This window comes from Enterobacter sp. C4G1 (genome assembly GCF_052886895.1).
Genome location: NZ_JBQVVV010000002.1, coordinates 735,796 through 792,962, shown reverse-complemented (window position 1 = coordinate 792,962; position 57,167 = coordinate 735,796). Strand labels below are relative to the sequence as shown.

Annotated in this window: 51 protein-coding genes and 2 pseudogenes (1 of these 53 running past the window's edge); 30 read left to right on the top strand and 23 right to left on the bottom strand. The window is 54.3% G+C overall.

Annotation, left to right across the window (positions count from 1 at the left end):
* Positions 1 to 11: 11 nt before the first annotated feature.
* Genes ACT9TW_RS17680 through ACT9TW_RS17670 form a run of 3 tightly spaced genes read right to left on the bottom strand, consistent with a single transcriptional unit; the run spans position 12 to position 6,515 of the window.
* Positions 12 to 2,186, bottom strand: a complete 2,175-nt coding sequence (locus ACT9TW_RS17680; protein ID WP_446493231.1) for a virulence factor SrfC family protein — start codon at positions 2,184 to 2,186, stop codon at positions 12 to 14.
* Entirely contained in the window at positions 2,183 to 5,164 is a 2,982-nt protein-coding gene (locus ACT9TW_RS17675) for a virulence factor SrfB (protein ID WP_446493230.1), read from the bottom strand. Before ACT9TW_RS17675 ends, ACT9TW_RS17680 begins: the two co-directional genes overlap by 4 nt.
* A 4-nt stretch (positions 5,165 to 5,168) precedes the next feature.
* Positions 5,169 to 6,515: an SrfA family protein gene (locus tag ACT9TW_RS17670; protein WP_446493229.1), complete on the bottom strand. Its 1,347-nt coding sequence runs from the start codon at positions 6,513 to 6,515 to the stop codon at positions 5,169 to 5,171.
* A gap of 283 nt (positions 6,516 to 6,798) precedes the next feature.
* On the opposite strand from ACT9TW_RS17670, the gene ACT9TW_RS17665 reads away from it, so the two are divergent.
* On the top strand, positions 6,799 to 8,397 hold the full coding sequence (locus ACT9TW_RS17665) for an ABC transporter substrate-binding protein (protein WP_446493228.1): 1,599 nt from the start codon (positions 6,799 to 6,801) through the stop codon (positions 8,395 to 8,397).
* A 96-nt stretch (positions 8,398 to 8,493) separates the two neighbouring features.
* A complete protein-coding gene (locus ACT9TW_RS17660; RefSeq protein ID WP_446493227.1) occupies positions 8,494 to 8,727 on the top strand; it encodes a YdcY family protein in 234 nt (77 codons plus the stop codon).
* Here the strand turns inward: ACT9TW_RS17660 and ACT9TW_RS17655 are convergent.
* Positions 8,724 to 9,173, bottom strand: coding sequence for a DMT family transporter (locus ACT9TW_RS17655; RefSeq protein ID WP_182061249.1), 450 nt, complete (start codon positions 9,171 to 9,173; stop codon positions 8,724 to 8,726). The genes ACT9TW_RS17660 and ACT9TW_RS17655 overlap by 4 nt on opposite strands.
* The gene (locus ACT9TW_RS17650; RefSeq protein ID WP_446493226.1) at positions 9,170 to 9,688 is read right to left on the bottom strand and encodes an N-acetyltransferase family protein; all 519 of its coding nucleotides are present in this window, start codon (positions 9,686 to 9,688) and stop codon (positions 9,170 to 9,172) included. Before ACT9TW_RS17650 ends, ACT9TW_RS17655 begins: the two co-directional genes overlap by 4 nt.
* Before the next feature lie 150 nt (positions 9,689 to 9,838).
* Here ACT9TW_RS17650 and ACT9TW_RS17645 point away from each other — a divergent pair, with 150 nt between their 5' ends.
* From ACT9TW_RS17645 to ACT9TW_RS17630, 4 genes are all read left to right on the top strand, one after another.
* The gene (locus tag ACT9TW_RS17645) at positions 9,839 to 10,414 is read left to right on the top strand and encodes a helix-turn-helix domain-containing protein (protein WP_446493225.1); all 576 of its coding nucleotides are present in this window, start codon (positions 9,839 to 9,841) and stop codon (positions 10,412 to 10,414) included.
* Positions 10,415 to 10,479: 65 nt separating this feature from the next.
* Complete coding sequence (locus tag ACT9TW_RS17640) at positions 10,480 to 11,520, top strand: NADP-dependent oxidoreductase (RefSeq protein ID WP_446493224.1); 1,041 nt, start codon at positions 10,480 to 10,482, stop codon at positions 11,518 to 11,520.
* A 248-nt stretch (positions 11,521 to 11,768) separates the two neighbouring features.
* Positions 11,769 to 12,437: a GntR family transcriptional regulator gene (locus ACT9TW_RS17635; RefSeq protein WP_446493223.1), complete on the top strand. Its 669-nt coding sequence runs from the start codon at positions 11,769 to 11,771 to the stop codon at positions 12,435 to 12,437.
* Positions 12,438 to 12,623: 186 nt separating this feature from the next.
* Entirely contained in the window at positions 12,624 to 14,165 is a 1,542-nt protein-coding gene (locus ACT9TW_RS17630; protein WP_446493222.1) for a methyl-accepting chemotaxis protein, read from the top strand.
* A 37-nt stretch (positions 14,166 to 14,202) separates the two neighbouring features.
* Here ACT9TW_RS17630 and pqqU read toward each other — a convergent pair whose 3' ends face one another.
* The gene (gene pqqU, locus ACT9TW_RS17625) at positions 14,203 to 16,317 is read right to left on the bottom strand and encodes a TonB-dependent receptor PqqU (RefSeq protein ID WP_446493221.1); all 2,115 of its coding nucleotides are present in this window, start codon (positions 16,315 to 16,317) and stop codon (positions 14,203 to 14,205) included.
* Between the two features lie 241 nt (positions 16,318 to 16,558).
* Here pqqU and yncE point away from each other — a divergent pair, with 241 nt between their 5' ends.
* The 4 genes from yncE (at position 16,559) to arsC (ending at position 19,843) form a co-directional block, all read left to right on the top strand.
* Entirely contained in the window at positions 16,559 to 17,620 is a 1,062-nt protein-coding gene (gene yncE / locus ACT9TW_RS17620) for a 7-bladed beta-propeller protein YncE (RefSeq protein ID WP_446493220.1), read from the top strand.
* 126 nt (positions 17,621 to 17,746) lie between these two features.
* Complete coding sequence (locus ACT9TW_RS17615) at positions 17,747 to 18,067, top strand: metalloregulator ArsR/SmtB family transcription factor (RefSeq protein ID WP_182061243.1); 321 nt, start codon at positions 17,747 to 17,749, stop codon at positions 18,065 to 18,067.
* 45 nt (positions 18,068 to 18,112) lie between these two features.
* The gene (locus ACT9TW_RS17610) at positions 18,113 to 19,405 is read left to right on the top strand and encodes an arsenic transporter (RefSeq protein ID WP_315685885.1); all 1,293 of its coding nucleotides are present in this window, start codon (positions 18,113 to 18,115) and stop codon (positions 19,403 to 19,405) included.
* A gap of 9 nt (positions 19,406 to 19,414) precedes the next feature.
* Positions 19,415 to 19,843 carry a glutaredoxin-dependent arsenate reductase gene (arsC, locus tag ACT9TW_RS17605; protein ID WP_446493219.1) on the top strand — a complete coding sequence of 143 codons (429 nt, stop codon included), beginning with the start codon at positions 19,415 to 19,417 and terminating at the stop codon, positions 19,841 to 19,843.
* 68 nt (positions 19,844 to 19,911) lie between these two features.
* On the opposite strand, the gene ansP is transcribed toward arsC, so the two are convergent.
* Together ansP and ACT9TW_RS17595 are read right to left on the bottom strand one after the other, a co-directional pair.
* Positions 19,912 to 21,408: an L-asparagine permease gene (ansP, locus tag ACT9TW_RS17600; RefSeq protein WP_182061240.1), complete on the bottom strand. Its 1,497-nt coding sequence runs from the start codon at positions 21,406 to 21,408 to the stop codon at positions 19,912 to 19,914.
* 375 nt (positions 21,409 to 21,783) lie between these two features.
* Positions 21,784 to 22,674, bottom strand: coding sequence for a LysR family transcriptional regulator (locus ACT9TW_RS17595; protein ID WP_446493218.1), 891 nt, complete (start codon positions 22,672 to 22,674; stop codon positions 21,784 to 21,786).
* 112 nt (positions 22,675 to 22,786) lie between these two features.
* Here ACT9TW_RS17595 and ACT9TW_RS17590 point away from each other — a divergent pair, with 112 nt between their 5' ends.
* Complete coding sequence (locus ACT9TW_RS17590; protein WP_259829466.1) at positions 22,787 to 23,185, top strand: (R)-mandelonitrile lyase; 399 nt, start codon at positions 22,787 to 22,789, stop codon at positions 23,183 to 23,185.
* Here the strand turns inward: ACT9TW_RS17590 and ACT9TW_RS17585 are convergent.
* Entirely contained in the window at positions 23,182 to 24,717 is a 1,536-nt protein-coding gene (locus tag ACT9TW_RS17585) for a methyl-accepting chemotaxis protein (RefSeq protein ID WP_446493217.1), read from the bottom strand. The genes ACT9TW_RS17590 and ACT9TW_RS17585 overlap by 4 nt on opposite strands.
* A gap of 350 nt (positions 24,718 to 25,067) precedes the next feature.
* On the opposite strand from ACT9TW_RS17585, the gene ACT9TW_RS17580 reads away from it, so the two are divergent.
* From ACT9TW_RS17580 to pptA, 10 genes and pseudogenes are all read left to right on the top strand, one after another.
* The gene (locus tag ACT9TW_RS17580; protein ID WP_446493216.1) at positions 25,068 to 25,652 is read left to right on the top strand and encodes an AAA family ATPase; all 585 of its coding nucleotides are present in this window, start codon (positions 25,068 to 25,070) and stop codon (positions 25,650 to 25,652) included.
* A gap of 65 nt (positions 25,653 to 25,717) precedes the next feature.
* Positions 25,718 to 26,719, top strand: a complete 1,002-nt coding sequence (locus ACT9TW_RS17575; RefSeq protein WP_446493215.1) for an MsnO8 family LLM class oxidoreductase — start codon at positions 25,718 to 25,720, stop codon at positions 26,717 to 26,719.
* Positions 26,716 to 27,837: an amidohydrolase gene (locus ACT9TW_RS17570; protein ID WP_446493214.1), complete on the top strand. Its 1,122-nt coding sequence runs from the start codon at positions 26,716 to 26,718 to the stop codon at positions 27,835 to 27,837. The genes ACT9TW_RS17575 and ACT9TW_RS17570 overlap by 4 nt, the downstream gene beginning before the upstream one ends.
* 15 nt (positions 27,838 to 27,852) lie before the next feature.
* Positions 27,853 to 30,116 (top strand): annotated as a pseudogene (locus ACT9TW_RS17565) (NtaA/DmoA family FMN-dependent monooxygenase).
* A gap of 9 nt (positions 30,117 to 30,125) precedes the next feature.
* The gene (locus tag ACT9TW_RS17560) at positions 30,126 to 30,635 is read left to right on the top strand and encodes a GNAT family N-acetyltransferase (RefSeq protein WP_446493213.1); all 510 of its coding nucleotides are present in this window, start codon (positions 30,126 to 30,128) and stop codon (positions 30,633 to 30,635) included.
* A gap of 9 nt (positions 30,636 to 30,644) precedes the next feature.
* The gene (locus ACT9TW_RS17555; RefSeq protein ID WP_166715394.1) at positions 30,645 to 31,571 is read left to right on the top strand and encodes an amino acid ABC transporter permease; all 927 of its coding nucleotides are present in this window, start codon (positions 30,645 to 30,647) and stop codon (positions 31,569 to 31,571) included.
* Positions 31,555 to 32,328, top strand: coding sequence for an amino acid ABC transporter ATP-binding protein (locus ACT9TW_RS17550; protein ID WP_182061230.1), 774 nt, complete (start codon positions 31,555 to 31,557; stop codon positions 32,326 to 32,328). Before ACT9TW_RS17555 ends, ACT9TW_RS17550 begins: the two co-directional genes overlap by 17 nt.
* A 9-nt stretch (positions 32,329 to 32,337) precedes the next feature.
* Positions 32,338 to 33,225 carry a transporter substrate-binding domain-containing protein gene (locus ACT9TW_RS17545; RefSeq protein WP_446493212.1) on the top strand — a complete coding sequence of 296 codons (888 nt, stop codon included), beginning with the start codon at positions 32,338 to 32,340 and terminating at the stop codon, positions 33,223 to 33,225.
* Positions 33,226 to 33,264: 39 nt separating this feature from the next.
* A complete protein-coding gene (locus ACT9TW_RS17540) occupies positions 33,265 to 33,882 on the top strand; it encodes a glutathione S-transferase family protein (RefSeq protein ID WP_446493211.1) in 618 nt (205 codons plus the stop codon).
* A 37-nt stretch (positions 33,883 to 33,919) separates the two neighbouring features.
* Positions 33,920 to 34,150 carry a tautomerase PptA gene (pptA, locus tag ACT9TW_RS17535; RefSeq protein ID WP_014070406.1) on the top strand — a complete coding sequence of 77 codons (231 nt, stop codon included), beginning with the start codon at positions 33,920 to 33,922 and terminating at the stop codon, positions 34,148 to 34,150.
* 43 nt (positions 34,151 to 34,193) lie between these two features.
* On the opposite strand, the gene ACT9TW_RS17530 is transcribed toward pptA, so the two are convergent.
* A complete protein-coding gene (locus ACT9TW_RS17530; protein ID WP_446493210.1) occupies positions 34,194 to 35,879 on the bottom strand; it encodes an NAD-dependent malic enzyme in 1,686 nt (561 codons plus the stop codon).
* A gap of 34 nt (positions 35,880 to 35,913) precedes the next feature.
* Positions 35,914 to 36,861 (bottom strand): AEC family transporter, encoded by a 948-nt coding sequence (locus ACT9TW_RS17525; protein ID WP_014070404.1) that lies wholly within the window; start codon positions 36,859 to 36,861, stop codon positions 35,914 to 35,916.
* A gap of 451 nt (positions 36,862 to 37,312) precedes the next feature.
* Here ACT9TW_RS17525 and ACT9TW_RS17520 point away from each other — a divergent pair, with 451 nt between their 5' ends.
* Positions 37,313 to 38,638 (top strand): 2-hydroxycarboxylate transporter family protein, encoded by a 1,326-nt coding sequence (locus ACT9TW_RS17520; RefSeq protein WP_446493209.1) that lies wholly within the window; start codon positions 37,313 to 37,315, stop codon positions 38,636 to 38,638.
* A gap of 47 nt (positions 38,639 to 38,685) precedes the next feature.
* On the opposite strand, the gene ACT9TW_RS17515 is transcribed toward ACT9TW_RS17520, so the two are convergent.
* The 5 genes from ACT9TW_RS17515 to ACT9TW_RS17495 form a co-directional block, all read right to left on the bottom strand.
* Positions 38,686 to 39,690 (bottom strand): LacI family DNA-binding transcriptional regulator, encoded by a 1,005-nt coding sequence (locus ACT9TW_RS17515; protein ID WP_182061223.1) that lies wholly within the window; start codon positions 39,688 to 39,690, stop codon positions 38,686 to 38,688.
* A gap of 30 nt (positions 39,691 to 39,720) precedes the next feature.
* A complete protein-coding gene (locus tag ACT9TW_RS17510; protein ID WP_446493208.1) occupies positions 39,721 to 41,121 on the bottom strand; it encodes a sucrose-6-phosphate hydrolase in 1,401 nt (466 codons plus the stop codon).
* Complete coding sequence (locus ACT9TW_RS17505) at positions 41,121 to 42,491, bottom strand: sucrose-specific PTS transporter subunit IIBC (protein WP_315685872.1); 1,371 nt, start codon at positions 42,489 to 42,491, stop codon at positions 41,121 to 41,123. The genes ACT9TW_RS17510 and ACT9TW_RS17505 overlap by 1 nt, the downstream gene beginning before the upstream one ends.
* 137 nt (positions 42,492 to 42,628) lie before the next feature.
* The gene (locus tag ACT9TW_RS17500) at positions 42,629 to 44,146 is read right to left on the bottom strand and encodes a carbohydrate porin (RefSeq protein ID WP_446493207.1); all 1,518 of its coding nucleotides are present in this window, start codon (positions 44,144 to 44,146) and stop codon (positions 42,629 to 42,631) included.
* Positions 44,147 to 44,318: 172 nt separating this feature from the next.
* Positions 44,319 to 45,236, bottom strand: a complete 918-nt coding sequence (locus tag ACT9TW_RS17495; RefSeq protein ID WP_446493206.1) for an aminoimidazole riboside kinase — start codon at positions 45,234 to 45,236, stop codon at positions 44,319 to 44,321.
* Positions 45,237 to 45,486: 250 nt separating this feature from the next.
* Here ACT9TW_RS17495 and ACT9TW_RS17490 point away from each other — a divergent pair, with 250 nt between their 5' ends.
* Positions 45,487 to 46,068 (top strand): cytochrome b/b6 domain-containing protein, encoded by a 582-nt coding sequence (locus ACT9TW_RS17490; RefSeq protein WP_446493855.1) that lies wholly within the window; start codon positions 45,487 to 45,489, stop codon positions 46,066 to 46,068.
* Between the two features lie 148 nt (positions 46,069 to 46,216).
* Here ACT9TW_RS17490 and ACT9TW_RS17485 read toward each other — a convergent pair whose 3' ends face one another.
* Positions 46,217 to 47,125 carry a cation diffusion facilitator family transporter gene (locus tag ACT9TW_RS17485; RefSeq protein WP_446493205.1) on the bottom strand — a complete coding sequence of 303 codons (909 nt, stop codon included), beginning with the start codon at positions 47,123 to 47,125 and terminating at the stop codon, positions 46,217 to 46,219.
* Positions 47,126 to 47,282: 157 nt separating this feature from the next.
* Between ACT9TW_RS17485 and ACT9TW_RS17480 the strand changes: the two genes are divergently transcribed.
* Positions 47,283 to 47,972 (top strand): VIT1/CCC1 transporter family protein, encoded by a 690-nt coding sequence (locus ACT9TW_RS17480; protein WP_182061217.1) that lies wholly within the window; start codon positions 47,283 to 47,285, stop codon positions 47,970 to 47,972.
* Positions 47,973 to 48,091: 119 nt separating this feature from the next.
* Here ACT9TW_RS17480 and ACT9TW_RS17475 read toward each other — a convergent pair whose 3' ends face one another.
* Positions 48,092 to 48,301, bottom strand: coding sequence for a YdgH/BhsA/McbA-like domain containing protein (locus tag ACT9TW_RS17475; protein ID WP_182061216.1), 210 nt, complete (start codon positions 48,299 to 48,301; stop codon positions 48,092 to 48,094).
* A 254-nt stretch (positions 48,302 to 48,555) separates the two neighbouring features.
* On the opposite strand from ACT9TW_RS17475, the gene ACT9TW_RS17470 reads away from it, so the two are divergent.
* The gene (locus ACT9TW_RS17470; protein WP_446493204.1) at positions 48,556 to 49,449 is read left to right on the top strand and encodes a PhzF family phenazine biosynthesis protein; all 894 of its coding nucleotides are present in this window, start codon (positions 48,556 to 48,558) and stop codon (positions 49,447 to 49,449) included.
* Positions 49,450 to 49,459: 10 nt separating this feature from the next.
* Here ACT9TW_RS17470 and ACT9TW_RS17465 read toward each other — a convergent pair whose 3' ends face one another.
* Positions 49,460 to 50,353 carry a dihydrodipicolinate synthase family protein gene (locus ACT9TW_RS17465; RefSeq protein ID WP_446493203.1) on the bottom strand — a complete coding sequence of 298 codons (894 nt, stop codon included), beginning with the start codon at positions 50,351 to 50,353 and terminating at the stop codon, positions 49,460 to 49,462.
* 27 nt (positions 50,354 to 50,380) lie between these two features.
* The gene (locus ACT9TW_RS17460; RefSeq protein WP_182061213.1) at positions 50,381 to 51,067 is read right to left on the bottom strand and encodes a B3/B4 domain-containing protein; all 687 of its coding nucleotides are present in this window, start codon (positions 51,065 to 51,067) and stop codon (positions 50,381 to 50,383) included.
* Positions 51,068 to 51,110: 43 nt separating this feature from the next.
* On the opposite strand from ACT9TW_RS17460, the gene ACT9TW_RS17455 reads away from it, so the two are divergent.
* A complete protein-coding gene (locus tag ACT9TW_RS17455; RefSeq protein WP_446493202.1) occupies positions 51,111 to 51,713 on the top strand; it encodes a helix-turn-helix domain-containing protein in 603 nt (200 codons plus the stop codon).
* A 13-nt stretch (positions 51,714 to 51,726) separates the two neighbouring features.
* On the opposite strand, the pseudogene ACT9TW_RS17450 reads toward ACT9TW_RS17455, so the two are convergent.
* A pseudogene (locus ACT9TW_RS17450) lies at positions 51,727 to 52,095 on the bottom strand (GNAT family N-acetyltransferase); the annotation flags it as partial.
* A gap of 35 nt (positions 52,096 to 52,130) precedes the next feature.
* A complete protein-coding gene (locus ACT9TW_RS17445; RefSeq protein WP_014070388.1) occupies positions 52,131 to 52,430 on the bottom strand; it encodes an ArsR/SmtB family transcription factor in 300 nt (99 codons plus the stop codon).
* 161 nt (positions 52,431 to 52,591) lie between these two features.
* Between ACT9TW_RS17445 and fusA the strand changes: the two genes are divergently transcribed.
* Complete coding sequence (gene fusA, locus ACT9TW_RS17440) at positions 52,592 to 54,691, top strand: elongation factor G (RefSeq protein WP_446493201.1); 2,100 nt, start codon at positions 52,592 to 52,594, stop codon at positions 54,689 to 54,691.
* A gap of 45 nt (positions 54,692 to 54,736) precedes the next feature.
* On the opposite strand, the gene ACT9TW_RS17435 is transcribed toward fusA, so the two are convergent.
* A complete protein-coding gene (locus ACT9TW_RS17435; RefSeq protein ID WP_446493200.1) occupies positions 54,737 to 55,309 on the bottom strand; it encodes a flavin reductase family protein in 573 nt (190 codons plus the stop codon).
* A 136-nt stretch (positions 55,310 to 55,445) separates the two neighbouring features.
* Between ACT9TW_RS17435 and ACT9TW_RS17430 the strand changes: the two genes are divergently transcribed.
* The 3 genes in view from ACT9TW_RS17430 to ACT9TW_RS17420 are tightly spaced (at most 39 nt apart) and all read left to right on the top strand, a layout consistent with a single transcriptional unit that may run on beyond the window.
* Complete coding sequence (locus tag ACT9TW_RS17430) at positions 55,446 to 56,138, top strand: ABC transporter ATP-binding protein (protein WP_446493199.1); 693 nt, start codon at positions 55,446 to 55,448, stop codon at positions 56,136 to 56,138.
* Positions 56,135 to 57,103 carry an ABC transporter substrate-binding protein gene (locus ACT9TW_RS17425; protein ID WP_446493198.1) on the top strand — a complete coding sequence of 323 codons (969 nt, stop codon included), beginning with the start codon at positions 56,135 to 56,137 and terminating at the stop codon, positions 57,101 to 57,103. The genes ACT9TW_RS17430 and ACT9TW_RS17425 overlap by 4 nt, the downstream gene beginning before the upstream one ends.
* A gap of 39 nt (positions 57,104 to 57,142) precedes the next feature.
* Positions 57,143 to 57,167, top strand: partial view of an ABC transporter permease gene (locus ACT9TW_RS17420; protein WP_446493197.1) — the start only. Its footprint extends 1,631 nt past the window's final position; the window shows 25 of its 1,656 coding nt (coding positions 1-25); its start codon is at positions 57,143 to 57,145; the stop codon falls past the right edge of the window.

The following is a 57,167-nucleotide window of genomic DNA, read 5'->3' as shown; positions in this document are numbered from 1 at the left end:
GCTGACGAGGGCTAGCGAAATATGGCCTGTAAGGCCCGGCGGGCGCTGGCCTGAACATCGTGCGGGCTCTGGTAATCGATGTTCTCGGTGGCCCGGCTGTACAGAGCAACCAGCCAGTCGTAAACGTAGACGGTTGCAGCGTGAACGGGTTGTTCACCCAGATGTGTCAGGCGCGGTGTCGCGCTGTTAACCACTGGCGTGACAAAGATGGGCTGGCCTTTGCGCACGCGGCTGGCTGGGCGGTCTGTAACAGGTGTCTGCTCGTAACCAAGCCAGCCGATGAAGTTCCCCATCACGGCATGTAACTGCGCCGCACTGCTTTTATCTGCTTCGACAATACGCTGAAGTTGTTGCGCCAGATCCAGACGGTAGCTGCTGGTGACCAGAACATCCGCAATTTGCTGCAACACCGCAGGCTCCAGGCCTAAGCGGGCGGCAGCGGCTTCATTCCTGCTCCACTGGCGCAGATGATTGATCCACACCTTGTGTGCCAGCCTTGCTTTGTCTTTTGTCTGGTACGGGCTGCTATTCTCCTGGGCATTTTCTGCGAACAGGTCAATCACATCGGTAAACAACCCGTTGACTTGCTCCTCACGAGGTTGCTGAACGGCTAACAGCGTTTCGAAGGCTTTTAGCGGTGGCAGAAGGCCTTCCAGCAACTCGCCGTGGCGGGCAGCGCTGGCCTGTAGCATTCGTACCATGTTTTCCGCCTGAGCGCGTCTTGCTCCTGGCTCCAGCGTCACAGGCGCCAGATAGCTTTGCATCAAGGCGGATAACTCCTGCTGCAACAGCGTTTTCAGGGTGCTAAGACGGGTCTGACGCTGTGCTGACAGCGTTGCCTGAGACAACCACTCAACTACGCGCTGTAGACTGTGGCTGTCCAGCGCCTGTAATGTGCCCCAACGCTGACCTGGTTTGCCAAGCAATTGCTGGACCGCTTCGTCGAGGTTTTGTTTGGTGGTAAAGCGGGCATCATGCGGGGTAATCGCCCAGACCAGCCCCGGCAGGGCGGATTCAACGGACGGCTGCGTCTCCTTAACCCAGTTAAGAAGCAATTTTGCGGTTTTTGCCGTCTGCTCATGTTGCGCTGTGGCGTTACAGATAACCAGCACGTCCGGCTGAAGCTGCTGACGATAATGCTCCAACAGCCACAGACATTTTGCCTGAGTCAACAGTGGGCTACTGCTGTCTGAGAACGCCGGGATATCAATGATATCCACGTTATCCAGAACCGCGTTTTCGACCGGGAGCACCAGTTCGCGGGTCAGGAAGGCGAGCACATCCACGGGAATACTAATAGCGTTGAGTATCTCACCGTTGTTGAGCGGGTGAAGCAGCGTTTCCTGCGACTCAGGTGACGTTAACGCGCCGTGAGTCAGAAAACCCTCGCTCGGCAGACCGAAATTATCCACCAGCAGGCTGAGCGGCGCGGCAAGCTCGCTGGCATGGCTGGTTTGATGCAGTACATGAGCCAGTTTCAGCCACTGCTGAGTCAGCTCTTGTTGCTCGCCCCACAGCAATGACCAGACACTTGCGCGGGTGCTTAAATCAAGAGACGGCACCAGAAGGGCAAACTGATGCCACAGCGCATCATCCATTTGTTGTTTAGCGCCTGGCACTGTACTTTGCCAGAAGCGTGCAATGGCACCCACTTCCTGAGCGGTAATGCCTGGCACGCCCTGAGGCTGGCGAAGTGCGCGCCATTTTTCCAGGCGTGTCTCAATAACGGATTTATCAACAGGGCGGATCTGCGGATGCAGCGTGGTGCGGGCAATAAACAGTTGCACCAGCTCTGCCTCTGTTACCAGACTCAGACGCAGCGGAAACGCCTCATCGGCGATGTCGCGGCTCTCTCTGGTGAAGCGCACGGCCATATTGGTCAGCGCATGACCAGGGTTGATATGGGAAAAATAATCGAAGGTACGTTGTCCCGGAACGACATTCAGACGGGCGTTACCGCTACCACACAGGGAGGCCAGCAGATGCGCTTTTGCCGCCTGGGAATGGCCATAAAGCCCGATACTGCTGCGGCTTGCCAGCGCACGGTCGATAGCCTGCTCGCGTGCCTGGGCGGCGTTTACCCTAGCCAGCAGTGCGTCAGCATCGTTATCCAGAACAGGAGCGTGCTGGCGCGTGTCGTTAATCCACTCGATTATGGCCTGAGTGGTGGCAGTCATCGCAGTCATTTCAGGTATACGCTCCCGCTGTCGATCCAGTAGTGGCTTCCGCTATGACGGCGATCGGCCAGGGTATTCAGTTTAAACGTTAAGGCATCAGCCGGAACCGGGGTGCCATCCTGGAGCCACGCGTCGCTCAACTCAAAGGATTCTGGCCCTTCGTGCTTACTCCCTCCACGAAGTTTCAGGCGTACATTCAGCACACCATCTCCGGCAATGGCTTTTGCCAACTCGGCAGAGTTGATGCTCAGGGTATACAGCGGTGTCGCTGGCCAGCGCGCGTTCGCCAGTTGACGGAAGCCCAGTGTCACGTTCCCGCGCAGCGGGAAGTGCAGGCGAGCGTCCAGTTTCGCCCCCGCTTTGTCGAGGTCGATATCCTGATACCAGACGTTTTCCTCGCGCAGCGTATTCACCGTGTTATCCAGCACACCCAGATACCGCACGGTGGAGTAAGCACCAATGTCGGCCGCTTTGAAATTAAAGCGTGGCAAGCGCAGGTCAAGCGCCAGACTGCACAGCATCGCGCCCACTGCGGCGGTGGATTTCGGGTTGCCAATACGACCCTGCTGGCTGAACGGATACCATTCATGTACCTGATACTTATCCAGCCAGACAATGCGGTTAACCGGCACAGGTTGCAGGTGGCGAATCAACGCCTGAACACCCGGCAGGCAGCCCGGGCGGCCCGTGATCAGCAAAATATCGCAGCTGTAATGCGAAATAGCTTCGCAAACGGCATGGAGCGGGGCCGCCAGCGTAAACTGGCCTGCCAGCATCGCATCCTGCATTTCGCGGAAATTAACGTGCAGCGGCACAGCGAACAGATCAAATTCCGCCGAGCCCGCAGGCAGGGCGTGGTCAATGGCCTGTTGCAGATAACCCATCACGTTCCGGGTAGGTTTCTGGTTCAGCAAATCGCCAAATGTTGCGTGCAGCCCGGCAAGCGGATCGTCGATATCGCTGCTTTCCCAGGCGGCAAGAATGGCGTGGCCGATCGGCATAAACAGCTGGAGCGCGGTTTGCTGGCGTAACACCGCCTGCGTGTCGATACGCCCGGAGTCACCAAACAGCGACGCCATCAGCATAGAGGCATCAGCGATGCCGGATTTCTGAAGCTGAGTTTGCAGGGCAGGTAAGACATAGCGCTGGATAACATCCAACAGGGTGTCATCACCCGCCACTTTAAAGCCTTCACGGAACAGTAGTTGTGGCGTGATTTTGACGTTGTTACCCGAGCCATCGTCCAGCGCATAATGCGTGATCGCCATATCCGTGGTGCCGCCGCCAATATCAATGGACGCAACGCGTAAGGAGCGGCCGGGATCCACTCCGGGTTCTGGCGCTCTGTCCGGGCGAGCAAGAGAGGCGAAGAACGCTTCAGTTTGCCCGCCGAAATGGGAGATAGCTTCGTTGTAGAGCCACACCAGCTGGCCGCAGCTGGCTTCGTCCCACTCCATCTGGATCTCAGGGACCGGAACAACGCTCTTTTCTTGCTGCTTACGGCTGGCAAAATCTTCGTCCTGCGGGTGCCAGCCCATTGCCTTCCACACAATCGCGATGGCTTCAAACATGCGGCGGCGGAAAATCTCGCGCTCCTGTTTTGGCATGGCGGAAGGCAGTGTCAGGATCAGGGTGCGAAGCTGGCGAGGAGATGCCGGGAATCCCAGACGCAGACGCGTTGCCACGCTGTTGATCTGCCCCAGGGCCTGGGCCAGCAGTTCGCACAGCATGTGCGTCATCAGGGTGCTGCGGCTGTACTGCGGCGAAAACACCGGCAGACGCTCATCCTGTGGCAGGGTAAAGAGCGGCTCGCCGTCGTCGTTCATCAGATTCATCAGCGGGAAAGCGGTGGCTAACGGTTCACGCTGGGTTTTGCTGTTCATCTGGCTAAAGCGCCAGTCCTGTACCACCGGGGTTTCATCCCACAGGTAGCGACGCGGGCTGGAGATCCCGCTGTTGCCCTCGGTTCCCAGGCGCTGCATCGCCAGTTTGCGGGCTTCATCACCCACGCGCACGATAGAGGGCCAGACAAAAGCATCTTCACGGCCGCTTTCAACCGAGAAATGCTGCTTGCCGAAACGCGCTTCAGAAAACTCAAGGCGGCTGGTGAAAAGCGGTTCATTGAGGAACTGCGGTTCGCTCAGGGAACGCACCTGGAGCTCTGCGGTCTGGCGCAGTCCGTCGTTGGCATCGCCGTGATCTTCAATGATAACGCCGCAGGTATGGGTGTTACCGACGTCCAGGATCAGGTCGACCGGAATGGCTGGCGTGCTGAGAGTGTGGGTAACAAACTTCACTTCTGGCACGGTGATCTGCTCACCGAGCATGGTCAGCAGGTTCAGCCAGTGGGCCTGGTATTCAAAGCCGCGCATCGCCTGTTGCAGGTCGCGTTCAGAACGGTTTTCCACGCCGGTCGCGAACTGGCTAAACGCTTCACGCAGCCAGCCGTCAATCCAGGTTTGGTCGAGGAAACTGTCTACTTCGCCATCGCGCCAGGCCAGCGCAAAGCGTGTGCCGTTCAGGATATCGTTCCCGACGGGTGAAAGGGCGGATGTTGCATGTTCCGCAATCTGACTGTCGAGCGCGAAAGTCACCCGGTGGGTATTACCGGCGCTGTCTGGCTCATCAAGCTTACGTACCTGTACGCGCGCCCAGTTATCCGGGCCATCGACAAAGGTGCGCGGCGGATTAAAGCGCAGGAAAGGCACCGGAAGCCACACGCCATCCAGAACCGTCAGGGACTGATGCAGTGGGATAGTACTTTCCGGCTTAACCACTTCGGGCTGAGTGCCCCCGGTGCCTGGCAGCGTGTAGCGGCCATTAACCAAATCGAAATCCAGACGCAGCAGGGGACCATTGGCCGTCTTGCGGACAAACCGACCATTGCTGGCGGTGTCCTGCGGGGTCAAACCGAAATCAAGGAACTGCACGCCGCTATTGGCAATAAGCGTAACGCTTTGTTTATAGTCGCAAAGATTTACCAGCATAGGGTCATGCACCTGCTTTCTTGAACGTCAATGGAACGACGGTTTTGGCATCGTAACGTGCACTGCATTCCGCCACATCGCTGGTCCCGGCTTTACAGGCGATCTCAGGCATCGGATAGCGCGAGCCATCGGTGCAGCGCGCGTTGCCCCGGCTTTTGATCATCAGCTCGCCATTACTGTGTAACCCGGAAAATACGTCAGTCCGACACACAATATTGTCGCCGTGTACCACGCGGGCAAAGCCTTTGTTGTTCTGGATCTGGAAGCGCAATGACGGCGGTTTACCCGTGACCGGATCTTTCACATCCAGAATGGCGCGCCAGCTCCCGTTGAGGAAACGGGTTGAACCGGCTTTCACCTGGTTTGCGTCCATCACCATGGCATCTTTCGGGATAGCGGCAATCACCACCGTGGCTTGTACCGGAGCAGGCTCTGGCTCTTTGACCTTTGCCACCAGCACTTCAGCCTGATGCAGAGGCAGATTTAATGGCAGCGGTTCAACAGCTTTCACTGGCTGCGGGGCAATAGCCACAGGCGTCGGCGCAGGCGTGGGTTCAGCTGGTGCAGAAGGTGGCTGTTTTGGCCACAGCAGTGGAGCGGCAACCGCGGCAACCAGCACCGCCGCAACAGGGAGCGACCACAGCGGGACACGGCGCTTTTTACGTACCATTTCCGGGGCAGGCTGAGCTTCCTCGACGTCAGGAATAACCACTCGTGCTGGCTCCGGCTCATACAGATCTTCTGGCGTAATACGCACCACCGTCGCCGGTGTCATCAGCGGCTCATCGGCTTGTTCAAATGTGATCAGCGGCGCGGGTTCAGGCTCGGGTTCTGGATCCTCAATCACCACGGGTGCAGGCTCCGGGATAAGAGACTCGCGCAGGCATTCAAGAACGTCATCGCGGGCGTTCTCGTTAAGATTCACAAAGCCCCAGAACGTGATAACCGGCTTGCCATCAATCAAAAACAGGAAGTTTTCACCAGGAAACTGAAAGGCTTTAGAAAGCAGGGAGCCAAAAAGCTGTTGCGCAGTTTTAGGTGACTGGAGGCACTTTTTACTCAGCGATTCAACGCTCGCGAGGGTGTTTTCCAGGTAGCGCAAGGCGCGGAAGCGGGTATCTTCGTCGGCAGCTTTCCAGCTGGTGACCATCCCGTCAACCGGTGAATACCAGTCGACGCGGTCGCCGCCATCATTAACCTGAGGGATAGCCAGACAATCGACAATGGCCTGCTGTTTGCGCAGGCGAAGTGCTTCACGGATTTGCAACGCTGATTCAAAAACGGCCTGTCCGCCGCCGCCAACGGCCTGAAAGTCATCCAGATTACCGCTGCGTAAAAGAGTTTTTGCCACGATTTGGTCCCATATACTTCTTCACACCGTTACTTTAACGAAACTGCTCATCAAGCAAACGGGGGAAGAGAGGCTAAAAGGGGGGATTTCTTGCGGCATTGATCGTGACGGTTGTGCTTGACGAATAATGGCACTTAAGGCAAATCAATTTCAGAGTCACTGGCTGCAAAACCAGCGAAAAGCACTGCTTTAGAATAACCTGATAGTGTTTCGTTATTTGCCAGGCCATCCGGGCTGTGCTGTTATTACTGTCCTATATAATAAAACCGAAAGGGTTATAACCATGTCTACAGGGAAAACGCTGCTCGCGCTTGCGCTGAGCACTCTTTTACCGGCAAGTGCCGCATGGGCGGCGAACAACGACACCATTATTTACTGTTCTGAAGCCTCACCTGAGTCATTCAACCCACAGATTGCCAGCTCCGGCCCCTCTTTTGTCGCCAGCTCTCAGGTGCTGTATAACCGCCTGATCAATTTTGACCCGGTAAAAAACACCCCGGTTCCGTCGCTGGCGGAGTCATGGACCATTTCCCCGGACGGCAAGACCTATACCTTTACGCTGCGTAAAGGGGTCAAGTTCAACAGCAATAAATACTTCAAACCGACCCGTGATTTTAATGCCGATGACGTTATTTTCTCCGTTATGCGTCAGAAAGACCCTAAACACCCGTATCACGATGTATCGAAGGGCAATTACGAATACTTTAATGACGTAGGCCTGGATAAGCTGATTCAGGACGTTAAAAAGATTGATGATTACCACGTTCAGTTCACCCTGAGCGAGCCGAATGCGGCATTCCTGGCCGACTGGGGGATGGATTTCGCCTCTATTCTGTCTGCGGAATATGCGGATGTGATGCTGAAAAAGGGAACGCCAGAGAACGTGGATACCTGGCCGATTGGTACCGGGCCATACGTGCTCCAGCAGTACAAAGTGGACTCGCTGATCCGCTACATTGCTAACCCGAACTACTGGGATGGCGCAGTTCCGACAAAACACCTGATTTTCTCCATCACGCCGAATGTGGAAACGCGACTGGCGAAGCTGCAAACCAACGAGTGCCAGATTATCCCTGCGCCATCGCCGGTGCAGTTTGATGTTATCAAAAACAATAAAGATCTGACCCTGCATTCCGTCGATGCGCTGAACGTGGGTTATCTGGCGTTTAACACCGAGAAAAAGCCGTTTGATAACGTGCTTGTGCGTCAGGCACTTAACTATGCGACCGACAAAAAAGCGATCGTCAATGCCGTCTTTATGGGTTCCGGTACGGTGGCAAAATCACCTATTCCGCCGAATATGATGGGCTATAACAAGGATCTGAAAGATTACAGCTACGACCCTGAGAAAGCGAAAGCGTTGCTGAAACAGGCCGGGCTGGAGAAGGGCGCCGAGGTGACGCTGTGGTCAATGCCGGTACAGCGTCCGTATAACCCGAACTCTCGCCGTATTGCGGAGATGATCCAGGCCGACTGGGCGAAAGTGGGCGTGACGGCGAAAATCGTCTCTTACGAGTGGGGCGAGTACCTCTCCGGAATGCGTAAAGGCGAACACGATTCTGCGCTGTTTGGCTGGATGTCTGATAACGGTGACCCGGATAACTTTGCCGACGTGCTGCTGGGTTGTAACAGCATCAAGACCGGCTCAAATGCCGCGCGCTGGTGCGACAAGGGTTATGATGACCTGGTACAGAAAGCCAAGCTTGCCAGCAACCCGGGCGAACGTGCGAAGCTCTACAGCCAGGCGCAGGAGATCTTCTACCAGCAGGCGCCGTGGATTGCGCTGGCAAACGGGAAGACGTTCTATGCTACCCGTAGTAATATTACGGGATACAGCGTGAGCCTGATGGGAAGCGATTTCTCGAAAGCGAAGCTGAACTGATCTTATGCCCGGTGGCGCTGCGCTTACCGGGCCTACGGTTCCCCCTGTAGGCCGGGTAAGGCGTAGCCGTCACCCGGCAATTCTCAAGGAGTGACAATGTCACATTTAAACGAAGTGACTGCCCGTGTGGACGCCGCGCTTGAAGAGAGCGTAATCACTCACATGAATGAACTGCTTATCGAACTGAGCGATGATGCTGAGCTGAGCCGCGAAGAGCGCTTTACCCAGCAGCAGCGTCTGCGTACCGCGATTGCGCATCACGGTAAGCAGCACAAAGAAGAGATGGAAGTGCGTCACGAGCACCTGACGAAGGGCGGCACTATCCTTTAAAACTGGCGTCTGGCCACCAGCCAGGCCCCCACGACAAGCATCACTGCGCCACATCCCGGGCCAATCAGTGCGCGCAGTGGGATGCCGTTACTTCTCAGCACATCCATCACCAGCCCACCAATAAGCTGGCTGGCTACCAGCACCGCAATGGTGGTGGCCGCGCCTACGTTCTGATACCCACTGATACTGGCAAACACAAAAAACGAGCCCAGCAAACCGGGGATCAGCGTCCACCAGCGTACGGTTGATGCCAGCTCGCTAAACCCGGCGGTACCTTGCTTAATCAGTAAGATGCTAACGAACAGGACAATTCCCACCAGTGAGTTTAGTAACATCGCGATAAGTATCGTGGAGGAGGACTGGGTGATGCGCACCATTAAGGTGTTCTGCACCACCAGACCAATGCCTGCCGCCACCAGAAATGCCAGCGTCAGTGATTGATTCATGAAATGGCGTCCGGGTCGCTGCGCTCATCCAGTTGCAACTGCATAAAGGTTAAATCCAGCCAGCGGCCAAACTTGGTACCAACCTGCGGCATTTGCCCGGTGGTGATGAAGCCGAGCGTCTCATGCAGATGAATAGACGCGTGGTTTTGTGCTTCAATCCCGGCCACCATCACATGCTTGCCAATATTACGCGCCTCGATGATCAGGGCTTTCATCAGCTGGCGACCAATACCTTTACCCTGGTGTTCCGGGTGAACGTAAACCGAGTGTTCAACCGTATGGCGGAAACCATCGAAGGCGCGCCAGTCGCCGAATGAGGCATACCCCGTTACCACACCGTTTTCTTCACTGACCAGCACCGGGTAGCCCACCAGAATGCGCGCTTCAAACCAGGCGATACGGTTATCGGTATCTACGGTCTTATCGTTCCAGATTGCTGCGGTATGCACTACCGCGTGGTTGTAGATCTCACCGATGGCGGCGCAGTCTTCTTTGCTGGCGTGGCGGATTATCATGATTGAACCTCTGAATGTGTTGTTCACTATAGTAGTACGTTATTGACACGATATTACACAATAGTCTCACCAAATCGCTACGGCATAAGCCATATTTTTTTGTTATGAAAACGGCATTGAATTGCCGTTCATACACTATAGTATGACGTCATGAACACTATTACAGACAATATGAATCAACGGATTAGCGCCCGAATTCGCATAGAACGCGAGTCGCGCGGTTGGTCACTGAGCGAGCTTGCCGACCGGGCAGGCGTCTCACGCGCCATGATCCATAAGATTGAACGTGGGGACAGCAGCCCAACGGCGACCTTGCTTGCCCGTTTATCCGGCGCGTTTGGAATCAGCATGTCCACGCTGATTGCCAGAGCCGAAATGCAGGAAGGAAAACTGCTGCGCCTGGCGAATCAGCCGGTCTGGCGCGATCCGCAAACGCACTATCTTCGCCGCCACGTTTCACCGCGAACCGATCTTCCCATCGACCTGGTACAGGTGGAATTGCCTGCGGGCAGTGATGTGCCCATGCCTGCTTCGTCCTATGCGCTGGCACGTCAGCTTATCTGGTTACAGGAAGGCGAACTGGTATTTCAGGAGGGCGATACCCGCCACGAAATGAAAGCCGGAGACTGCCTGGAACTGGGGCCACCCAACGACTGCCGGTTTATCAATGAAACCGAGAGTTCCTGTATTTATCTGGTCGTTCGGCTTAATCAGTCCGGCTCGTAATGCTAAAGCGGCCCGCAACATAAGGGGCTAGTCTCTAATGACATTTGCACAATAAGGAACACGATATGAGTCAATCTCCACTGCAAAATCGTCGCTGGGTTCTGGCCTCTCGTCCACATGGCGCGCCGGTCGCTGAGAATTTCCGTTCAGAAACGCAGCCAGTTCCGACACCTGCCGCGGGGCAGATAGTGCTGCGCACAGAGTGGCTGTCTCTTGATCCCTATATGCGTGGCCGCATGAGCGATGCCCCGTCTTATTCGCCGCCGGTAGAGATTGGCGCGGTAATGGTAGGCGGCACCGTCAGCCGCGTTGAGCAGTCAAATAACCCGGCCTTCAAACCAGGTGAGTGGGTGCTGGGCTACAGCGGCTGGCAGGAGTATGAGCTGTCTGACGGCAGCGGGCTGGTGAAACTGGGTGAAAATCCGGCGCACCCGTCATGGGCGCTTGGCGTGCTGGGGATGCCAGGTTTTACGGCGTACATGGGGTTACTGGATATTGGGCAGCCAAAAGAAGGCGAAACGCTGGTGGTTGCGGCGGCCACCGGGCCGGTTGGTGCCACGGTCGGGCAAATTGGTAAAATTAAGGGATGCCGGGTCATTGGCGTTGCGGGTGGTGCAGAGAAATGCCGCTATGCCACCGAGGTTTTAGGCTTTGATCTTTGCCTGGATCACTATGCAGATGACTTTGCGGCGCAGCTGGCGAAAGCCTGCCCGAACGGGATTGACGTTTATTACGAAAACGTCGGCGGCAAAGTGTTTGATGCCGTGTTGCCATTACTGAATACCGCGGCACGTGTGCCGGTGTGTGGCCTGGTGAGCGGCTATAACGCCACCGGATTACCGGACGGCCCGGACCGTTTATCGCTGTTAATGGCGACTATCCTCAAGAAACGCATCCGGATGCAGGGCTTTATCATCGGGCAGGATTACGGTCACCGCGTCCAGGAGTTCCAGGCGGAAATGGGGCGTTGGGTGCAGGAAGGTAAAATCCACTATCGTGAACAGGTGATTGACGGGCTGGAAAATGCGCCCCAGGCGCTGATTGGTCTGCTTGAAGGGAAAAACTTCGGCAAAGTCGTGATACGTATCGCGACTGAAAACAAATAAACCCGGTTATGGCGGGAATACCCGCCATAAATATTTGTGAAGATACGATATATTGTCTTTAATTAAACCAGCAGATCCTCTTCACCACCAGCATTGCTGAGCGGGGAGAGTAAAAAAATAAAATATGTAATATTTGCGTTTTTAGCGCATTTCCCAATACCAGGCACCATGATACAGGATATATCTAGCGGCGTCGTTTTTTCAAAGACGCTGAAAATAGCATTTTGTTTTGGCTACGGGAATTGAACATGCTTGATTTGGATAATTTAGAAAAGGCACAGCGGGTCAGTCTTACCATGCAGGTCGAAATCAGTCTGAAGGGGGCATTAATTACCGGTTCGTTGAAACCGGGAGCCAGGCTGATTACCAAAGAGATTGCAGACAAATTAGGCACCAGCATTACCCCGGTTCGCGAGGCGCTGTTGCGACTGGTGTCTGCTGGCGCGCTTCATGCCACACCGGCTCAGGCGTTCCTTGTGCCTGAGGTTACCCTGGAACGCTATAACGAAATTAACGCCATCAGAAAACAACTGGAGCCTATGGCTGTTGCCGCGGCCTGTGAACGCATGTCCGATGCGAAGCTTGCGGCATTGCGCGAACTATCGGATCTTTTCCATCAGGCCATGCGCAATGGAAATGTTCAGCAAGCGCTACATGCCAACCGTATTTTCCGTTTCACACTCTATCAATATGCCGATATGCCAACGCTCAGTGCACTTATTGAGCAGTTGTGGGTACGAATCGGTCCGTGTATCAACTATTTGCATGAGGGGTTGAACGACATTACCGCCTCGCCGTATCACTATGCTGAGCTGCTGTCTGCGCTCGAAAGAAGGGATGCGGAAGCTTGCCAGGAAGCGATTGATACTCTGATTGATGAAGCGAATGTACTTTTACAACGGCAATATTTTAGTTAAGGAATTATTTACTACAGGTCGCGTCATTTAATTTCAAATATTCATTATATAAATAATTTCCTGGTGGCACGATGTCACCGGGAACGTTATTTCATTTTTCTACAGGTAAGACCAACGCCGCTATGAAATAACCCCATATCCTGCCGATAATGGGTAAAGGCACATTTGCCTTTTAAGGAGCCCAGGATGTTTAGTATTAGCCTTCGATTACGTAATATAAAAATGAGCAAAAAGCTTTCAGCAGGTTTTGGCGTGGTATTGCTGCTGGTGGCGGTTTCAACCGCCATGAGTGTGCTGCGCTTCAAAGAAATCCGCGATGTATATCAACAAACCAACCTTATCTACAATATCAATATTGAAGTATTCCAGGCAAAGATTAACCGGCTCAAGTATCTCTATAACGGGGATGAAAAATCGGGTCAGCTTCTGGCCGGGTATGTGAAACATGCCGAAGAATTAACGGCTGAAGCCAAAAAACTGAGCTGGACGGCAAAAGAAGGCCCGATCGTTGACGCGATTGCGGAACACCTGGCGCAGTTTGGCACCGGTGTGCAGGACATGCAGGCCGCGATGGCCGCTGTTAAAGCCAATAAGGGTGATGCAGCAGCGGAGCAGGCGCTGAAAACAGCCGAAGATAACGTCAAAACCGCGGGCGATAACAGCAGCGCCGCCATCCGGGATATCATCGCTCTGGTAAAAGCCCACAATGATGCACTGGCCTACAGCTCCAGCACCATTACGGCGATTGTCGGCGTGATTGCCATCCTCTTTGGCATCCTGGTGTCATGGTGGGTGACCCGCCAAATCACCCGCCCGGTTAAACATAACCTGTTACTGGCTGAACGTATCGCCAGTGGTGACCTCAGTGCCGATATCCGTGCGCAGGGCGACGACGAGCTGGGCAAGCTCACCGGTGCGATGGGGCGCATGAACGACACGCTGCGTTCGATGATTGGCGATGTGCGTAACAGCGTGGCGCAGGTTTCTCAGGCGGCGAGCGATATTGCCGAAGGGAACACTGATCTCTCTTCGCGTACTGAACAGCAGGCCGCCGCAGTAGTGGAAACGGCAGCCAGCATGGAAGAGTTAACGGCCACGGTGAAAAACAACGCTGACAACGCCCGTCATGCCAGCCAGCTGGCAGCGGAAGCCTCGCAAACCGCCACCCACGGCGGGCGCGTGATGCGCGATGTGGTCAACACCATGAACGATATCAACACCAGTTCGCAAAAAATTGCCGATATCACAGCGGTGATCAACAGTATCGCGTTCCAGACGAACATTCTGGCGCTGAACGCCGCGGTGGAAGCGGCGCGGGCGGGCGAGCAAGGGCGTGGGTTTGCGGTGGTCGCCAGCGAAGTGCGTAGCCTTTCCCAGCGAAGCTCGCAGGCGGCGAAGGATATCGAACTGCTGATCAGTGAATCGGTTAACCGCATCACCACGGGCAGCGACCTGGTGGTGAAGGCCGGGCAGACGATGGAGCAGGTGGTGGAATCCGTCACGCGGGTGAATGACATCATGGGCGAAATCTCGTCGGCATCTGAAGAGCAGAGCCGTGGCATAGAACAGATTTCACGGGCGGTGATGGAGCTGGATACCACCACGCAACAAAATGCCTCGCTGGTGGGTGCATCGTCCACGGCGGCAGGAGCGCTGGAAGATCAGGCGCGCGTGTTACAGGAGCTGGTGGCGGCGTTCCGCCTTGAACAGAGCGCTCAGGCGGCGTAATAAACAACCCGGCAGCTGGACGCTGCCGGGTGTTTGCTTACTCGAAGCGGTAGGAGATTGACATCCCGACACCGTAGTTACGGCCAGGAGCTGGTTCGTAATACCGCCCGTTAGATTCGTTCACAATCACTGAGCCGACATACTCTTTGTCGAACAGGTTATCAACGCGCCCAAACACGTCCATTCCCCAGTTACCGTAATTGAATTTATACCCGGTATTCAGGCCCACAACCGTGTAAGACGGGGCTTTCGCCGTGTTTTCGTCGTCGGCCATGATATCGCTCATGTAGCGCACATCGGTACCGGCATACCAGCCTTCTTCAGGCTGCCAGCCAAAGGATGCATAACCCATGTTACGGGCGATACCCGGCATCCGGTTGCCGTTACAGTCGGTATCGCTACAGACGTTGGTGCGGTAGGTGGCGTCCAGATACGTCCACGCCATTTTCAGCTTCCAGTTTTCCGCGAACTGCTGATCAAGGGAGACTTCCACACCCTGACGACGGGTTTTCCCGGCGTTTTTATAGCTGGTGCGGCCACCGGAGCTGGCATCCACCACAATTTCGTCATCCGTGTCGGTACGGAACAACGCCGCTGTCAGCAGGCCATTGCCGATACGCGTTTTGCTGCCCACTTCATAGGTGTTGTTGGTCGATGGCTTCAGGCCGATATTCAGCCCGCCTTTATCATCTGAACGGTAAGAGAGCTCGTTAATGGTTGGGGTTTCAAACCCACGTCCCGCCGCGGCATACAGGTTCCATGCGTCGGTCAGCGCATATTTAACCGAACCGGCCGGAAGCCACTTGTGATAGCTCGCATCGCCGCTGTCGTCGCCATTTCCCGGGGTAATGTAATGGTCGTTAGAGTCAAACCACACAGAACTGTAACGCACACCCGCATCCACAGAGAGCTTTTGCGTCAGTTGCCAGCTGGTTTGCAGATAAGGGTCAACGTTCCACATCAGGTTACGTTCGTCGCGGCGCTTTTCGCCTTTTACGCCGTAGTCTGGCACGCCGTTATCCATGACGAAGTTCTGATAACCCCGGCGATCTTCGCTCATGTTTTCGTAGTTCAGCCCGGTGGTGAAAGTAACCGGAACCAGCAGCTCGCCTTTGTGCGTCCAGCGGGTATCAATGCCCTGGTAGTGGCGCTGCATGTCAATCACGCCGCCAGAGTGGGTGGCTTTTAGCTGCGGCTGATACGGAATGGACTGGTACTGCGTCATTTCACGTTCACCCGCGTACATCATCACGCTGAGGTCGTCCTGGGCGCTTAACTGACGGTCATAGCGTAACCCGGCCTGCGTCTGCTTGATGGTTTTACGCGTATTGTACTGATCCCCGCGCGGAGACTGGCGCGGATTGTCCCGCCACTCCTGATAGTCCAGGCCACCCGGATCGTTGGCTTTCATGTCCACGCTGTTAAACATCAGCGTCAGCTTGCTGACATCATCAATACGCACGCCCAGTTTGGCGTTGGCGAGGTTTTTCCGCGCGCCGCTGTGGTCGCGGTAGCCTTTGGTGGTGAAACGGGTCGTCGATACCGTGTAATCCACATCGCCTGCGTGCGTGCCATCACCCATGGCACCGGTGGCTTTCATACCATAGCGCCAGGTGCCGTAACTGCCGTAATAACTGCTGGCTTCAATGGTTGACGGCTGTTGCCCGGTCTGGGTGTTGATGTTGATAACGCCGCCAGACGCATTGCCGTAGAGCGCCGAGAACGGCCCGCGCAACACTTCAACGGTGTCCACACTGGTGAGGTCAATGTTAGATGTCTGGCCCTGGCCATCAGGCATGGTGGCCGGGATACCGTCAACATACATACGGATCCCGCGCACGCCGAAGGTTGAACGTGCGCCGAAGCCACGCATGGATAACTGTAAATCCTGCGCATAGTTCTGGCGGTTCTGAATTTGCAGACCCGGCACGCTGCCAAGTGATTCAGAAAGGTTAATGCGCGGGGTTGCCTGGCGCATATCGTCCCCGTTGACGACGCTGACCGCCGCCGGGGTATCGAGTTCTGATACGGTTTGCGGTGTGGCGCTGACGATCATGGTTTGTTCTTCTGCGGCCATCGAGACGGCAGGGGCTAACACGACAGGAACCAGCAACAGCGGGAAGGTTGCCTTAGAGGCAGAAAAGATTTTCATGGAGTAAACCGCTTGAGGAAAAATACGAACCAAATGGAACATGTGCATACATGTTAAATCTTTTGTAAATCTTTTGAAAACTATAACCGCACATTGCGTTAATGAAAGGGGGCGGGGAAAGAAAAACTCCACATTCAGCGGATTAATGATTACTATTCTCATTAAAATGATGGCGAAGCCATGACTTTGCCTGCCGGAAGCGATGTCAGCAGTACACCACCTCTTATAAAAAGGAATTGTTATGTCTTTACGTCACCTGTGTTCGCCGCGCCTGCGGAGTTCTCTGCTGTTAGGCTCCTTACTGTTTGCCGGAACCTTCCAGGTTCATGCCGCCGAAGATATGCTGCGTAAAGCAGTCGGCAAGGGCGCGTATGAGATGGCCGTAAGCCAGCAGGAGAATGCGCTGTGGGTTGCGACATCATTAAGCCGTAAAACCGATAAAGGCGGCGTGGTTTATCGCCTTGACCCGGTTACGCTGGAAGTGACGCAAGCGATTCATAACGATCTCAAACCGTTTGGCGCAACGATCGACAACACCACCCAGACGCTGTGGTTTGGCAACACCACCAGTAGTGCGGTGACGGCCATTGACGCAAAAACAGGTGAGGTGAAAGGGCGCCTGGTACTGGATGACCGCAAGCGCAGCGAAACGGTGAAACCGTTACAGCCGCGCCAGTTGGTCGCGGATGACACCACCAATACCGTTTATATCACTGGAATTGGCAAAGAGAGTGTTATCTGGGTGGTTGATGGCGCAACGCTGAAACTGAAAGACACTATTGCCAACACCGGTACGTTCAGCACCGGTCTGGCGCTGGATGCTCAGGCCAAACGCCTGTACACCACTAACGCAGATGGCGAACTGGTGACGATTGATACGACCACCCATAAAATCCTCAGCCGTAAGAAAGTGCAGGATGACGGGAAAGAGCATTTCTACCTGAACCTGAGCCTGGACACCGCCGGACAGCGCGCATTCCTGACCGATTCAAAACAGCCGGAAGTGCTGGTGGTTAACCTGAAAGATGGCAGCGTTATCGAGAAAATCGCCACGCCTGAGTCGCTGGCCGTGCTGTTCAACCCGGCGCGTAACGAAGCCTACGTAACCCACCGTGAAGCGGGCAAGGTGAGCGTGATTGACACGAAGACCTATAAAGTCACTAAAACGTACGATACCCCGGTCTATCCGAACAGCCTGGCGCTCTCTGCCGACGGCAAAACCCTGTACGTGACGGTGAAACAGAAATCCACCCGCCAGCAGGAAGCCACCCAGCCGGACGACGTGATCCGTATCGCGCTGTAACCGCTCCTCAAGCCCTGCATATGCAGGGCTTTTTTATCTGCCACGCGTTAGTCATTGAAAGCGGCTGAATTCCGCCTTAACATATATGGTAAGTCATATGTGAAAGCGTAAGAGGCAGGTTGCAACATGCTACAGCCCGTTCAGCTATACAAAATTTTGTCCGATGAAACCCGGCTGGCCATCGTATTGCTCCTCAGAGAGTCCGGTGAGCTTTGCGTGTGTGATATCTGCGGCGTGACGGCGGAATCTCAGCCTAAAATTTCCCGACATATCGCCATTCTGCGGGATGCAGAGCTGGTTCTCGACCGCCGGGAAGGGAAGTGGGTTTACTACCGTCTGTCTCCGCATATGCCTGCCTGGGCAGCCGAAACCATTTCAACAGCCTGGTTGTGTATGCGTGAGGAGATCCGCCTGTGGCGGGAAAACGCCGCACCGTCATCCTGTTAGATAACAAGCAATACATTCATTTAGGCATATATAACGGGGCGGAAAATGTTACTGGCAGGGAGTATTTTTGTTCTGACGCTGATTCTGGTCATCTGGCAGCCCAGGGGACTTAGTATTGGCTGGAGCGCGAGCATCGGTGCCGCGCTGGCATTGATGGGGGGCGTTATCCATATTGATGATATTCCGGTGGTCTGGAATATTGTCTGGAACGCCACCGCAACCTTTATTGCGGTGATTATCATCAGCCTGCTGCTGGATGAGTCCGGTTTTTTCGAGTGGGCGGCATTACATGTTTCGCGCTGGGGAAATGGCCGGGGTCGCCTGCTGTTCACCTGGATAGTGCTGCTTGGCGCAGCCGTTGCGGCGTTTTTTGCCAACGACGGCGCAGCGCTGATCCTGACACCTATCGTGATAGCCATGCTCCTTGCTCTTGGATTCAGCAAAGGGACGACACTCGCCTTTGTTATGGCTGCGGGATTTATTGCAGATACAGCCAGCCTGCCGCTGATTGTCTCGAATCTGGTGAACATTGTCTCTGCGGATTACTTTTCTCTGGGCTTTACCCGGTACGCATCAGTCATGATCCCGGTTGATATCGCGGCCATCGCCACCACGCTTGTGATGCTGCACCTGTTCTTTCGTCGGGATATACCGGCGACCTATGACATTGCCCGACTAAAAGCTCCCGCCAGCGCAATCAAAGATGCCGCAACCTTTAAAGCCGGCTGGATTGTTCTAATCCTGCTGCTGGTTGGCTTCTTTGTGCTTGAACCGCTCGGGCTTCCCGTCAGCGCAATTGCAGCCATTGGTGCGCTGATCCTGTTTGCAGTAGCCAAAAGAGGCCATGCTATTAATACCGGCAAAGTATTGCGCGGTGCCCCGTGGCAGATTGTTATTTTTTCACTGGGAATGTACCTGGTGGTATACGGTCTGCGAAATGCCGGGCTGACGGACTCTCTTTCCGGGATACTGAGCGTACTGGCCGATAAAGGAGTATGGGTGGCAACCTTTGGCACCGGCTTTATAACGGCATTTTTATCATCTGTAATGAATAACATGCCTACAGTGCTGATTGGCGCATTATCCATCGACGGAAGTACGGCTTCTGGCGTAGTGAAAGAGGCCATGATTTACGCCAACGTCATTGGCTGCGATTTAGGTCCTAAAATTACCCCTATCGGGAGCCTGGCAACCCTGTTATGGCTGCACGTGCTGTCGCAGAAGAATATGACCATCACCTGGGGATATTACTTCCGTACTGGCATCATCATGACCCTGCCCGTGCTGTTTGTCACACTTGCCGCGCTGGCGCTGCGGCTCTCTGTCACTTTGTCGTGAGACACTACAATGAGCAACGTTACGATTTATCACAACCCGGCCTGCGGCACGTCGCGCAATACGCTGGAAATGATCCGCAATAGCGGTATCGAACCGACAATTATCTATTACCTCGACACGCCTCCAACGCGGGATGAACTGATGAAACTGATTGCCGGGATGGGCATCACGGTGAGCGCATTGCTGCGAAAAAACGTGGAGCCCTACGAACAGCTGGGTCTTGCGGATACTGCTTTTACGGATGAACAGCTTATTGGCTTTATGCTCCAGTATCCGATCCTGATTAATCGCCCGATTGTGGTGACTCCGCTTGGCACCCGCTTGTGCCGGCCTTCCGAAGTGGTGCTGGATATCCTCCCTGAGTCGCAGCAAGGGGCATTTACGAAAGAGGATGGGGAGCAGGTTGTTGACGTGCAGGGCAAGCGAGTCAAACCCTGAGGTTTAGTCGCCGCAAAGCAAAAGGGAAGGCAAAATGCCTTCCCTTTTTTTATGACCGCCGTGTGGTATTAACGCGACGTCTCTTCAATCAGCGGGCCGTCCTGCTTTTCATCATCAGGATGAACAGGCGCGGTGCTGTGAATTTCGTGAACGCGTTTACGCACGCCAAACCAGCCTGCAATCAGCAACACAGCCAGCAGTGGAATGGTGGCGATGGTGTAAGTGCCGTTCGGGTAATCGAACGCCATCAGCACCAGCACGCTGAACAGGAACAGCAGGGTCAGCCAGGACGTTACCGGTGCGCCAGGCAGCTTAAAGCGGACTTCTGCGGCTTTACCTTCTTTAATCGCTTTGCGCAGACGCATCTGGCAAACCACGATAAAGGCCCAGGAGGCGATTATGCCCAGTGCAGCAACGTTCAGGACGATCTCAAACACCTGAGACGGCACCAGATAGTTCAGGAACACGCCAAAGACATAGACTGCCAGCGTGGCGAGGATACCCGCGTAAGGCACCTGCTGCTTACTCATTTTCGACATGAATTTTGGTGCAGAGCCACCCATCGACATCGAGCGCAAAATACGGCCGGTGGAGTACAGGCCGGAGTTCAGGCTTGAGAGGGCCGCGGTCAGCACCACGATGTTCATAATGCTGCCAACATAAGGCACGCCGAGTTTAGAGAAGAAGGTCACAAACGGACTCTGACCTGCCTGGTATGCAGTCCACGGCAGAAGCAGTACCAGCAGTACCACGGAACCCACGTAGAACAGACCAATACGCCAGATAACGCTGTTAATCGCTTTTGGCACCATGGTCTGCGGATCTTTACATTCACCCGCAGCCGTACCGACCAGCTCGATAGAGGCAAACGCGAACACCACACCCTGTACCAGCACCAGTGCAGGCAGCAGCCCGTGCGGGAAGAAACCGCCGTTATCGGTTATCAGGTGGAAGCCCGTGGCATTTCCATCCAGCGGTTTACCGCTGCCGAGGAACACCGTACCGACCACCAGGAACACCACAATTGCCAGAACTTTGACCAGCGCAAACCAGAATTCCATTTCGGCGAACCACTTCACGCCGATCATGTTCATGGTTCCGACAATAGCCAGGGCACCGAGGGCAAACACCCACTGTGGGACATCACCAAACGCACCCCAGTAATGCATATACAGCGCAACCGCGGTGATATCGACAATACCGGTCATCGCCCAGTTGACGAAGTACATCCAGCCCGCAACGTAGGCCGCTTTTTCGCCGAGGAATTCACGGGCATAAGAGACAAAACTGCCGCTGGAAGGGCGATGTAAAACCAGTTCGCCCAGCGCACGAAGAATAAAGAAAGAGAAAATGCCGCACACCAGATACACCAGTGCGAGAGCCGGGCCTGCCATTTGCAGACGTGCGCCTGCACCTAAGAACAAACCCGTACCGATAGCGCCGCCGATGGCGATCATTTGAACCTGACGGTTGCCCATCGCTTTGTGGTAGCCCTCTTCATGAGAGTTCAACCAGCGACGTTTCGCAGCATGATGATCGGCTGCGCTTTTATTGCTTGTTTTCATTGAGTTACCTGTTTGCCTGTCTGAACCATTGTCGTGATAGTCCCGTCTGGCAGCTGGCAATACAAACGATTGCCTTTGCACAGACACATGTCACCTTTCCAGTCTTTCTGCGTATGGATAAGGCGAACATGGCGAGGCATCCTACCCGCAATTGATAAGCGACGCAAAATATAACCGCGCCGAAAGTGATGTCTGTCGAAGGAAATTGTGTGGTCAGAGCAGACGGGGATCACAACACGCTGAATCGTGGCGAATTCCCAGGCAAACCAGTAAGTGTAGTGGTGCTTTAATCATCAGATTCACTTAATAGTTACCGACTGGTATTGATGACTTGAATTCATAGGGACAACCCTGAACCGCCAGGCGAGAAGTCATTCACGCGTTACGCAAGGCATCTACAAGTAACGCGAAGGCGGTGGTGTGCTGGCGGCGGCTGGGATAATACAAATGATAGCCCTGAAAGACCGGGCACCACGCCTTAAGCACCTGAATCAACCGTCCCTGATCGATGGCCTCACGGACGGTATCTTCCGGCACATACGCCAGGCCAAGACCAGATTCAGCGGCATCGATGCGCTGCGGCAGATTATTCAGCGTCAGCTGGCCTTCAACGCGCACGTGCAGCTCACGCCCGTCACGTTCAAATTCCCAGGCATACAATCCTCCTCGCGTGGGCAGACGCATATTGATGCAGCTGTGCTGCGCAAGCTGCTCTGGCTCTTCCGGCACACCAAAACGCGCAAGATAGTCGGGTGAACCGACCACCGTCATGCGTAGATCCGGTGCAATACGCACGGCAATCATATCTTTGGCGACCTGCTCACCCAGGCGCACCCCGGCATCAAACCGCCCATCTACGATGTCCGTCAGGCCGTTATCCACGGTCACTTCAACATGAATGTCAGGATATTTCACCATGAAGGGTTTTAGCACCGGCCACAGCACGCAGGTCATGGCGTGTTCTCCGGCGGTGATGCGGATATTTCCGGCGGGCGTGTCACGCATGTCACGCAGTGCGGTGAGCTCCTGCTCAATCTCCAGCAGGTGCGGGCTCAGGCGCATGAAGAGTTGCTCACCGGCCGCGGTCGGCGCAACGCTGCGGGTGGTGCGGGTCAGCAGCCGCACATCCAGTCGCGCCTCCAGATTACGCATCGCGTGGCTCAATGCCGACTGCGAAACACCCAACTGGGCGGCCGCGCGTGTAAAACTGCGTTCGCGGGCGACCACCATAAAAGAGAGCAGGTCGTTGAAATTGTCTTTTAACATCGTCAGTTGCCCGATTCATGAATTGCGTTCATGGTTCCTTTCTGATTATGCAGTCTAATGCTCCACACACCTTTGCGCTACTGTTAGCACAACAGCAAACGAGGAGTAGAACATGAAAATTATCCGTAGCGGTTCATTACCTTCCATCCGTGGCCCGGAGGACTGGTTTACCGGCACTGTTCGCATTGATGCACCTTTCCAGGCGACCGAGCCCGCCGCCGTGGGTGGCGCAACGGTGACCTTTGAACCCGGCGCGCGAACCGCCTGGCATACGCATCCGCTGGGACAAACGCTTATCGTGACTCAGGGGCGCGGCTGGTTACAGGAGTGGGGTAAAGAGGCTGAGCCGCTGAACCAGGGCGATATCGCGTGGATCCCGCCTGGCGTGAAACACTGGCACGGGGCCAGCGCGCAAACGGCGATGACCCATATTGCCATCGCCGAATCAGTGAACGGTAGCCCGGTAGAGTGGATGGAAAAAGTCACCGACGAGCAGTATCAGAACAGCTAGCCGCCAAACACCGCTATCGCCTGTTGCAGACGCGTGGTGCGCTGCGTCAGGTGATTGGCGGCATTGGCGACATTATCTACCATTCCGGTGTTGTTGCTGGTCATCACGCCAATACGAGAGATGGACTCGTTAATCAGCGAAAGCGCCTGCGTCTGTTCCTGCGTGGCATGGCCTATTTCCTTAATCAGGGAGGTCATCTGCAACACATTGCCTATCATCACCGTCAGGTGCGTTTCGGTCTGTTCCACCATTTCCACACCGTTGTTCACGCTGGCGACGTTTTTCTCGATCAGGGTTTTGATCTCTTTGGCTGCCGTGGCAGAGTGCTGCGCCAGGTTACGCACTTCAGCCGCTACCACCGCAAAACCGCGCCCGGCTTCACCGGCGCGTGCCGCTTCGACGGCGGCGTTCAGTGCCAGGATGTTGGTCTGGAAGGCGATGCGGTCAATCACGCTGATGATGTCGACAATCTGGCTGTTATCTTGCGACACCGACTGCATCATGCCGATGGTCTGTTTCATCATCGCTTCGCCGCTGTGGGCGCTGGCGCTGGTCCGGTCCGCCATCTGAATGGCTTCCTTCGCGGTTTCTGCCGTCTGCTGTACTGCACTGGCAATTTCTTCTACTGCCGCGGCGGTTTGTTGCAAGTCGTCTGCTGTCTCTTCGGAACGCGCCTGCAACGCCGCGCCTTCTTTCGCCACCTGCTGACTGATATTGCCGATACCGCCAATCTGGGTGCCAACATCATCCACCAGCGAGTTCAGGTTTAAACCCGACTGATTAACGAGGCGCATCATCAGACCAATTTCGTCTACCCGATCGAAATGGAAATAGTCTGTTTTGCGCCCGGAAACCACGCGTTGCATCTGGCTGACAATGGTTTTTACCGGACGTGATATTTGTGCATTAAGGTATAACGCCAGGCTAATTAACGGCAGAATTACGCCACTCAGTTGACTTATACCTTTGGGTAAGATCAGTAAAAGTAAACAAGAGAACAGGGCGGTTATGGTAATACCAATATTAACGCGCCGGGTAATGCTCAGTCGTTTAAAAACAGAAGTGAAAGAGAATATGCCGCGGCGAACCAACAATCCTTTATAAAAGCGATGATGTTTTAATTCTTTATTTCGCACTTTCTCATAGAGTTTTTCACTGGCTTCAATCTCTTCACGTGCGGGAATATTACGCACAGAGATATAACCGGTTAATGTGTCATTCTGGTAAACCGGCGTAACATTGGCGCGCACCCAGTAGTGATCTCCGTTGTGGCGGCGGTTCTTGACAAGCCCGGTCCAGCTCTCTCCCTGCTGTAACGTAAACCACATATCCCCGAATGCCTCAGGGGGCATATCCGGGTGGCGAATAACATTATGGGGTTCACCCAGAAGATTTTCTTCTTTATATCCACTGGCTTCAATAAAGGCCGAATTCGCATAGGTAATATGACTATGTGTATTGGTTGTCGACATTAATGTCGAGCCTTCGTTAAGTAAATACTCGTTTTGTGTAACGGGAGTGTTACGCTTCATGAGTAACTCCATAGTGATGTATATGTAAAAGAGAAGCCGCCCGATAAAGACACAGGCAAGAGATAAGGTTTTATTCTTTTGTTTTACAACGAGTGTATTCTCCCTGAAAGTAAAGATATTCGGAACACCCTAAGTTAACTATTTTTTACCTGTTTTATTTTTGTTGTGTAATAAAAATGAAAATATTAACAGGTTCAGAGTAACGCACCCCTGCAAATAAATGACTTAAGCCAAATAAACAGCGATACGTAGACTCTCCGGGTAAACTGATAATCCGAAATAGCGTTTTATTAACAGGGTTTAAACGCTATGATTTGCTCAGTTTTTCTTCTTACAGGCCAGGAGGGAGAGTGAAAATCAATATAATTGGTACCAGCGGGAGCGGAAAAAGTACACTTGCAAGGCGGATCGCCGCCGAGCTTGCTATCCCGTACATCGAGATGGATCGGCTTTACTGGCGCCCGAACTGGCAGGGAACAGAGGACGATGCGCTGTGGGCTAAGCTTGAAAACACGTTAGCCGCCACCGAGGACTGGGTGCTCGACGGCAACTATAACCGCACGCGCCCTGTTAAGTGGCGCAATGTGGATCTGGTGGTGTGGGTGGATTACGGGTTTACCCTCACCCTGTATCAGGCCGTGAGCCGGGCATTCAGGCGTGCGTGGCATAAACAGGAGCTGTGGCCCGGCACGGGAAATTGTGAAAGCTTTCGTCGTTCGTTTTTCAGCCGTGAGTCCATCATCATCTGGACAATCAAAACCTGGCGCAGTAACCGCGAACGTTACGAAGTTGATATGCGAAACCCGCAATATGACCATATCCGTTTTGTGCGCATCACCCGGCGACAGGACGCAGAAACGCTGATTTCTTCGCTAAAGGCACAGTCTGAAAAGGGTTTTGCATTCCCAGTTTCCGGCAATCCAAATGTAAATTAATTGTTTCTCAGTGGTGAAATCCGCCTTTAATAATGACGACATGTTAAGTCAAACGAGATAACAACATGTCCTGGCGAATCAGCATTCTGGATAAGAGCCCTATAGCCGAAAATGAAACGGCGGCCGATGCGCTGGCGCGCACCTTAAGCCTGGCCCAACAGGCAGAAACCCTGGGTTATCACCGCTTCTGGATTGCCGAACACCACAATACCCCTCAACTGGCCAGCCCCTCGCCGGAGCTTTTGATTGCCTGGATCCTCGGGCAAACAAAGCGCATTCGCGTCGGCTCTGGCGGCGTCATGCTCCAGCATTACAGCCCGTACAAAGTGGCGGAAAATTTTAACGTTCTGGCGGCCATTGCTCCCGGGCGCGTGGATCTGGGCGTGGGTAAAGCACCCGGCGGTCTGCCGCTCTCGACCCGTGCATTACAGCAGGGTCAGAACCCGCAGCAAAAGGGCAGTTTTGCCGATCAATTGACGCAGCTGGATGGCTGGTTACGCAATGAAAACCCGTCGCAGGATGATGCCGTGCGTGCCACGCCGCTGCCACAGGTTCCGGCTCAGGGATTCCTGCTGGGAGCGAGCACCGAAAGCGCGCTGTTAGCGGCAAAACTTGACTGGCATTTTGTCTTTGCCGCGCACCTGAACGGTGATCCCGACCTGCTGCGCGATGTGATTGCAACCTGGCGTGCTAACAGCGCCCGTGACGTCATCGTTGCGGTACAGGTGATTGTTGCCTCTTCGCAGACCCAGGCCGATGCCCTGGCGCAAAAAGTGGAAGTGTGGGGTGTTGAGCTGGCAAATGGTCAGCGTGTGACCGTAGCAAGCGAAGAGCAGGCCTATGCCTTTGCCCGCCAGGCCGGGAGCGAGCCGGTGCGTATTGCCCGTCGCGCGCAGTCTCTGCTGGCGGGGACGGCGGAATCGGTACTGGCACAATTTAACGCGCTGCACCAGCAGTGGGGCATCGACGAATTCATTATTGATACACCGGTTGCGGATGGCGCAACGCGTATTCAGTCCCTGCGTCTGCTGGCGCAGGCGCGACTCAACAAGGAGGTTACAGCATGAGTTTTGGTGAACAACTGATTGCCTGGCGCCGCGAGCTGCACCAGAACCCGGAACTGTCGGGGCAGGAAGTGGAAACCACCGCCCGTTTACGCCAGTGGTTGACCCGCGCGGGCATCACGCCGCTGCCTTATGAACTGCCAACGGGGCTGGTGGCGGAAATTGGTACTGGCAAAAAGCTGATTGCCCTGCGTGCAGATATTGATGCCTTGCCGATAGAGGAACGCAGCGGTGTGTCATTTAGCTCACAGCGCGCGGGCGTGATGCACGCCTGCGGACACGATATCCATACCAGCGTGATCCTGGGGGCAGCGCTGAAGCTCAAAGAGCGTGAAGACGCGCTCAACGGACGCGTGCGGATCCTGTTCCAGCCTGCGGAGGAAAATTTCGGCGGGGCAAAAAGCATGGTGCGCGCGGGGGTGTTACATGATGTCAGCGCCATCTTCGGGATGCATAACGAGCCGGGGCTGCCGGTGGGTGAATTCGCCACCCGCGGTGGGCCGTTTTATGCCAACGTTGACCGGTTTGTCATTCGCATTACCGGAAAAGGGGCGCACGCCGCACGTCCGCACGAAGGAAATGATGCCATTGTGCTGGCCAGCCAGCTGGTGACGGCGCTGCAAAGCGTGGCCAGCCGTAACGTCAATACCCTGGATTCCGTGGTGCTTAGCGTCACGCGCATCGCCGGAGGGAACACCTGGAATGTCCTGCCGGAGAGCGTCGGGCTGGAAGGTACGCTGCGTACTCACCGCACCGAGGTACAGCAGAACGTCAAAGCGCGGGTGGGTGAAATCGCGGCCGGGTTTGCCAGCGCCTTTAGCGCGCAGATCGATATTACCTGGTACGCCGGGCCAACGGCGCTAGTGAACGACGAACGCTGGGCTGAATTCGCCACCTCGGTTGCCCGGGAAGCAGGTTATGAAACCCGGCACGCAGAGCTGCATATGGGCGGGGAAGATTTTGCGGTTTATCTCCAGAATATTCCGGGTGCATTTGTCAGTATTGGCAGCGCCAGCCCCTTCGGCTTACACCATCCGGCATTTAACCCAGATGAAGCATTGATCGAGCCCGCTGCCCGCTATTTTGCACAGCTTGCGGAAAAAGCACTGCAACACGTTTAAACATAAGAGGTGAATATGTCTGCAACCCGACAATTGCGGCTGGGAACCATATTGCATGGTGCATCCGGAAATATGTCTGCGTGGCGTCATCCGGCGGCTGCCGCAGATGCCAGTATTAATTTTAATTTTGTTAAAGACACGGCGTTGAAGGCGGAAGAGGGTAAGCTCGATTTTTTATTTGTCGCTGATGGCCTTTATATTAATGAAAAATCCATTCCGCATTTTTTAAATCGCTTTGAACCGCTCACCGTATTATCCGCGCTGGCGAGCATCACCACGCGTCTGGGGCTGGTGGGAACATTATCCACCTCGTACAGCGAGCCATTCACCGTGGCGCGCCAGTTTGCAAGCCTGGATCATCTGAGCAATGGCCGTGCGGGCTGGAACGTGGTGACCTCACCGCTGGAAGGTTCAGCGAAGAATTTTTCCCGCGAAAAACACCCGGAACACGCGCTGCGTTACCGCATTGCCGATGAATATCTGGATGTGGTGAAAGGGTTGTGGGATTCCTGGGAAGGCGATGCCTTTGTGCGTAATAAAGAGAGCGGTCAGTTCTTTGATCCTGAAAAACTGCATACCCTGGATCACAACGGCGATTTCTTTAAGGTCGCCGGGCCGCTGAATATTGGTCGCACACCACAAGGACGGCCGATTGTATTTCAGGCTGGCGCATCCGACGACGGGAAAAAACTGGCAGCGAAACATGCCGACGCCATATTTACCCATCACGAATCGTTAGAAGAGGCGCAGGCCTTTTATCACGACGTGAAACAACAGCTGGAAAGTCATGGTCGCCGCGCAACGGATTTACATATATTCCAGGGCGTCAGCGTGATTGTCGGCAAAGATGCCGATGATGTGGAAAACCAGTATCAAACCACCGCGGCACTGGTCTCTGTTAAAGACGCGCTGAATTATCTCGGCCGTTATTTTGAACATCATGATTTCAGCCAATATCCGCTCGATGAACCTTTCCCGGATATTGGCGATTTGGGCAAAAACAGCTTCCGCAGCACCACGGATGAAATTAAGCGTAATGCCCGGGAGCGCAACTTAACCCTGCGCCAGGTGGCGCTGGAAGCCGCCTCACCGCGCCCGCGTTTCTCCGGCACCCCGGAACAGGTAGCAGACGGGCTTCAGGCGTGGTTCGACGGCTTTGCCGCTGACGGATTCATCATTCAGGGCGGGACGCCGGATACCTTCCCGCGCTTTGTTGAACAGGTCGTGCCGGTCTTACAGGCTCGCGGCCTGTTCCGCACCGAATATCCCGGCACCACGCTGCGTGAAAGTCTGGGATTAGACGAACCTAAAAATCAGTTTACACAACAATAAAAGAGAACCCCGCTATGCAGAAAACAACGCTTATTCTGGCGCTTGCGCTGGCCTTTACCCCTGCCGTCTGGGCAGAGAATGTGAATATTAACGGCACCGGCGTGAGCATTGAGGCCAATAAAACACCCGTCAATACCACTAAAAACAATGACGCGGTCGCACAGCTACCGAAAGACTACCGTTTTGCCGTTCCGGGCAAGTTCACCGTTGCGGTGGCAGGCCTTAATCAACCGCCGCTGACAGTGTTTTCCGACGATAACAAAACGCTGCTCGGCAGTGAAGTTGACGTTGCTCGTCTGGTGGCGGATAGCCTTGGGCTTGAGCTGAACGTGGTGCCAACTTCCTGGGAAGACTGGCCGCTCGGCGTGGCGTCCGGGAAATACGATGCGGCAATCAGCAATATCACCGTCACCAAAGAGCGCAAAGAGAAGTTTGACTTTGCCACCTACCGTAAAGATTCCCTCGGCTTCTACGTCAAATCCACCAGCCCGATCAAAACGCTTGAGAAGGCGGAAGACATTGCCGGGCTGCGGATTATCGTCGGGTCAGGTACTAATCAGGAAGCGATCCTGCTGGCCTGGAATGCTGAAAACCTGAAGAAGGGGCTGAAACCCTTTACGCCGGTCTACACCAAAGACGACGCAGCCCAAACGCTGGCGCTCCAGTCCGGACGCGCAGATGCCTACTTTGGCCCGAACGTGATTGGCGCATGGAAAGCCGCGCTCAACGGAAAAACCAAACTGGTGGGCAGCGTAGACGGCGGCTGGCCGAAAGCCGCGCACATTGCGGTCACGCTGAGAAAAGGCAGTGGTCTGGTGGAGCCGGTGCAGACCGCGCTTAACGGCGTGATTAAAAACGGCGACTACGACAAAGTGCTGAACCGCTGGGGCGAAGGGGTTGAGCGTATCCCGCAATCAGAAGTGAACCCGGCTGGTCTGGGTGACTAAGGAGGTCGTATGAGCGAACAATTTCGCGATGTTTCGCCGGAAGACGCCGATCTTCAGCCCATCATTGATGGGTTGTTCGGTGAATACGCCGCCCGCTACGGGGACTATTTCTCCAAAGACGCAGAAGTGGAACTGACGCAGTGGTACTTAGTGCCGCAGGGGCTGTTTATCGTGCTGGAGCGTGACGGTGAGATCATCGCCACCGGGGCCTACAAACCCTTTGATGAACGCACTGCCGAGATCAAACGCATCTGGACGAATAAGGCGCTACGCCAGCAAGGGCTGGCTGCACGGGTGGTACAGGAGCTGGAACGCCGGGCGGTGCTGGCGGGGTATAGCCAGATTTACCTCACCACCGGTTTTCGTCAGCCGGAGGCCGTCAGGCTCTATATCAGCCAGGGCTATCAGCCGCAGTTCGATCTTAACCGTGACCCGGAAGAGTACAGCCAGCCCCCGTTTGACGGGCGGCTGCGATTCACCAAAACGCTGGTACGCGAAGCGTTCAGTAAAACCGCATGAGGAACGACGATGAGAAACGTTGAAACCATAAAGGTGGTCCCGGCGCGTTACCCGCTGCGCGCCGTTGGTGCCGTGGCGGCGCTGTTTGTGCTGGCCGTGGTTATTCAGTCCGTGGCCTTTAACCCGCGCTGGGAGTGGGCGGTGTTTGCCCGCTGGTTCTTTGATCCGGTTATTCTGGAAGGGTTAGGCCAGACGTTGTTGCTGACGCTGATTGGTACCGTCTTAAGCGTGGTGATTGGCGGGATGCTGGCGCTGGCGCGGCTGTCATCTTCATGGCTGTTAAGCAGCCTGGCCTGGGGCTATATCTGGCTGTTCCGCTCGTTGCCGTTGATTGTGGTGCTGATCATCCTTTATAACTTCTCGTATCTCTACGACACGCTTTCCCTTGGTGTGCCCTTTACCGGCATCACCTGGGGAAGCTTTGAAACCATCAACGTGCTGGGGCAATTTTCCACCGCCGTGGTGGGGCTGACGCTGGTCCAGAGCGCTTACACCGCTGAAATTATTCGCGGAGGTTTTCTTGGGGTCGATCACGGTCAGTATGAAGCGGCCGCCGCACTGGGATTGCCCGCGTGGCGTCGTACCCTGCGCATTATTCTGCCTCAGGCGCTGCGCACCATTCTGCCGGCGGGGTTCAACGAAATCATCAGCCTCGCGAAGGGCACCGCAATGGTTTACGTGCTGGCGATGCCGGAGCTGTTCTACACCATTCAGATGATCTACAACCGCACCCAGGAAGTGATCCCGCTGCTGATGGTTGGCGCGGTGTGGTATCTGGTGATCACCACGGTGTTGTCCGCCATTCAGCATTTAGTGGAACGTGGTCTTGCCCGTAGTGAACGCCGTTCGGCGGTGAATCAGAACCGCGCCAGTAGCCGTACCCGTTCCGTGACCACCACTCAAGTACAGGAGCCTGTCCATGCAAGCCTCTCCTGAAGGACACATTTCAATTACCGGCGTCAGTAAGTTCTTTGGCCGCCATAAAGCCCTGGATAACGTCTCGCTTGAGATCCCTCCCGGTTCCGTTACGGTGATCCTCGGGCCATCCGGCTCCGGGAAATCCACGCTGCTGCGCACCATTAATCATCTGGAGCGGGTGGATGAAGGCTTTATCCAGATAGACGGGGACTACATTGGCTACCGTCGTCAGGGGGATAAGCTGTATGAACTCAAGGAAAAAGAGATCCTTAAGCAGCGCGTAAACGTGGGTTACGTGTTCCAGAACTTTAATCTGTTCCCGCATCTCACTGTGCTGGAAAACCTGATTGAAGCCCCGATTGCCCATAAACAACTGAGCCGCAAAGAGGCCATCGAAAGGGCGCATGGGCTTTTGGACGTGGTGGGGCTGCGCGAAAAAGCCGATGCCTGGTCGCGCCATCTTTCCGGTGGTCAACAGCAGCGCATTGCCATTGCCCGCGCGCTGGCGCTGCGTCCACGGGTGATGTTGTTTGATGAACCCACTTCTGCACTCGATCCAGAGCTGGTGGGCGAGGTGCTGGACGTTATCAAAAAGCTGGCCCGTTCCGGGACAACGCTGGTGGTAGTGACTCACGAGATCGGTTTTGCCCGCGAAGTGGCGGATCAGGTGGTGTTTATGGTCGATGGCAAAATTGTTGAACAAGGCAGCAGCGACGAGGTATTAAACCGCCCGTCCCACGCGCGAACGCGCCAGTTCCTGTCAAAAGTGCTGTAAGGAGTGCAGATGAAATATGGAGTTCTGGCCGGTCTGGTGCTGACCACGGCGAGCCACGCCAGCATTGATTTAAAAGCCAATGAGCAACCGCTGCCGGTTACGGTGGATCAGCAGGCAGTGGCGAAGATCCCCAAAGGCTATCAGTTTGTCGAGCCGGGCACGCTGACGGTGGCGATTTCTGCGCTCAATTCACCGCCGCTTGCGCTGCTCGCTAGTGATAACCGCACGCGTATCGGCAGCGACCCGGATATCGCCCGGTTGCTGGCGGGCAGCCTGGGGCTAAAGCTGAAGCTGGTGCCCACCGCCTGGGAAGACTGGCCGCTGGGCATTACCTCCGGGCGTTATGACGTGGCGCTGGTGAATATCGCCGTTACCGAACAGCGCAAAGAGAAGTTTGACTTTGCCACTTACCGTGTTGATTCCCTGGCCTTTTCGGTGAAATCCACCAGTGATATTCAGTCGATAAAAAGTGCAGTCGATCTGGCGGGCAAAAAGGTGATTGTCGGCTCCGGGACCAACCAGGAGCGTATTTTGCTCGGCTGGAACGAAGAGAACAAACGCGCCGGGCGTGAAACTGCGCTGCCGGTGTATCTGACCGATGATGCTTCGGGCAATCTGTACATTCAGTCCGGAAGGGCGGATGTCTTTTTTGGCCCGCAGTCCGTGTCGGCGTATAAAGCCGCGTTAATCGGCAAAACCCGCGTAGTAGGCTTAGGGCCGAAGAAGGCCTATGTCGCCACCACCACCAAAAAAGGCAACGAGCTGGTGTATGCGCTACAGGCGGCGCTTGACGGTGCCATTCAGCGCGGTGAGTACCAGAAGGTGCTGGCGCGCTGGGGCGAACAGGGCGAAGCGGTGGCGCAATCAGAGGTCAACCCGCCGGGGATAACTTACTAATGCTGCTCTACACTTAGGGTTTTATTCCTGAGGGGCAACATGATGAAGCTCTATGGCGTACCCGGCTGGGGTTCGGCAATCAGTGAAGTGATGCTGATCCTGGCCGACATTCCTTATCAGTTCGTCAATGTTGACGGTTTTGATGCACCCGGCCCACAGCGGTCCTTACTCGAAACGCTTAACCCGTTGTGTCAGGTGCCGACGCTGGCGCTGGAGCACGGTGAGATAATGACTGAAACGGCGGCCATCGCCCTGATGGTGCTCGACAGATGCCCGGATCTCGCGCCGCCCGTTGGCCAGCCTGAACGCCGCCAGTTTCAGCGTCTGCTGATCTGGCTGGTGGCTAATGTCTATCCCACCTTCACCTACGCCGATTATCCTGAGCGCTGGGTTCATGATGCACCGGAACAGCTCAGGGAAAACTGCTTCGAATACCGGAAATCCCTCTGGCTGTGGCTGGAGAATCAGCTCAATCCCGCGCCCTATACCTTTGGCGAACAGCTAACGTTGATTGATGTTTATCTCGCGGTGATGCGATCCTGGGGGCCGCGCCACGCGTGGTTTGCTGCTAATACGCCAAAGATAACTGCCATTGCGGATGCTGTGTGCGCACTGCCTGAACTGCACAAGGTGTTAAAGGCGAACGAAATTATCTGATAACGTGGAACACTAACTCACAACTGGAAGCCTGCACATGCCACACGTAGATATCAAATGTTTCCCTCGCGATTTGAACGATGAACAAAAAGCCGCGCTGGCGGAAGATATTGCTCAGGTGATAATTCGCCACTTCGACAGCAAAGACAGCTCAGTGTCTGTTGCCCTGAATCAGGTACAGCCGGAAGACTGGAAAGCTCAGGTCTGGGACACAGAAATTGGCCCGAAGATGGATGAGTTGATTAAGAAACCCGGCTATTCGATGTAAGTTTGTAGGCCGGGTCAGGCGATGTCGCTACCCGGCCACAGCATTACAGCGCCGAGCGACGATACGGCGCGTAATCCGCCTGCCACCAGGTCTTCTCAATCCGCGCCATCAATTCGTCCTCAGCGATGGCGGGTGCAACCCCCTGGTCAATGGCCGTGCGCGCAACGGCAAACGCAATCGTTCGGGAAACAGACTCAATCTGATCCACCGGAGGCAGCAGGCCACCTTTTTCGGTGGTGACCAGCGGAGACTGCGCGGCCAGCGTGCGGCTGGCGGTCATCAGCATCTCTTCCGTAACCCGGCGTGCGTTACAGGCCATGATGCCTAAACCGAGGCCCGGGAAGATATACGCGTTGTTGCACTGGGCAATTTCATACTGCTCGTTTTGATAGAACACCGGTGCGAACGGGCTGCCGGTGGCAATCAGGGCGGCACCCTGCGTCCACTCAATCAGGTCCTGCGGTTGCGCTTCTGCACGCGATGTCGGGTTAGACAGCGGCATAATAATCGGGCGTGGGCAGTGGCGATGCATCTCTTTGACGATCTCTTCACTGAACAGCCCTGGCTGCCCTGAAACCCCAATCATCACCGTTGGTCTGGCGTTTTTCACCACCTCCAGCAGCGAAATATTGTTCGATTCAACCTGCCAGTCCTGGAGATTTACCCGCGCCGTAAGCAGGTTTTTCTGGAAGTCGAGCAGGTTGGTCATGTCATCCGTCAACAGACCAAAGCGATCGACCATGAAGATCCTGCTGCGGGCTTCCGCCTCGGTCAGTCCGTCTTCCACCATCAGCGCCACGATTTTTTCCGCGATGCCACATCCAGCCGAGCCGCTGCCTAAAAAGACGACGCGCTGGTCGCGAATGCGAGTTCCCGCGGCGTGAGCGGCGGCAATCAGCGTGCCGGAGGTGACTGCCGCTGTGCCCTGAATGTCGTCATTGAAACAGCAAAGCTGGTCACGATAGCGCTGGAGCAGTTTGGTCGCGTTCTTTTGCGCAAAATCTTCGAACTGGAGCAGAACATCCGGCCAGCGCGCTTTAACGGTGTTGATAAACATGTCCATAAACTCGGCGTATTGGTCATCGCTGATACGCGGGTGACGCCAGCCCATATACATCGGGTCGTCCAGGTGCTGCTGATTGTTGGTACCAACATCCAGCATAATCGGCAACGTAGAGGCCGGGTGCACACCGCCACAGGCGGTATACAAAGACAGCTTACCAATCGGGATCCCCATGCCGCCGATCCCCTGGTCCCCAAGCCCCAGAATACGTTCCCCGTCGGTGACCACGATGACGCGGATATCATTGCGGGAAAAACTCTGGAGCATCTCGTCAATACGGTGGCGGTTAGGCCATGAAATAAATAAACCACGCGCACGGCGATAAATGGTAGAGAAGTGTTCGCACGCTTCACCTACGGTTGGCGTATAGATAATGGGTAAGGTTTCTTTAAGGTGCGAGCGTAACAGGTTGTAAAATAATGTCTCGTTAGTGTCCTGGATATTTCTCAGATACACGTGGCGGGAAATATCACTCTTGAAATGACAGAATTGCACCCAGGCGCGTTCGGTCTGTTCTTCGATAGTTTCTACATTGTGAGGTAATAAACCGTGCAAATTAAAATTGTCACGTTCTTCTTTAATAAATGCCAGCCCCTTGTTTAACAGCGGATTTTCCAGCAAAACGGCTCCGTTATACGGTGTATAAAGCACTTCTTTGCGAGACATGGGTAACTCCTGAGCGAATTTGAATTAAAACAGATTAAGAAATTAAATAAATCATAATGCCTTCTGTCAGCACACCCACGGCAGTACCAATCAAAATCGATGAGGAGGCCGTATCAATATAGGTGTCGCTGCGTAACGCAAACATTCCCGCGGCAATGGCGGAAGGTGTGGCGCCAATAATAACAACTTGTTGCAATAACGTATGGCTGAGTCCAAATGCCAGGCCGGCTGCTGCCATCATGGCTGGCTGAATAAGGTTTTTAATGCTGATATTGGTAAATGTCTGCACGTTAAGTTTTGGACGTTCACCGTAGAAAAGAAGCCCAAGGGCAAACAGAGAAAGCCCGCCAGACACTTTGCCAACCATTTCAATCGGCATACTGAGAATATGCGGAATTTGCACACCGGCCAGGCTTAACAACACGCCCGAAACCGGGATCCAGACGATAGGATTGCGGGCTGCTTTGATGAGGTTTTGCAGCACCATCGCACCCGGATGCAGCGCGTTGAGGCTCTCATCACCACTTTTATCCCCCATACGAATCAATACGATAGTCAATGGAATCATAATGACGCTGGTAATGATGTTACCGATCAGGACGCCGATAAATCCTTCCGGGCCAATCAATACCGCCAGAACCGGGGCACCAAAATAGGCCATATCCGGGAAGGCGCACACCAGTGACTGAATGGCGCTGGTTTTAATATCATGACGAAAAACAAAGCGTGAAATAAATAGAGTCAGCAAATAGGAACCCATCAGCCCAACAACCAGCACGGCCATAAATGTCAGGTTCTTAATTTTATTTGGGTCAGTATTTAATGCACCAATAAAAAGATGAAAAGGAAGGGCGAAGCGGATGACTACCGTTGCCAGAACGTTTGCATCTTCACGCCGGGTATAACCGAGTTTTCCGCTTAACCACCCTAATAGCATAATAAAGACGAGTGGAAACAGGGACTGTAATAATAATGAGGGCATAAGATATCCTGTCGAGTACATTTTATGGGTTTTGTTGATGCGCTAATCTAGCGGTTAGCAAACAGGGCAGGAGTGATAACGGTCACACTCTATCTGGTTTTATTAATTTCAAAATGATTGTTTTAGTTTGATAAGGCTTCATGTATTCATATATTGATGAATGACAAGAAAAATGCAGTAATTTATAAAAAACAGAATTGCCAGTAACTTTAGTTACGTAATGATGATTTAAGTTATTTAAAATGGAATTACCGTGCTGCTCACATTTCCATCAATCATGTTGATGAGTGATCTGTCTTACTGATTTTGACCATGATATTTTCAGCCTAAGCCAGTTTTACAAATGGCCTTATTGAATTTTATTTTCTTTTTAGAACGTTTTAAATCTCATGAATAACACCAAGTTATTCTTTTTTCTCTGTTTATCCGAACTGACTAATCAGGTGATTATATGAAAGATAATCCTGTACATCCTTCTCCAGCGGCATCCCCCCGTTTTGCCTTCAGCCTGAACAATGCTGAAGTTGGGGCTGTGCCGTTGATCTTGTTTGTGGGCATTGCCTCTATCGTGGCCATTTCCGCGTGGGCGGGACTGCTGCCGAAAAATATGATTGGCGGACTGGCGGTGATCATGACGCTCGGTTTTGCGTTTGCCAAAATCGGCCGTCAAATCCCGGTGCTGAAAGATATCGGTGGCCCGGCGATCCTGTGTCTGATGGTGCCATCGATACTGGTTTATTTCGGGGTGTTCCAGAAACATACGCTGGATACCGTTCACCTGCTGATGAAAGAGGCGAACCTGCTCTATTTTGTTATCGCCTGTCTGGTGGTGGGTAGCATTCTGGGGATGAACCGCATTCTGCTGATCCAGGGGATGATCCGCATGTTTGTTCCGCTGGTGGTCGGCACGCTGATGGCCGTGATGAGCGGGTTAATCGTCGGTTCACTGTTCGGCTTTACGCCGTATCACACGTTCTTTTTCATTATCGTTCCGATTATCGGGGGCGGGATTGGCGAGGGGATTTTGCCGTTGTCGCTGGCGTATTCAGCAATACTGGGGCAAACACCGGACGTCTATGTGGCGCAGCTGGCACCGGCCGCGGTGGTGGGGAATATCTTCGCGATTATCTGCGCAGGCGTATTTGCGCGCCTGGGGGCGAAACGGCCCTCACTTTCAGGGAATGGCATGTTAACCCGCGGCAAAAACGAGGATAACCTGTTCGCTGGCGCACAGCATGTGCAGCCGACCGATTTTCACCTGATGGGCGGCGGCCTGCTGATGGTGTGCGCGTTCTTCATTGTGGGGGGATTGTTTGAAAAGCTGGTGCATATCCCAGGCCCGGTGCTGATGATCCTGATTGCCGTGCTGTGCAAGTACTTCCGGCTGATCCCGGACTCAATGGAGCAGGGGGCGCACAGTTGCTATAAGTTTGTGTCCGCAGCGCTGGTGTGGCCGCTGATGATTGGCCTGGGCATGTTGTATGTACCACTGGAAAGCGTGGTGTCGGTCTTTTCTGTGGGATACGTGGTCGTTTGCGGCTCGATTGTGATTACGATGGCGTTAAGCGGGTATTTTATTGCTTCTCGGCTGAACATGTACCCGGTTGAAGCGGCAATTGTGACCTGCTGTCACAGCGGCCTGGGTGGAACAGGGGATGTGGCGATTTTGTCCGCCTCTAACCGTATGTCGCTTATGCCGTTCGCGCAGATTGCCACCCGTATCGGCGGCGCATCGACGGTGATTTTCGCCACGCTGCTGCTGGGATGGATAATGTAGTGCTGACGAAGGTAAGCCGGGTATACGCCCGGCTTGCTGAACGGCAATCACCGATGGCGGATTTGCAGTGTCGCAGGCAGGTAGCGCTGAAGCGGCTCGGGCGTATTGCCATCAATCAGCTGGCTTATCAGGTCGTAGCAGTGCCAGGCCAACTGACGGTTGTCCTGCTGCACGGTATCAATACGCAGCGACAGCGAATCGTAGAGATAGTGATCGTCAAAGCTCGCCAGATGGATATCGGAATCGAGCAAATTGTGCTGACTCATATAGCGCAGCACCCCTTCCAGCAGTCCGCAGGCAGCGGTAAACAGCGCCTTTGGCGGCCGACCGAGACGGGCGCAGAGGGCGGCGAACATCTCGTAGCCGGAGCTGGGATGATAGTTGCCGTTGATCACCCATTCCGGGCGCAGTTCGATACCCGCCTGGGCCAGACCCTGCGTAAAGCCCGCCAGTCGGTCGCGTGACGGCGATAGCCGCGGCTGGCCGCCTAAAAACCAGAATTCATCACTATGCTGAGGTGCGATACGGGAAATCAGATCTGCTGTCGGGGTAATCGAATCGGTCATGACCAGTGGCAGGGCGCTTTCATTGGGGCAGCGGTCAAACAGAACCACCGGCAGCTGGTTGCTGAGCTTCAGATAATCGGCGTCATTATGCATGCAGGAAGCGACGATCAGCCCGTCAACCTGACGGGCAATCATATTGTTCACCACCATGCTCTCCTGAGCGGGATTTTCATCAGTACAGGAGATCAGCAGCTGAACACCTGCCTCGCGGCACAGCGTCTCAAGCTCGTGGGAAAAGACCGCAAAACCGTAGTTGGTGATCTCCGGCACCACCAGCCCGATGGTGTGGCTGCGGTTATCACGTAACGAGCGGGCATGAATGCTCGGCTGATAATGATGCTCGCGGGCAATCGCCTGCACACGCTCGCGAGTTTCCTGCGCCACGCGCAGCTCCTTGCCACGCCCGCTCATCACCAGACTGGCGGTTGCTTTGGAAACGCCAGCCAGTTCGGCGATATCTTTAATGGTTACGCGTTTGGTTTTCATTACGACGCCATGAGCCTGAAAGCAAAACGCTTATTCTACCACGCATCGTCGCAGCGGCCAGTAGCAGAATGCTTCAGGTGTGATGCCGGAGAACATTAGCTGCGCCGGATAGTCCGGGAAATACCGGCTGCTCATGACGCCTTCACCGTCGTTGATGAAGATTTCTACGCTCGACTGGTCGATAAAAATCCGCAGCGAGCGAACTTCGCCGCGCCAGTAGCGATAGTGGGTTTCATCACTGGCGAGGCTGCGTCGCGCCAGACGGATACCGCTGGCATCGCGCTCGAGGGTTAACGCGCCACCAAAATCGATGTGTAACGCATCGTCACGGGCGGTTTCCAGGGATATTTCCATCGGTTCCAGCGGTAGGGTGCTGTCCTGCCAGCCGCGAGCTTCGCCACGCAGGGCAGTGAGTTCGCGCAGCGGGCGCTGACAGAGCTGACCGTCGATAAACTCCAGCTCGCGCAGGCAGGTCATCTGATGGATCCAACCGTTAGCCAGCGTCGGCTGAAGCATTTCTTCGCCGTCGGGGACACCCATCCAGCCGACTAACAGACGGCGGCCATCGCTGGCCTGCATGGTTTGCGGGGCGTAGAACTCGAACCCGGCGTCCAGCTCGTGCAGTTCGCCGTGTTTGAAAGCAGCGCGGTCGTAGTCGAAATCGCCGCTCATCCACACTGCCTGGTAGGTGTTGAGATAGCGCTCTTTCTCGCGGGTAATCCCTTGCGGGCAGCAAATCAGGACATGCTGGTCGCCAAGCGCAAACAGGTCCGGGCACTCCCACATATAGCCTGCGTCGTCCAGGCCATTGATAGCGTAACCGGCGATTTCGCCTTCATTATTCCACTGATGCAGGTTCGCGGAGCTGAACAACAGCACCTTGCCGCGCTTTTGCAGATCCTGTGCGCCCAGCACCATGTACCAGCGACCTTCATGCTGCCAGACTTTTGGGTCGCGCACATGGCCGGTATAGCCCTCCGGTAGCGGTAATGCCGGGCCGAGCTTAGTAAACGTGCCGTTGGCATTTTCCGTCGCCAGGCACTGCCATGCGGTTCGGCTGCCGTCATCAAATTTGACGTTGCCGGTATAGCACAGGGTGAGGGTACCCAGGTTTACCACTGCGCTGCCGGAGTAGCAGCCGTTACGGTCATACTCTTCATCGGGCATTAGTGCGATTGGCTCATGTTGCCAGTGCAGCAGATCGGCAGAGCTCCAGTGCCCCCAGCACTTGAACTTATGATCGCAGGCGAGCGGGTTCCACTGATAAAACAGGTGATAACGTCCGGCATATTCAACAAAGCCGTTGGGATCGTTCATCAGCCCGGTCACCGGCGCATGGTGCCAGCGGGGATAGTGGCTGTCGGCCAGCGCGCGCGGCTGGCCCTGCATAACGGCCTGCAAAATCGCAGGCAGGCGTGATGGAAGTGACATTATTCAGCGTCCGTTTTGTATTTCAGTACCAGGGAGACGACAAAGGCGACGCCAAAGGCGATAACCATCCCGATAATGTAGTTCAGCAGCGAGCTGGCCTGCACGATGGCCATGCCAGGAATAGCCGTCAGACCTACCGCGGTCATGTAAACATGCATGGATACCACCCACGCACCGCCCACCGCGCCGCCAATCAGGGCTGCGATAAACGGTTTTACAAAGCGTAAGTTAATACCAAAAATCGCCGCTTCGGTGATGCCGAGCATGGCAGAAAACGCCGAGGGCAGGGTAATGGCTTTGATTTTTGCATCTTTAGTTTTAAACCACACCGCCAGACAAGCTCCGCCCTGAGCGACGTTGGCCATCGCCCAAATCGGCAGCAGGAAGTTTACGCCGATGGACGGGTTGCCAAGCAGCCCGGCTTCGATGGCATGGAAGCTGTGGTGAATACCGGTAATAACAATAACCGAATAGAGACCGCCAAACAGCAGTCCGGCCAGCCACCCTGCATGGGTAATCAGGGTGCTGAGGACTAACGAAATACCGTCGCCGAGCGCGCGACCGGCCGGGCCAATAATCAGAAGAGCGATAAAACCGGAAATGATCACCGTCAGGAATGGCGTCAGGATCAGATCCAGTGCATCCGGGATAACGCGACGTAGCTGTTTCTCAACCATGCTCATAAACCACACTGCCAGCAGCACCGGGAACACGGTTCCCTGATAGCCAATCATGGCAATCTCAAGGCCGAAGAAGTTCATGGTGTGGAAACCCGCGGCCACACCCCAGGCGTTGGTGAGCGCCGGGTGAGTCAGAATGCCGCCAAGCGTCGCACCAAGATAGGGGTTACCGCCGAATTCGCGGGCGGCGGTGAAGCCAATCAGGATCGGCAGAATAATAAACGCCGCCGAGCTGCACATATCCAGCATGATGTAGATGGCGTTGCCCGGGTCGACCCAGCCGTAAGTTTTGACCATCCCAAGAAGGCCCATCAACAGACCGGAGGCGACGATAGCCGGGATGATCGGCACAAAGATATTCGACAGCAGGCGGGCGATGCGCTGGAAAGGATTCAGTTTTTTCGCCGCAATGTCGGCAGCTTCTGATTTGCTGGACTCGCCAATCCCTGCCGCCTGGATAAAGGCGGCGTAGACTTTGTTCACCACCCCGGTGCCGAAGATAATCTGCATCTGTCCGGCGTTACGGAAACAGCCCTTAACACCATCAATTTTGCCAATGGCCTGCTGATCGGCCAGTGAATCATCGACCAGCACCAGGCGCAGGCGTGTGGCGCAGTGCGCGGCGCTGGCAATATTGTCCTTGCCTCCCAGAAGCGGAAGCAGCGAGTGGGAAATCTGTTCAAAATCCATAGTACCCTCTGAATGCGTATTGATTTTCGAGTTGTCGCCTCGTGATAGCCGGGGCGCATTCTCTTCGTTGTTATTGTGTCCGGGGCGACGAAACATACTTTGTCGCCCCGGCGGTTACTGTTATCAGGTGTTAACCGTTAAAACCAGGTTTCCATCTGCATCCCGAACGACCATTCGCCGCCCGATTTAAAACCACTGCTGCCCAGTGCGTCATCGCTGGCGTAATTATTGAGTTTTTTGCTCCAGTCCATCCATGAGGTGTAAAGGCGGATTTCAGGACGACTGAAGAAATCACCGATGTCGCCAACCTTAAAGGTCGGGGCGAAGGTGAGCTTGTAGAAGCTACCGTTTACCGCATGGCGATCGTTATAACCTTCAGGCTTGAGGTCCATATACTGGTAGCTGCCTTCATAAGCGAGGGCGAAGTTCTGATTGATCTCCTGGATCAGGCGCATGTTGAGGGTTGCCCACTGGTAGCTGTCGCCATCGACATAACGATCTTTACTGGTTTGTGCCAGTATCGCCGGGGCGATAAACCAGTTCTTGCTAATTGGCGTGGTGCCGTAGCTGGCGAAGCGCCAGGTGTTGGCCCCCGAGCGTAACGCACCATCGGAGCCGACACCTTTAACTTCTGCACCCAGGCCGTGACCGTAGAGCAGGGCGGTTTTGCTGGCGCCTTCACGCAGGCCGTAAAAACTGTCGTTGTGCAACCCGAGCAGCGTATGTACCCCGGTATTTGCCGCATCGCCTTTGACCGGATTACCGTTGGTATCCTGGCGTTCGTCGTTGTCTTTGGCCCGCATCCCGCTGACCATCACCTGCACAGGACCAATGAAATTGTTCATGCTGACGATGTAGTTCTGCACACTGTTGCTCGAATCAGCAATATCACCGAAGTTACGTCCGTACAGAGAGAAGTTGCTTCGAATGCTGTCGTTCCACCTGACATCGTAAATACCGCCGCCGGTACCGGCGAGGAACACGACATCCGAGTCGATCCAGTGAATATCAAAGTTGTCGCGGTCAAAGCGTTTCCCGGCCCACAGGGTGGAGCCTTTAAACGGCCCGTCGAAGGTCGGTAAGTTACCCAGCTCGACAAAGGCCTGACGAACGTTCAAATCACTGGTGCTCGCCGTCCAGTCGTTATAAGTGGTTTGACCGTCGGCGACCATGACTTTGAAGCGGGTCGTCGCCCCATTATCCAGGGTCTGCTTATGTTCAAGATTCATTTCGACATAGGTATCGGCCTGGTTTCCCAGACGACCGATAGCCCCGCCGGTTTCCCCTGCTGGCGTCATGTAGGCCCCGGATTTGGTGCTGGCACCGGAGTCATTCATTATCACGCCAGAGCGGGCGTAGCCGTGGAACTCAAACCCGCTTTTCTCATCGGCTTTTTTCTCCAGTTTGGCAGTACGCTGAGCCACTTCCTGAGTACTGTCCTGGGTTTTTTGCTGCTGAGTGGTGAGCTGCTGAACTTTTTTCTCTGCAGAATCGGCGCGGGTTTCTGCCGTTTGCGCTCTGTTTTCTGCATCCTGCAGGCGTTTTTCCAGCGCAATTAAACGGGCTTCGATACTGCGGAGATCCGTTTGTGCATGGGCTGAGGCGGCGCCGGTTAGCAAAGCGATGAGAACCGCGAGTGTGCTTTTTCTGAACATATAGATTGCATCCCAAAAGAAAAATTTAAAATCGTGTGTTTTTTGCTAAACCGGTTTAGTTGCTATGTTAAGCATGACATTTAACATTTTGAAATTGATTTTGCTAAACCGGTTTAATAAGTGTGATGGATGCAACAAAGTGGACCGCGCGTGGCGGCCTTTAGGATCAAAACTAGCGATGTAGATCGCGCTGGTATGGCAGGGCAGTCATCGCGCCTTTCGCCATTGTTGCCAGGGCGCCGCAGGTTTGCGCGAGAGTAAGTGTTGGTTCCAGCGCATTGATATTCGTCGGCATTCCGTTGGCAGCAAGGCTTGCGAGCAGACCGGCTACAAAAGCATCGCCCGCGCCGGTGGTATCCACGCTGACAACCGGCTTAGCGCTGAGATGGGTAAACTGCTGCTGGAATGCGGCGATGACGCCCGCTTTGCCCTGGGTCACCAGCAGTAATTCAGGCTGATAGCGCTCGGTAATGCTGGCGATCCCCAGTGCGATATCATCACTGCCACTGATGAATATCAGCTCTTCTTCAGACAGCTTCACCACGTTTGCCAGACGCAGGGCGCGATCGAGACAGGTGTGTAGTTGGTTCTGATCCTGCCAAAGATCCAGGCGGATATTAGGGTCAAAGCTCACCCGGCCACCGGCACGTTTGATTTTTTCCATCGCGGTAAATGTGGTGCTGCGGCTGGGTTCTGCGCTAAGGGCAATAGAGCAGACGTGCAGCCACTGGTTGGCGGTAAACTCCGGCAGGTCTTCTTCTGCCAGGAACAGATCCGCGCTGGGACGCACCATAAAGGTAAAATTTCGCTCTCCCTGTTCGTCAAGGTCGACAACCACAGTGGAGGTGCGATGCTGACCGTCAAGGCGCATATGGCTGACATCAACCTGCTCCTGTTGCAGGGTGTTGCGCATAAAACGACCAAACGGATCGTCGCCCACGCGCCCGATAAACCCACTGTTACCGCCAAGGCGAGCAACACCTACCGCCACGTTAGCCGGTGCGCCGCCAGGACACTGTAGCAGGCGGCCCTCGCTTTCCGGCAGCAGGTCTACCACCGCGTCGCCCAGAACCCAGATTTTTGCATTCATGTTGGTATTTCCCCTCTCAATGCTAAACTATATTAAACCGGTTTAGCATATTAAAGCACACGGATAAAGTAAGTGAAATGCCATGAGCCGAAAAGTGCGAGTCAAGGCAAAAGAGGGAACTGACAGGGAGACGCTGTTGGCGATTGTTCCAATGTTTAAAGCAGAATACATCTCTGTGAGACGTTAAGGTTTCGTTAATTAATAGACATGATACTAATAAGGTCAAATCCACTAACCGAATGGTCAAATGATGAACGAACAATTACGAAATGCACTTCCTCACAAAGACACTCCCTTTCTCCGTGTGCTGCATATTATCGTAGCTGTATTGGTTTTATTGCAGATCATCAATTCTAATCTTACAGAAAGCGAGGCGCTTAGCGATTTTTCACTGACCGGTTTCGTCACATGGTTCCATGTTATCTCCGGATTAGCACTGATTGTTCTTGGTCTTATCATGCTTGGATGGATGCTGAAGCAACGAGGATTTCGTTACTATTTTGCCTGGCTGACCCTTGATTTTCGGGGGGTGATTGAAGACGTTAAAATGCTATTTTCATTCCGTCTACCTGAAGCCCATGCTGGTGGAATAGCGGCATTAATCCAGGGGCTTGGCGTGCTGGCATTGTTGGGCGTTGCAGCGTGCGGTGGGGCGTGGTTCGCACTAAATACCTTTTACGGGCCATCATCTGCGCTGGCAGAAAGTGTGCTGCATTTACATAAGTTTCTGACGGTATTTATTGAGACTTATTTCTGGGCTCATGGGGCGATGGGTTTGCTTCATATATTCCTCACCGCCCGCAGCCAAAGGAAAAATCCCGTTACCGAGTAAAACGGTTGAGATGATTATGGAAAAGGTACGCTGTAGTGGCGGGCTAAACTGCCTTCTACAGCGTTATTATTGGGTGCCAGAATGTATCAATCGGCCGCGTTGTTCCAACGGAGGGAAGAATAACCCCCCATTAACTACGGCCAGTATCCTAAATACCAAAATCCGGTTCTTTTACGGAAAATGGATCGATATGCACCATAACATTCAGGACATCGTTATTTTTTAACACCCGTTCCCGTGCAGCAATCGCAATATCATGTCCATCCCTGACGGATAAGTTTTCAGGAACTTCCAGATGAACGTCGACCAGGATCAGATCTCCCGCCTTACGCGTTTTAAGGTCATGGAGCCCGGCAACACCAGGCGTTGAGAGAAGAATAGCTTTTATTTCATGCTCTTTTTCCTGATCGGCAGAGCGGTCCATCAGGTCGTGCAATGCATCAGAAGCAAATGAGTAACCCATACGTAATATCAGGACCCCGACCACAAACGCAGCAACAGGATCAAACCAGGGATATCCAGCCAGAGTCCCGATAATGCCAATCGCTACAACGACCGATGATGCTGCGTCAGAACGGGCATGCCATGCATTTGCCACAAGGAGTGAGGACTGAACACGGTTGGCAACACTGAGCATGTACCTGAAAAGCGATTCTTTTACGATGAGTGCTGTCAGTGCCACCCAGAGCGCGGCCGAATGAACTTCAGAAAGCTGCTCCGGATGCATCAATTTCACGATTGCAGACCACAACATTCCGGCACCGACGGCCACCAGTAGCATTCCCAGAATCATCGACGCGCCGTTTTCGTAGCGCCAGTGCCCATAATGGTGATCATTATCTGAAGGTTTACGGCTTTTTTTATTGGCAAACAACACAACAAAATCAGCTATTAAATCGGAAAGAGAATGAATCCCATCAGCAATTAACCCTTGTGAACCTGAAAATAAACCCGTCAGGATCTGTGTAAACGATAAGAAGAAATTTACAATGACGCTAATTAACGTGCTTTTTTTTGCAGCAACTGAACGTTCATGATATTTATTATCATTTCTCATAAAATATTCCGAATAAACAAAAAACCAAATTATGGGCTAAACTTATTCAATATTAATGCAATGAAAAGAACAAATAAATACAATATCTGTTAATGCAGTTTTTATATATCCGCAATGCCAGTGATATTCATTATCTAATTCACAGGAAAACAGAAACATGCATCTTGAACGACACAGTATTGAAAGCGTTGGATGGCTAAGGGCCGCCGTGCTGGGGGCAAATGACGGTATTGTGTCGACAGCAAGCCTTGTCCTTGGCGTCGCGTCGGCAAATACAGGTCCCTCTGGCGTTTTACTGGCGGGGGTTGCTGGCCTGGTTGCGGGAGCGATGTCGATGGCGACAGGGGAGTATGTTTCTGTTTCATCGCAGGCGGATACAGAAAACGCCGCTCTGGCACAGGAACAAAAGGAACTGGAAACAGATTATCAGGGCGAGGTGCGGGAGCTTACGACACTGTATATACAACGTGGGGTAGAGCCGGCACTCGCTCACCAGGTTGCAGAGCAATTAATGGTGAAGGATGCACTGGATGCTCATGCCCGGGAAGAGCTCGGGCTAACAGGCACGAATTCTGCGCGGCCGCTACAGGCAGCCCTCTTTTCAGCACTGAGTTTTTCTGCCGGTGCGGTGTTGCCTTTATTGGTTGCCTGGCTAGCACCAGCAACGCGGGTTTCTGTGTTTATTATCCTGTCTACTCTTTGTTCGCTGGCTGCGCTGGGGTATATCTCTTCGGTTGTCAGCAAAGCGTCTCCTGTCAGGGCGATCATCAGAATTACTTTCTGGAGCACTATGGCAATGGTTTTGTCGATGGGGGTTGGGCATCTCGCCGGACGAGCGTTGCTTTAAAAAACCGTTTAATTCTCAGGAGAGAACCTGATAATAAACGCAAAAAAGCCCCCGAGGGGGCTAAAGGGTTTTGCTACAAAGAGATGAAAGGGGCGATATTTCGGCAACCCCTGATCCTCTTATTTGGTCAGTTCAGCTGTCATATGAACGCGGTTATTAAACTGAGCGCTGGTAATTTTGTATGACGCACCCTGTTCAGCTGCCTGTGCGGCAATTTTGGCTTCTGCACGATCCAGGGTTGATGCGTTAGCGCTAATGCTCTGTGCGAAAGCACCGAAAGACATCAGAGAAAGAGCGGAAACTACAACTAAAGTTTTGATGGTTTTCATGGTCGTATTCCTAAGTTATTTTGTTCTGTATGGGGCTGTATTGCCCTGATGTGATAAATAATAGGACGAGCATGAGGTGATTAAAACCGAAACAATTTGCTTGCATCGTTCAAAAAAATAGAATGATTTTAATGATTCGTAAATCCACCACATATCGGAATTCCGTAACTGCCTGCTTTGAGTAAAAAATACCTTTCTGGGGTTTGACTGTGTAATGATGAAGTGGCGCTGCCTCATTGACTTCAGGACCAATAATGAAAAGACGTTATGCCATTGCTGATGTTTTTACCGATACCCCTTTTCTCGGCAATCCCGTTGCCGTTGTTTTAGATGCTGAAGGTATGAGTACCGAACAGATGCAACGGATTGCGGTTGAGTTTGGCTACAGCGAAACAACGTTTGTTTTGCCTCCTGATAAGGCGGCAAACACTGCGCGAGTCAGGATTTTTACCCCCTCGCGTGAAATTCCTTTCGCCGGGCATCCCAACGTGGGCACTGCCTATGTCCTGGCACAGTATGCCGCTCTGGAGGGGAGAGCGGTGCCTGATACCTTGCGGTTCGAAGAAATTGCCGGACTGGTCCCGATTACGATCCTGAAAGACGACGGCAAGGTTACAGGTGCTGAACTGCTTGTGCCCGAAGCATTATCCTGCCGCTCTGAGGTGAGTCCTGCAAAAGTCGCCGCTTGTCTGTCTCTGGGCGCGGAGGAGATCAGCACGAAAACGCATAATCCGCTTGTCGCCTCGGTAGGGTTGCCATTCCTGGTGGTGGAGCTGGCCTCACGCGAGGTGTTGCGCCAGTGTGTGCCAAATTTACAGGGATTTCGGGAACTCCTGCCGCTTGATGGGGCGGTCTCTGTTTATGCCTGGGTCGCAGAAACCGCTCCCGATGCGCAATGCGATCTTCACGCGCGGATGTTTACGCCGCGTATGACCGAAGACCCGGCGACGGGCAGTGCAACCGCCGCCGTTACGGCCCTGCTGGCAACGCTTCAGAATAAAACAACGCTCGCTCTGCATATCCGCCAGGGTGTGGATATGGGGCGCGCAAGCTCGCTGTACACCCATTACGATGCAACGTCCGGTGAGCCGCTGGTCAGAGTGGGGGGCAAGAGCGTCATTACCATGGAAGGTACGTTTAGCCTCTGACGTAAACAGGCTATTTCAGATCTAACAACTTGATTACGCTGGCAATCTCTGCAACATCACCGGCGGATAATGGCTGAAGCGGGCGAGGCAGGCAGTCAACATCAGTCAGCCCCAGAATGCCCGCCGCAGCGGCCACCACGCGAATACTGCCGCCATGTTTGCGATAAAGCGTCCACAATGGCTCCAGGCGCGCAACCAGGGCGGTAACACGGGCATGATCTTTCATCGCTGCCGCCTGGGTGATTTGCTGTGCGGTTTCCGGGAATAGCCCTGCGCACACGGAATACCAAATCTCACACCCTGCATTGAGCCCCAGGCCTGCAAAAGCATCCCCGCTGATACCGATGGTCACACCCGGTTTGAGCTGACTGCGTAAGTTCCTGACACGTTGAGCAGCCGCTTGCGCCGTATCAGGTACGCCTGGGATTTTGACCGAGCCAACGCCATCCAGCGATGACAAGCGGCCGTGCAGTTCATCCGAATACGTAAAATGCGTTGTGCCGGGATTGTCATACACGCATATCGGCAGTGATGTGTGCCGGCTCACCGTTTCAAAGAGGCTGAACACGTCGTCATCTCTGAGCGACTGGTAACTGACTGCAGGCAGGAGCAGCGCATCCGCGCATGCCTGCTGGGCATCTTCCGTCAGACGCAGAATGGCATCGGTGCTGATGGCACCGACACACACCATCATCGGAATATCCCCGGCCAGTTCACGGGCAAGGAGAGCAACACGTTTGCGTTGTTCTCGTGTCAGGTACGCATAACTTCCTGTTGAGCCCAATATCCCCAGAGAGTCGACCCGTGCGGCGGTGAGACGCGACAGGATCTTCCGGAAGCCAGCCTCATCAACATCGTTGCTGGTGACAGGGGTTAACGGGAAAGCGCACAAACCAGTAAACATGTTGTTTCTCCTGCAAAATATCGGGTGTTATTCCGTAAGAAGCGCCACGTCAAACCACAGGCCGGGCATCATATTTTCAAGGCCATCCGTCAGCATTCTTCCGGCTTCATGAAGTTGTTCCAGTGGCATTTGTGGCAAGCTTTCCAGAATGAACCACATCTGCCGGGCTTGCACATCCAGACGCGTTCTTATTCCCTGTCTCCAGTTCCAGCGGCGACAGGTCACGCCAGTGTTGTCCCGCCAGATAATTTCTCCGGGGGAAGGGTACTCAATTGCAGTCTCGCCATCTTTCACCGTATCAAAAGGTTCTGTGCCTTCTGAAATCGTCAGGCACGGGGCACCCTGGTAAGCCGCAATATTCTCGCCGCCAACGGGAATGGCGTACCGGAGGCTCACGGCGTTATACAGATCAACAACAGGATCGAGTGCCGGCATCATTCCATCACGCAGTACGCGCTTGCGCAATGCCTCAGCGGAACACGGGGTACGCTTGGGTTTGGCACCAAACTTCTGAAAAACATCGGCCCATGCCGCCAGATGAGATTCTGCCCACGCAGGCCCGCCTGCCAGAACGGCCTCGCAGGCTTCTCGTAGCGCTAGTTCTCCAGCACCAGGGTTTAATACCGGCGCGGCTTTTACGTGGATACTCAGTGCCCGAAAACCAGGCGCAATACGATAAATTTCAGGGGCAATTGACGGAGATACTGTTAGCACGGGATAATCCTGTAATGACCAATTTATTTCATGATAATGACCTATGACCAAAAAAGTCAATTTAGTGACCGATGCGAATTCCATTGCCAGCTCTGTGAATGAAGCCGTATCTCAGCGGATCAAGCTGTATCGCAAGCAAAAGAAAATGTCACTCGATGAGCTCTCCCGCAGAGCCGGGGTCAGCAAAGGCGCACTGGTTGAGATCGAAGGGTGTAAGGCAAACCCGAGTATTGCGCTGTTATGCCGCCTTGCTGCGGCGATGGGTGTTTCAGTGGCTGATTTTGTTGATGTCAGTTCAAAACCGACGGTGCATCTTATCGCGGAAGATGAAATCCCAGAGCTCTGGAAAGGCGATATGGGGGGAAGGGCGCGGCTTCTTGCGGGGTCCGGTGGCCCCGATATGACGGAGCTCTGGATGTGGGAAATGCAGCCGGGAGAAAAGTTTGCCTCACCCGGACACCCTGAAGGAACCCTCGAACTGTTTTATGTGCAAACAGGAACACTTACGCTTGGGGTACAGGATCATCTGTACGTGGTGAAAACCGGTTGTTCGGCAACCGCCAGGACCGATGTCCCTCATTTCTACGAGAACCAGGGCGAGCACCCACTGAAATTCATCATGACGGTAAATGAAAAAGCATCCTGAGTGATGCGCGATAGAGCACGTCAAATCCGTATTTCAGCGCGCCTTCAGCAAATTCGGTGGCCAGCCCTTTTCCCCATGCTTCGGTGGCGAAACGGTATCCGAGATTATTAATCGTGATGCCGTCATAGCTAAGAATGCTCAGGCCACCGAAGCCGATAATGCTTGCAGGGGTATCGAGAAGTGAAATGGCCCAGTTACCAAATCCATGCTGTTCACGGTGGTGTATCCAGCGTTCCAGCACCGTTTCTGCATAATGAAGATCAGGATAGGGGCCGGAAGGGTTAAAGGTGTTGGTGGCCGGATCGCCGTAAATGCGGAACAGGGCGTCTGCATCGGATGCCACAACGGGGCGAAGGTACAGGCGTTTCGTTTCAACGGGCAAACTGGGCTCCTTATCGACAAATGGCTACACGTGGTTCACTTCACCTGCAACAGTATTGCCATCAGCCCCGGAAAGCGGGCGTCAAGATCGTCTCTTCGCAGTGAAATCATGTTTTCTCGCCCCTGGGGGCGCTGCCAGATCACGCCGCTGTCGCGTAAAACGCGCCAGTGATGGGTCATGGTGGACTTCACCACGTCTTCTGGTCGCAGAGCATTACAGCTCAGCTCTTCGCCATCGGCAAGACGGCGGATTATCGATAAGCGTAGCGGGTTGCCGAGGGCAAACAACACATTTTCCAGCAGTATTTGTTCAGGTTCCGGGTGGTTTGGGATCATAGTTTTCCTGCGTCAGTCATCAGATTGAGCTATATCAACAATAGGTCAATCACGAAAAAATAGTTCGATAATACTCGTACAATAGGACTATTATAGCAAACGAATGAATAAGCGGCCATCCTGGCCTTCACAACACAGTCTTTGAGACTTAAGGAAATATCATGCCCCGACCCATCCCTCTCGAACGTTATCGCAACATCGGTATCTCCGCGCATATCGATGCCGGTAAAACGACCACCACTGAACGCATCCTGTTTTACACCGGGATGAGTCACAAATTGGGTGAAGTACACGATGGCGCGGCAACCACTGACTGGATGGCGCAGGAGCAAGAGCGCGGAATTACCATTACGTCCGCAGCCGTTAGCTGCTTCTGGCCGGGTATGGACAGAGGGTTTGAGCCGCACCGGATCAATATCATCGACACCCCTGGGCACGTGGATTTCACCATTGAAGTGGAACGATCCATGCGTGTGCTCGACGGCGCGGTGATGGTGTATGACTCCGTAGGTGGTGTACAGCCGCAGTCGGAAACTGTCTGGCGCCAGGCGAATAAATACCATGTGCCGCGCCTGGCGTTCGTCAACAAAATGGACCGCCCGGGGGCTGATTTCTTCCGCGTTGTGCAGATGATGCACGATCGCCTGAAAGCCAATCCGGTGCCGATTGTGATCCCGGTTGGCGCAGAAGATCATTTCAGCGGAGTGGTCGATCTCATCAAGATGCGCAGTATCGTCTGGGACGACGCCACTCAGGGCATGGTGTTTACCTATGCGCCAGTGCCTGAAGAGTTGCTGAGTACTGCGCAGGAATGGCGGGAAAAAATGGTGTCGGCGGCGGCGGAAGCCAGCGATGAGCTGATGGATAAATACCTTGAAACAGGTGAGCTTGATGAGGCCGATATTATCCGTGGCCTGCGCAAACGCACTATTTCAGGGGAGATCCAGCCGATGCTATGTGGCAGCGCCTTTAAAAATAAAGGGGTGCAGCGAATGCTTGATGCCATTGTCGAGCTGATGCCATCGCCGCTGGACGTTCCGGCCATTGATGGGGTGGATGAAAAAGGGCAACACGCAGAACGCCACCCAAGCGATGAAGAACCGTTCTCAGCGCTGGCGTTCAAACTGATGAGCGACCCGTATGTCGGGCAATTGACCTTTATCCGCGTTTACTCTGGCGTGCTGAGAAAAGGCGATGCGGTCTACAACCCGGTGAAAGGCAAAAAAGAGCGCATCGGGCGTATTGTGTTGATGCACGCCAATGACCGGCACGAAGTGGATGAACTGCGAACGGGTGACATCGCAGCCTGTGTCGGCCTGAAAGATGTCACGACCGGCGACACGCTGACTGACCCGAATGCGGTGATCACGCTTGAACGTATGGAGTTCCCGGACCCGGTGATCTCCCTTGCGATCGAGCCGAAAACCAAAGCGGACCAGGAAAAAATGGGTATCGCGTTGCAGCGTCTGGCGGCGGAAGATCCGTCGTTCCGTCTGCACACAGACGAGGAGTCCGGGCAGACGATTATCTCCGGGATGGGTGAGTTGCATCTGGAAATTATCGTCGACCGTATGAAGCGTGAGTTTGGCGTAGAGGCGAACATCGGTCGGCCGCAGGTAACGTACCGCGAAACCCTGCGCAAAGCGGTGAAAGATATCGAAGGCAAATTTGTACGCCAGTCTGGTGGTAAAGGTCAGTACGGCCATGTGGTGCTGAGCCTTGAACCATTAGCGCCGGGAAGTGGTTTCAAATTTGAAGATGCCACTAAAGGCGGCGTGGTGCCGCGCGAGTACATTCCTTCAGTGGAAAAAGGGCTGCGCGAAGCCATGAACACCGGCGTGCTGGCGGGTTATCCGGTGGTGGATGTGAAAGCGACCCTGACGTTTGGTTCGTATCACGATGTCGACTCCTCGGAGATGGCATTCCGTATGGCGGCAATCCTCGGTTTTAAAGATGGAGTGCGCAAAGCGGACCCGGTCATTCTTGAGCCGGTGATGCACGTCGAAGTGGAAACGCCGGAAGACTACGCCGGGAATATCATGGGGGATTTATCTTCCCGCCGGGGTATGGTGCAGGGCATGGAAGAACAGTACGGCAGCCAGATTATTCGAGCTGACGTGCCGCTCGCCGAGATGTTTGGCTATGCCACTACACTGCGTTCGATGTCGCAGGGTCGCGCGACCTACACGATGGAGTTCCATCATTATGCGGAAGCACCGCGTAATGTGGCGGATGAAATCATAGCAGGGCGTACGAAGTAAGATTGACTGGGGTGAGGGGACAGGCTTGTTCACTCACCCCTTTTTTTAATCCGGTGCCTTCACCATCTTCCCACTGGTCACAAACGTTCCGGCGCCGAGGTGGTGCAGCGTATTCAGCTTATCCCCGTCAAACTGCCAGCGACCGGCCACAAATACGCGCTCATCCGCTGCTGCGGAAACCACTTCCCCAAACAAGGTGTCGTATTTCTCTGCGGCGGAGGTGACCGGCAATAAGCGGCACTCCATCCACGCCAGACACTTCTCTTCAATTACCGGCAGACCAAGCACCGGGCCGTTGATCGTCGGGATGCCATAGCAGTTGAATTTATCTTCATCGCGCCCGCTTACGCTGCCGACCGCATAAGTCCAGTTTGCTGCCGCCACGCCCGGGATCACGATGCCAAATTTACCGCTGCGCTCAATTAATTCACGCGACCAGGCGCTTTTATCCACCACGATGGCAATGCGCGGCGGTTCGAACTCGACGGGCATCGACCAGGCCGCGGCCATCACGTTGCGGCGACCGATCGATTCATCACGGCTGGTGATCAACACCGTAGGGCCGTGATTCAGCAGACGGCTGGCGTGCTTTAACTCAACAGGGCGAAACGCGCTCATAGATATTCCTCTCAACGTGGCTATCGGCATTAAACGACTGAAGCGCATAAGAAATCAAGACGCAACATGATCGTCATGTTTTCGTCACACTCGCTCCCTACAGTGGCCGACAGTAAATCCCAAAGAGGATAACAATATGCTCACTTCCATAACGCTCAAAAGCGTGTCGTACGCTTTTGGCGCGAATACTGTATTGAATCAGATAGATCTGCACATTGAGGCTGGCAGTGTGGTTGCGCTGTTAGGGCCATCAGGGTGCGGCAAAAGTACATTGCTCCGTCTGCTCGCCGGGCTGACACAGCCTGCCTCGGGCGAACTCTTGTTTGGTGAACGCCTGGTCGCGAAAGCAGGGTGGTCATTACCGCCTGACGCCCGCGATATCGGTATGGTCTTTCAGGACTATGCCCTATGGCCGCATATGACCGTGGCGCAGAATGTCGCCTTCCCGTTAAAGATGCGCAATATCCCTCGCCCGGAATGTGAATCCCGCGTAGCGAAGGCCTTGTCGCGCGTGGGGCTGGGGGATTTTGCCGGGCGTAAACCGGCCGGATTATCGGGCGGCCAGCAGCAGCGTGTAGCGCTTGCCCGCGCCATTGTCGCCGAACCCCGTGTGCTTCTCTTCGATGAGCCGCTCTCCAACCTCGATAGCGAACTGCGTGAATCACTGTGTCAGGAGATGGCCACACTGCTGCGCCAGCTCGGGACGACTGCCGTGTACGTTACCCACGACCGTCGGGAGGCTGAAATCCTGGCCGATCGCATCGTGCATTTATCTGCTGGCAGCGTTGCTGCCGATCATTTGATTTCATCCTCAGGGGAGTTTGCATGAAAGCCACAATGTCCGTGAAAAAAGGAGTTCTGCTCGCAATGGCGTTATCGTCCGTCATGATGTCCAGCGCTCACGCGCTGACTGTCTATACCGCAGGCCCGGGATCGCTTGCTAAAAATCTGGCAACGGGATTTGAAAAGAAAACCGGCGTGAAAGTCGACATCTTCCAGGCCACGACCGGCAAGGTGATGGCACGTCTGGAAGCAGAACAAGCTAACCCACAGGCGGATATTTTGATCTCTGCATCCTGGGATACCGCAGAGGATCTGCATACCCGTGGCTGGCTGCTGCCGTACCAGAGCGCCAATGCGCAAAAAGTCCCGGCGGACCTCAAATCTACTGACTTCGTGGCGCAAGGGGTGTCGGCGCTCGGGATCGTCTGGAACACCAAAAGCGGGACGCCAGAGCCGAAAGAGTGGCAGGACCTGACCACCGACGCCTTTAAAGACAAAGTCACCACGCCAGACCCGGCGCTGTCTGGTGCATCGCTGGATTTGCTGATCGGTCTGCAAAACGGGATGGGTGATAAAGCCTGGGCGCTGTTTGATGAACTGAAAAAGAACGGCATGGTGGTGAGCGGCCCGAACGCGCAGGCCGTCATGCCCGTGATGCAGGGCGCGAAAGCGGCCGTGTTCGGCGCGGTGGATTATGTCTCTTATGGCAATATCAGCCAGGGTGAATCGTTGAAAGTTATCTTTCCGGCCAGCGGTACGGTGATTGCGCCGCGTCCGATGATGATCCTTAAATCGACGCAACACGCCGACGATGCGAAAGCCTTTGTGGATTATGTGCTGTCGCCAGAAGGTCAGGCGATGGTGGCCGACGCCTGGCTAATGCCTGCCCGCGAAGATGTGAAGGCGAAACGTCCGCTGTTAGGCGAGCTGAAAGTGCTGCCAACCAAAAGCGATGGCACCAGCGCGCGTGGCGATATTCTCAAGCGTTTCAACGCCATTTTCGCTCTGTAATCCACCTGACGGGGGAAACCCCGTCTTCAGGAACCTCTCGTGAATCAACGACTCTTGTCTGCGA

Bases quoted from the DNA above. Each gene is read 5' to 3' on its own strand.
- ACT9TW_RS17680 (WP_446493231.1), bottom strand. From the start codon at position 2,186: ATGACTGCGATGACTGCCACCACTCAGGCCATAATCGAGTGGATTAAC.
- ACT9TW_RS17675 (WP_446493230.1), bottom strand. From the start codon at position 5,164: ATGCTGGTAAATCTTTGCGACTATAAACAAAGCGTTACGCTTATTGCC.
- ACT9TW_RS17665 (WP_446493228.1), top strand. From the start codon at position 6,799: ATGTCTACAGGGAAAACGCTGCTCGCGCTTGCGCTGAGCACTCTTTTA.
- ACT9TW_RS17660 (WP_446493227.1), top strand. From the start codon at position 8,494: ATGTCACATTTAAACGAAGTGACTGCCCGTGTGGACGCCGCGCTTGAA.
- ACT9TW_RS17655 (WP_182061249.1), bottom strand. From the start codon at position 9,173: ATGAATCAATCACTGACGCTGGCATTTCTGGTGGCGGCAGGCATTGGT.
- ACT9TW_RS17650 (WP_446493226.1), bottom strand. From the start codon at position 9,688: ATGATAATCCGCCACGCCAGCAAAGAAGACTGCGCCGCCATCGGTGAG.
- ACT9TW_RS17645 (WP_446493225.1), top strand. From the start codon at position 9,839: ATGAACACTATTACAGACAATATGAATCAACGGATTAGCGCCCGAATT.
- ACT9TW_RS17640 (WP_446493224.1), top strand. From the start codon at position 10,480: ATGAGTCAATCTCCACTGCAAAATCGTCGCTGGGTTCTGGCCTCTCGT.
- ACT9TW_RS17635 (WP_446493223.1), top strand. From the start codon at position 11,769: ATGCTTGATTTGGATAATTTAGAAAAGGCACAGCGGGTCAGTCTTACC.
- ACT9TW_RS17630 (WP_446493222.1), top strand. From the start codon at position 12,624: ATGTTTAGTATTAGCCTTCGATTACGTAATATAAAAATGAGCAAAAAG.
- pqqU (WP_446493221.1), bottom strand. From the start codon at position 16,317: ATGAAAATCTTTTCTGCCTCTAAGGCAACCTTCCCGCTGTTGCTGGTT.
- yncE (WP_446493220.1), top strand. From the start codon at position 16,559: ATGTCTTTACGTCACCTGTGTTCGCCGCGCCTGCGGAGTTCTCTGCTG.
- ACT9TW_RS17615 (WP_182061243.1), top strand. From the start codon at position 17,747: ATGCTACAGCCCGTTCAGCTATACAAAATTTTGTCCGATGAAACCCGG.
- ACT9TW_RS17610 (WP_315685885.1), top strand. From the start codon at position 18,113: ATGTTACTGGCAGGGAGTATTTTTGTTCTGACGCTGATTCTGGTCATC.
- arsC (WP_446493219.1), top strand. From the start codon at position 19,415: ATGAGCAACGTTACGATTTATCACAACCCGGCCTGCGGCACGTCGCGC.
- ansP (WP_182061240.1), bottom strand. From the start codon at position 21,408: ATGAAAACAAGCAATAAAAGCGCAGCCGATCATCATGCTGCGAAACGT.
- ACT9TW_RS17595 (WP_446493218.1), bottom strand. From the start codon at position 22,674: ATGTTAAAAGACAATTTCAACGACCTGCTCTCTTTTATGGTGGTCGCC.
- ACT9TW_RS17590 (WP_259829466.1), top strand. From the start codon at position 22,787: ATGAAAATTATCCGTAGCGGTTCATTACCTTCCATCCGTGGCCCGGAG.
- ACT9TW_RS17585 (WP_446493217.1), bottom strand. From the start codon at position 24,717: ATGAAGCGTAACACTCCCGTTACACAAAACGAGTATTTACTTAACGAA.
- ACT9TW_RS17575 (WP_446493215.1), top strand. From the start codon at position 25,718: ATGTCCTGGCGAATCAGCATTCTGGATAAGAGCCCTATAGCCGAAAAT.
- ACT9TW_RS17570 (WP_446493214.1), top strand. From the start codon at position 26,716: ATGAGTTTTGGTGAACAACTGATTGCCTGGCGCCGCGAGCTGCACCAG.
- ACT9TW_RS17560 (WP_446493213.1), top strand. From the start codon at position 30,126: ATGAGCGAACAATTTCGCGATGTTTCGCCGGAAGACGCCGATCTTCAG.
- ACT9TW_RS17555 (WP_166715394.1), top strand. From the start codon at position 30,645: ATGAGAAACGTTGAAACCATAAAGGTGGTCCCGGCGCGTTACCCGCTG.
- ACT9TW_RS17550 (WP_182061230.1), top strand. From the start codon at position 31,555: ATGCAAGCCTCTCCTGAAGGACACATTTCAATTACCGGCGTCAGTAAG.
- ACT9TW_RS17545 (WP_446493212.1), top strand. From the start codon at position 32,338: ATGAAATATGGAGTTCTGGCCGGTCTGGTGCTGACCACGGCGAGCCAC.
- ACT9TW_RS17540 (WP_446493211.1), top strand. From the start codon at position 33,265: ATGATGAAGCTCTATGGCGTACCCGGCTGGGGTTCGGCAATCAGTGAA.
- pptA (WP_014070406.1), top strand. From the start codon at position 33,920: ATGCCACACGTAGATATCAAATGTTTCCCTCGCGATTTGAACGATGAA.
- ACT9TW_RS17530 (WP_446493210.1), bottom strand. From the start codon at position 35,879: ATGTCTCGCAAAGAAGTGCTTTATACACCGTATAACGGAGCCGTTTTG.
- ACT9TW_RS17525 (WP_014070404.1), bottom strand. From the start codon at position 36,861: ATGCCCTCATTATTATTACAGTCCCTGTTTCCACTCGTCTTTATTATG.
- ACT9TW_RS17520 (WP_446493209.1), top strand. From the start codon at position 37,313: ATGAAAGATAATCCTGTACATCCTTCTCCAGCGGCATCCCCCCGTTTT.
- ACT9TW_RS17515 (WP_182061223.1), bottom strand. From the start codon at position 39,690: ATGAAAACCAAACGCGTAACCATTAAAGATATCGCCGAACTGGCTGGC.
- ACT9TW_RS17510 (WP_446493208.1), bottom strand. From the start codon at position 41,121: ATGTCACTTCCATCACGCCTGCCTGCGATTTTGCAGGCCGTTATGCAG.
- ACT9TW_RS17505 (WP_315685872.1), bottom strand. From the start codon at position 42,491: ATGGATTTTGAACAGATTTCCCACTCGCTGCTTCCGCTTCTGGGAGGC.
- ACT9TW_RS17500 (WP_446493207.1), bottom strand. From the start codon at position 44,146: ATGTTCAGAAAAAGCACACTCGCGGTTCTCATCGCTTTGCTAACCGGC.
- ACT9TW_RS17495 (WP_446493206.1), bottom strand. From the start codon at position 45,236: ATGAATGCAAAAATCTGGGTTCTGGGCGACGCGGTGGTAGACCTGCTG.
- ACT9TW_RS17490 (WP_446493855.1), top strand. From the start codon at position 45,487: ATGAACGAACAATTACGAAATGCACTTCCTCACAAAGACACTCCCTTT.
- ACT9TW_RS17485 (WP_446493205.1), bottom strand. From the start codon at position 47,125: ATGAGAAATGATAATAAATATCATGAACGTTCAGTTGCTGCAAAAAAA.
- ACT9TW_RS17480 (WP_182061217.1), top strand. From the start codon at position 47,283: ATGCATCTTGAACGACACAGTATTGAAAGCGTTGGATGGCTAAGGGCC.
- ACT9TW_RS17475 (WP_182061216.1), bottom strand. From the start codon at position 48,301: ATGAAAACCATCAAAACTTTAGTTGTAGTTTCCGCTCTTTCTCTGATG.
- ACT9TW_RS17470 (WP_446493204.1), top strand. From the start codon at position 48,556: ATGAAAAGACGTTATGCCATTGCTGATGTTTTTACCGATACCCCTTTT.
- ACT9TW_RS17465 (WP_446493203.1), bottom strand. From the start codon at position 50,353: ATGTTTACTGGTTTGTGCGCTTTCCCGTTAACCCCTGTCACCAGCAAC.
- ACT9TW_RS17455 (WP_446493202.1), top strand. From the start codon at position 51,111: ATGACCAAAAAAGTCAATTTAGTGACCGATGCGAATTCCATTGCCAGC.
- ACT9TW_RS17445 (WP_014070388.1), bottom strand. From the start codon at position 52,430: ATGATCCCAAACCACCCGGAACCTGAACAAATACTGCTGGAAAATGTG.
- fusA (WP_446493201.1), top strand. From the start codon at position 52,592: ATGCCCCGACCCATCCCTCTCGAACGTTATCGCAACATCGGTATCTCC.
- ACT9TW_RS17435 (WP_446493200.1), bottom strand. From the start codon at position 55,309: ATGAGCGCGTTTCGCCCTGTTGAGTTAAAGCACGCCAGCCGTCTGCTG.
- ACT9TW_RS17430 (WP_446493199.1), top strand. From the start codon at position 55,446: ATGCTCACTTCCATAACGCTCAAAAGCGTGTCGTACGCTTTTGGCGCG.
- ACT9TW_RS17425 (WP_446493198.1), top strand. From the start codon at position 56,135: ATGAAAGCCACAATGTCCGTGAAAAAAGGAGTTCTGCTCGCAATGGCG.